This window comes from Agromyces sp. NPDC055658 (assembly GCF_053618155.1).
In genome coordinates this window covers 1-57,671 of the sequence record NZ_JBSHHD010000020.1, presented here as the reverse complement: position 1 = coordinate 57,671, position 57,671 = coordinate 1, and the positions used below count along the sequence as shown (strand labels likewise).

Annotated in this window: 50 protein-coding genes (1 of these 50 running past the window's edge); 8 read left to right on the top strand and 42 right to left on the bottom strand. The window is 70.9% G+C overall.

The features are described from left to right. The 9 genes from ACWGPE_RS11220 to ACWGPE_RS11180 all read right to left on the bottom strand — a co-directional run. A protein-coding gene (locus ACWGPE_RS11220) for a ComEC/Rec2 family competence protein (RefSeq protein WP_452048707.1) crosses the window boundary here: on the bottom strand, positions 1 to 873 show its start. The gene continues 1,560 nt to the left of window position 1, outside the view; 873 of the gene's 2,433 nt are visible here — the first part of the coding sequence; it begins with the start codon at positions 871 to 873; its stop codon lies beyond the left edge, outside the window. Between the two features lie 2 nt (positions 874 to 875). Beyond that, positions 876 to 1,574, bottom strand: coding sequence for a ComEA family DNA-binding protein (locus tag ACWGPE_RS11215; protein ID WP_231431173.1), 699 nt, complete (start codon positions 1,572 to 1,574; stop codon positions 876 to 878). Between the two features lie 169 nt (positions 1,575 to 1,743). After that, positions 1,744 to 2,604 carry a DUF3626 domain-containing protein gene (locus ACWGPE_RS11210; protein WP_231431174.1) on the bottom strand — a complete coding sequence of 287 codons (861 nt, stop codon included), beginning with the start codon at positions 2,602 to 2,604 and terminating at the stop codon, positions 1,744 to 1,746. A 125-nt stretch (positions 2,605 to 2,729) separates the two neighbouring features. Further along, positions 2,730 to 5,303 (bottom strand): leucine--tRNA ligase, encoded by a 2,574-nt coding sequence (gene leuS, locus ACWGPE_RS11205; protein ID WP_275505871.1) that lies wholly within the window; start codon positions 5,301 to 5,303, stop codon positions 2,730 to 2,732. 87 nt (positions 5,304 to 5,390) lie between these two features. Further along, a complete protein-coding gene (locus ACWGPE_RS11200; RefSeq protein ID WP_452048706.1) occupies positions 5,391 to 6,842 on the bottom strand; it encodes an anthranilate synthase component I family protein in 1,452 nt (483 codons plus the stop codon). Positions 6,843 to 6,851: 9 nt separating this feature from the next. Further along, positions 6,852 to 8,561 (bottom strand): thiol reductant ABC exporter subunit CydC, encoded by a 1,710-nt coding sequence (gene cydC, locus ACWGPE_RS11195; protein ID WP_275505873.1) that lies wholly within the window; start codon positions 8,559 to 8,561, stop codon positions 6,852 to 6,854. Further along, the gene (gene cydD, locus ACWGPE_RS11190) at positions 8,554 to 10,200 is read right to left on the bottom strand and encodes a thiol reductant ABC exporter subunit CydD (RefSeq protein WP_308191651.1); all 1,647 of its coding nucleotides are present in this window, start codon (positions 10,198 to 10,200) and stop codon (positions 8,554 to 8,556) included. Before cydD ends, cydC begins: the two co-directional genes overlap by 8 nt. A gap of 16 nt (positions 10,201 to 10,216) precedes the next feature. Beyond that, positions 10,217 to 11,221 carry a cytochrome d ubiquinol oxidase subunit II gene (gene cydB / locus ACWGPE_RS11185; RefSeq protein WP_231431178.1) on the bottom strand — a complete coding sequence of 335 codons (1,005 nt, stop codon included), beginning with the start codon at positions 11,219 to 11,221 and terminating at the stop codon, positions 10,217 to 10,219. Positions 11,222 to 11,231: 10 nt separating this feature from the next. Continuing rightward, positions 11,232 to 12,644, bottom strand: a complete 1,413-nt coding sequence (locus ACWGPE_RS11180; RefSeq protein WP_452048705.1) for a cytochrome ubiquinol oxidase subunit I — start codon at positions 12,642 to 12,644, stop codon at positions 11,232 to 11,234. Positions 12,645 to 12,755: 111 nt separating this feature from the next. On the opposite strand from ACWGPE_RS11180, the gene ACWGPE_RS11175 reads away from it, so the two are divergent. The 3 genes from ACWGPE_RS11175 to ACWGPE_RS11165 are packed head-to-tail and all read left to right on the top strand — an operon-like array spanning position 12,756 to position 14,930. Next, entirely contained in the window at positions 12,756 to 13,130 is a 375-nt protein-coding gene (locus tag ACWGPE_RS11175; protein ID WP_231431180.1) for a BlaI/MecI/CopY family transcriptional regulator, read from the top strand. Between the two features lie 2 nt (positions 13,131 to 13,132). Continuing rightward, positions 13,133 to 14,107, top strand: coding sequence for a M56 family metallopeptidase (locus ACWGPE_RS11170; RefSeq protein ID WP_452048704.1), 975 nt, complete (start codon positions 13,133 to 13,135; stop codon positions 14,105 to 14,107). 34 nt (positions 14,108 to 14,141) lie between these two features. Continuing rightward, positions 14,142 to 14,930: a DedA family protein gene (locus ACWGPE_RS11165; protein WP_338029110.1), complete on the top strand. Its 789-nt coding sequence runs from the start codon at positions 14,142 to 14,144 to the stop codon at positions 14,928 to 14,930. Between the two features lie 22 nt (positions 14,931 to 14,952). Here the strand turns inward: ACWGPE_RS11165 and ACWGPE_RS11160 are convergent, their stop codons facing one another. The 5 genes from ACWGPE_RS11160 to ACWGPE_RS11140 form a co-directional block, all read right to left on the bottom strand. Further along, positions 14,953 to 15,879: an ABC transporter substrate-binding protein gene (locus tag ACWGPE_RS11160; RefSeq protein WP_231431182.1), complete on the bottom strand. Its 927-nt coding sequence runs from the start codon at positions 15,877 to 15,879 to the stop codon at positions 14,953 to 14,955. Continuing rightward, positions 15,876 to 16,619, bottom strand: a complete 744-nt coding sequence (locus ACWGPE_RS11155) for an ABC transporter permease (protein ID WP_231431183.1) — start codon at positions 16,617 to 16,619, stop codon at positions 15,876 to 15,878. Before ACWGPE_RS11155 ends, ACWGPE_RS11160 begins: the two co-directional genes overlap by 4 nt. Beyond that, positions 16,616 to 17,302 (bottom strand): ABC transporter permease, encoded by a 687-nt coding sequence (locus ACWGPE_RS11150; protein WP_231431184.1) that lies wholly within the window; start codon positions 17,300 to 17,302, stop codon positions 16,616 to 16,618. Before ACWGPE_RS11150 ends, ACWGPE_RS11155 begins: the two co-directional genes overlap by 4 nt. Next, complete coding sequence (locus tag ACWGPE_RS11145) at positions 17,299 to 18,111, bottom strand: ABC transporter ATP-binding protein (RefSeq protein ID WP_231431185.1); 813 nt, start codon at positions 18,109 to 18,111, stop codon at positions 17,299 to 17,301. The genes ACWGPE_RS11150 and ACWGPE_RS11145 overlap by 4 nt, the downstream gene beginning before the upstream one ends. A gap of 95 nt (positions 18,112 to 18,206) precedes the next feature. After that, positions 18,207 to 18,869, bottom strand: a complete 663-nt coding sequence (locus ACWGPE_RS11140) for a TetR family transcriptional regulator (RefSeq protein WP_376930116.1) — start codon at positions 18,867 to 18,869, stop codon at positions 18,207 to 18,209. Between the two features lie 101 nt (positions 18,870 to 18,970). Here ACWGPE_RS11140 and ACWGPE_RS11135 point away from each other — a divergent pair, with 101 nt between their 5' ends. Then, positions 18,971 to 20,029 (top strand): App1 family protein, encoded by a 1,059-nt coding sequence (locus ACWGPE_RS11135; RefSeq protein WP_231431187.1) that lies wholly within the window; start codon positions 18,971 to 18,973, stop codon positions 20,027 to 20,029. 34 nt (positions 20,030 to 20,063) lie between these two features. On the opposite strand, the gene ACWGPE_RS11130 is transcribed toward ACWGPE_RS11135, so the two are convergent. From ACWGPE_RS11130 to ACWGPE_RS11015, 24 genes are all read right to left on the bottom strand, one after another. Next, the gene (locus ACWGPE_RS11130; RefSeq protein ID WP_231431188.1) at positions 20,064 to 21,116 is read right to left on the bottom strand and encodes a quinone-dependent dihydroorotate dehydrogenase; all 1,053 of its coding nucleotides are present in this window, start codon (positions 21,114 to 21,116) and stop codon (positions 20,064 to 20,066) included. A gap of 37 nt (positions 21,117 to 21,153) precedes the next feature. Beyond that, positions 21,154 to 21,627, bottom strand: a complete 474-nt coding sequence (gene nrdR, locus ACWGPE_RS11125) for a transcriptional regulator NrdR (protein ID WP_231431189.1) — start codon at positions 21,625 to 21,627, stop codon at positions 21,154 to 21,156. Positions 21,628 to 21,658: 31 nt separating this feature from the next. After that, positions 21,659 to 22,969, bottom strand: a complete 1,311-nt coding sequence (hisD, locus tag ACWGPE_RS11120) for a histidinol dehydrogenase (RefSeq protein WP_231431190.1) — start codon at positions 22,967 to 22,969, stop codon at positions 21,659 to 21,661. A 47-nt stretch (positions 22,970 to 23,016) separates the two neighbouring features. Beyond that, on the bottom strand, positions 23,017 to 26,547 hold the full coding sequence (gene dnaE, locus ACWGPE_RS11115; protein ID WP_452048703.1) for a DNA polymerase III subunit alpha: 3,531 nt from the start codon (positions 26,545 to 26,547) through the stop codon (positions 23,017 to 23,019). A 78-nt stretch (positions 26,548 to 26,625) separates the two neighbouring features. Next, positions 26,626 to 27,546, bottom strand: a complete 921-nt coding sequence (locus ACWGPE_RS11110; protein ID WP_452048702.1) for an RluA family pseudouridine synthase — start codon at positions 27,544 to 27,546, stop codon at positions 26,626 to 26,628. Then, positions 27,546 to 28,190 (bottom strand): signal peptidase II, encoded by a 645-nt coding sequence (gene lspA / locus ACWGPE_RS11105; RefSeq protein WP_452048701.1) that lies wholly within the window; start codon positions 28,188 to 28,190, stop codon positions 27,546 to 27,548. Before lspA ends, ACWGPE_RS11110 begins: the two co-directional genes overlap by 1 nt. Next, positions 28,180 to 28,851, bottom strand: a complete 672-nt coding sequence (locus ACWGPE_RS11100) for a DivIVA domain-containing protein (RefSeq protein ID WP_231431192.1) — start codon at positions 28,849 to 28,851, stop codon at positions 28,180 to 28,182. The genes lspA and ACWGPE_RS11100 overlap by 11 nt, the downstream gene beginning before the upstream one ends. 116 nt (positions 28,852 to 28,967) lie before the next feature. Next, positions 28,968 to 29,282, bottom strand: coding sequence for a YggT family protein (locus ACWGPE_RS11095; protein WP_231431193.1), 315 nt, complete (start codon positions 29,280 to 29,282; stop codon positions 28,968 to 28,970). A gap of 6 nt (positions 29,283 to 29,288) precedes the next feature. After that, positions 29,289 to 29,786: a cell division protein SepF gene (locus tag ACWGPE_RS11090; protein WP_275505881.1), complete on the bottom strand. Its 498-nt coding sequence runs from the start codon at positions 29,784 to 29,786 to the stop codon at positions 29,289 to 29,291. Positions 29,787 to 29,819: 33 nt separating this feature from the next. Further along, positions 29,820 to 30,491, bottom strand: a complete 672-nt coding sequence (locus ACWGPE_RS11085; protein ID WP_275505882.1) for a YggS family pyridoxal phosphate-dependent enzyme — start codon at positions 30,489 to 30,491, stop codon at positions 29,820 to 29,822. A 49-nt stretch (positions 30,492 to 30,540) separates the two neighbouring features. After that, the gene (ftsZ, locus tag ACWGPE_RS11080) at positions 30,541 to 31,758 is read right to left on the bottom strand and encodes a cell division protein FtsZ (RefSeq protein ID WP_231431196.1); all 1,218 of its coding nucleotides are present in this window, start codon (positions 31,756 to 31,758) and stop codon (positions 30,541 to 30,543) included. A gap of 188 nt (positions 31,759 to 31,946) precedes the next feature. After that, positions 31,947 to 32,825, bottom strand: a complete 879-nt coding sequence (locus ACWGPE_RS11075) for an FtsQ-type POTRA domain-containing protein (protein WP_452048700.1) — start codon at positions 32,823 to 32,825, stop codon at positions 31,947 to 31,949. Between the two features lie 253 nt (positions 32,826 to 33,078). After that, on the bottom strand, positions 33,079 to 34,479 hold the full coding sequence (murC, locus tag ACWGPE_RS11070; protein ID WP_452048699.1) for a UDP-N-acetylmuramate--L-alanine ligase: 1,401 nt from the start codon (positions 34,477 to 34,479) through the stop codon (positions 33,079 to 33,081). Positions 34,480 to 34,572: 93 nt separating this feature from the next. Further along, positions 34,573 to 35,664: an undecaprenyldiphospho-muramoylpentapeptide beta-N-acetylglucosaminyltransferase gene (gene murG, locus ACWGPE_RS11065; protein WP_231431199.1), complete on the bottom strand. Its 1,092-nt coding sequence runs from the start codon at positions 35,662 to 35,664 to the stop codon at positions 34,573 to 34,575. Then, the gene (ftsW, locus tag ACWGPE_RS11060; RefSeq protein ID WP_452048698.1) at positions 35,661 to 36,929 is read right to left on the bottom strand and encodes a putative lipid II flippase FtsW; all 1,269 of its coding nucleotides are present in this window, start codon (positions 36,927 to 36,929) and stop codon (positions 35,661 to 35,663) included. The genes murG and ftsW overlap by 4 nt, the downstream gene beginning before the upstream one ends. Beyond that, the gene (murD, locus tag ACWGPE_RS11055; RefSeq protein ID WP_452048697.1) at positions 36,889 to 38,433 is read right to left on the bottom strand and encodes a UDP-N-acetylmuramoyl-L-alanine--D-glutamate ligase; all 1,545 of its coding nucleotides are present in this window, start codon (positions 38,431 to 38,433) and stop codon (positions 36,889 to 36,891) included. Before murD ends, ftsW begins: the two co-directional genes overlap by 41 nt. After that, a complete protein-coding gene (mraY, locus tag ACWGPE_RS11050; RefSeq protein ID WP_231431202.1) occupies positions 38,430 to 39,524 on the bottom strand; it encodes a phospho-N-acetylmuramoyl-pentapeptide-transferase in 1,095 nt (364 codons plus the stop codon). Before mraY ends, murD begins: the two co-directional genes overlap by 4 nt. A gap of 150 nt (positions 39,525 to 39,674) precedes the next feature. After that, a complete protein-coding gene (locus ACWGPE_RS11045) occupies positions 39,675 to 41,087 on the bottom strand; it encodes a UDP-N-acetylmuramoyl-tripeptide--D-alanyl-D-alanine ligase (protein WP_275505887.1) in 1,413 nt (470 codons plus the stop codon). After that, positions 41,084 to 42,631: a Mur ligase family protein gene (locus tag ACWGPE_RS11040; protein WP_452048696.1), complete on the bottom strand. Its 1,548-nt coding sequence runs from the start codon at positions 42,629 to 42,631 to the stop codon at positions 41,084 to 41,086. The genes ACWGPE_RS11045 and ACWGPE_RS11040 overlap by 4 nt, the downstream gene beginning before the upstream one ends. 13 nt (positions 42,632 to 42,644) lie before the next feature. Then, positions 42,645 to 44,468, bottom strand: coding sequence for a peptidoglycan D,D-transpeptidase FtsI family protein (locus tag ACWGPE_RS11035; RefSeq protein WP_275505889.1), 1,824 nt, complete (start codon positions 44,466 to 44,468; stop codon positions 42,645 to 42,647). Between the two features lie 49 nt (positions 44,469 to 44,517). Further along, positions 44,518 to 45,150 carry a hypothetical protein gene (locus ACWGPE_RS11030; RefSeq protein ID WP_231431206.1) on the bottom strand — a complete coding sequence of 211 codons (633 nt, stop codon included), beginning with the start codon at positions 45,148 to 45,150 and terminating at the stop codon, positions 44,518 to 44,520. After that, entirely contained in the window at positions 45,147 to 46,100 is a 954-nt protein-coding gene (rsmH, locus tag ACWGPE_RS11025; protein WP_231431207.1) for a 16S rRNA (cytosine(1402)-N(4))-methyltransferase RsmH, read from the bottom strand. Before rsmH ends, ACWGPE_RS11030 begins: the two co-directional genes overlap by 4 nt. A 104-nt stretch (positions 46,101 to 46,204) precedes the next feature. Next, positions 46,205 to 46,636 carry a division/cell wall cluster transcriptional repressor MraZ gene (mraZ, locus tag ACWGPE_RS11020; RefSeq protein WP_275505891.1) on the bottom strand — a complete coding sequence of 144 codons (432 nt, stop codon included), beginning with the start codon at positions 46,634 to 46,636 and terminating at the stop codon, positions 46,205 to 46,207. A 299-nt stretch (positions 46,637 to 46,935) separates the two neighbouring features. Then, positions 46,936 to 47,319, bottom strand: coding sequence for a DUF3040 domain-containing protein (locus ACWGPE_RS11015; RefSeq protein WP_452048695.1), 384 nt, complete (start codon positions 47,317 to 47,319; stop codon positions 46,936 to 46,938). Positions 47,320 to 47,393: 74 nt separating this feature from the next. Between ACWGPE_RS11015 and ACWGPE_RS11010 the strand changes: the two genes are divergently transcribed. Beyond that, a complete protein-coding gene (locus tag ACWGPE_RS11010; protein ID WP_452048694.1) occupies positions 47,394 to 48,506 on the top strand; it encodes a polyprenyl synthetase family protein in 1,113 nt (370 codons plus the stop codon). 6 nt (positions 48,507 to 48,512) lie between these two features. Here ACWGPE_RS11010 and ACWGPE_RS11005 read toward each other — a convergent pair whose 3' ends face one another. Further along, positions 48,513 to 48,851 (bottom strand): Rv2175c family DNA-binding protein, encoded by a 339-nt coding sequence (locus ACWGPE_RS11005; protein WP_231431211.1) that lies wholly within the window; start codon positions 48,849 to 48,851, stop codon positions 48,513 to 48,515. A 240-nt stretch (positions 48,852 to 49,091) separates the two neighbouring features. On the opposite strand from ACWGPE_RS11005, the gene ACWGPE_RS11000 reads away from it, so the two are divergent. Beyond that, complete coding sequence (locus ACWGPE_RS11000; RefSeq protein WP_452048693.1) at positions 49,092 to 50,327, top strand: LysM peptidoglycan-binding domain-containing protein; 1,236 nt, start codon at positions 49,092 to 49,094, stop codon at positions 50,325 to 50,327. Between the two features lie 108 nt (positions 50,328 to 50,435). Beyond that, positions 50,436 to 52,355, top strand: a complete 1,920-nt coding sequence (pknB, locus tag ACWGPE_RS10995; protein ID WP_452048692.1) for a Stk1 family PASTA domain-containing Ser/Thr kinase — start codon at positions 50,436 to 50,438, stop codon at positions 52,353 to 52,355. Positions 52,356 to 52,514: 159 nt separating this feature from the next. On the opposite strand, the gene ACWGPE_RS10990 is transcribed toward pknB, so the two are convergent. The 3 genes from ACWGPE_RS10990 to ACWGPE_RS10980 form a co-directional block, all read right to left on the bottom strand. Further along, positions 52,515 to 53,885, bottom strand: coding sequence for a class II 3-deoxy-7-phosphoheptulonate synthase (locus ACWGPE_RS10990; RefSeq protein ID WP_374201123.1), 1,371 nt, complete (start codon positions 53,883 to 53,885; stop codon positions 52,515 to 52,517). 79 nt (positions 53,886 to 53,964) lie between these two features. After that, a complete protein-coding gene (locus tag ACWGPE_RS10985) occupies positions 53,965 to 54,654 on the bottom strand; it encodes a lysophospholipid acyltransferase family protein (RefSeq protein WP_231431214.1) in 690 nt (229 codons plus the stop codon). Between the two features lie 50 nt (positions 54,655 to 54,704). Beyond that, positions 54,705 to 55,655 carry an ROK family glucokinase gene (locus tag ACWGPE_RS10980; RefSeq protein WP_231431215.1) on the bottom strand — a complete coding sequence of 317 codons (951 nt, stop codon included), beginning with the start codon at positions 55,653 to 55,655 and terminating at the stop codon, positions 54,705 to 54,707. Between the two features lie 148 nt (positions 55,656 to 55,803). Here ACWGPE_RS10980 and ACWGPE_RS10975 point away from each other — a divergent pair, with 148 nt between their 5' ends. Then, on the top strand, positions 55,804 to 57,636 hold the full coding sequence (locus ACWGPE_RS10975; protein ID WP_231431216.1) for an AMP-dependent synthetase/ligase: 1,833 nt from the start codon (positions 55,804 to 55,806) through the stop codon (positions 57,634 to 57,636). The last annotated feature ends 35 nt before the right edge of the window (positions 57,637 to 57,671 follow it).

The window sequence follows — 57,671 nt, the reverse complement described above, 5'->3', positions numbered from 1 at the left end:
GATGGCGCAGTTCGCGCCCGAGACGGCGGTCAGGTGACTGAGCGAACTCGCCTTCATGTCGTCGTCGAGTTCGGCGCCGACCGCGCTCGTGTCGCCGATCGCAAGTCCGGGCACGAGCGAACCGCCGTCGCCGTCGAGACGGGACGCGGCATCGGCGAACCGGGTGCGCAGCTCGCCGCTCCACGCGAGCCACGGCGGCGGCGGCTCGACGACGACGTCGCCGTCGGCATGCAGGTCGAACGCCGCGCGCTCCGCGCCGGGTGATGCGGTCGCCCGGCCGGTGAAGGCGAGCCGTGCACCGAGCTGGAGCTCGGCGGGCACGGCTTCGACGACACCGCTCACCGGGATCGCTCGGGTCGCCCGGCCGTCGACCGCGACCAGCCGGCCCTCGAAACGCAGTGAGGCCGTCGCCCGCGGACGGGGCGCGTCCCCGGTCGCGGTCTGCCCGGCGATGCCGGCCGCTGCGCCGCCACGCCCATCGACCGCCGAAGGGGACGCCGCGGCCGGAGTCGCGGCACCCCCGTCGGTGGCAGGGCCCCACATCGTCATGAGCCGACGCGGCGCCGCGGTCAATTCGACGACCACCGCGATGCCCTCGCGCTCCGCCGCCGCCGTCGCGAGCGGCGACGAACTCCGCGCTCCGAGGGCGCCCGACGCGCTCGTCGCCACGAGCGCGGCGACCGCCGCGCAGACGAGCGCGGTCGCGGCGATCGGCCGCCGCGTGCGGAGCGCGACGACGAGCGCGAGGACCGCCGCCATCCAGGTCGCACCAGCCACGACCCCCGCATCGAGCCCGATGTCCGGGGAGAGCACCGCCAGCCAGGCGCCGGCCCACGCCGTGCAGGCCGGGGCGGCGAGCCGCAGACCGGGCATGGTCAGAGCGCCACGAGGTCGACGAGCCCCGAGTACACCGCATCGCCGATGCCCGCGACGTCGAGCAGCTGGTCGGTGCTCGTGAACGGTCCGTTCGCCTCGCGCCAGTCGATGATGCGCTGCGCCAGTGCCGGACCGATGCGCGGCAGCATGTCGAGCTCGGCGACGTCGGCGGTGTTGAGGTGCACCTTGCCGTCGCCCGCGCCGCCCGCCCCCGTGCCCCCGGCGGCAGCACCGTCGCCGGCGGCACCGACGGCCGGCACCTCGCCGACCTTCGGCACGATCAGCTGCTCGCCGTCGGCGACCGCCCGAGCCAGGTTCACCCCGGCCGGGTCGGCCTCGGCCGTGAGGCCGCCGGCGGCGGCGATCGCGTCGACGACGCGCGCGCCCTCGTCGAGCTGGACGATCCCAGGACTCGCGACCGCGCCGAGCACGTGCACGAGCACGACGGGCGGTGCAGCGGTCGCGACCGTCGCGGCCGCATCACCGGAGGCACCAGCACCCGACGCGCCGTTGCCCGCGAACCCGACCTCGCCCTGTTCGCCGCCGCCCGATGCCGCGAACGACATCACCGCGGCGACGACGACCGCCGCGATGAACAGCGCGACAGCGGCGCCCACGCCGAGGCGCACGCGCGGCGACGCCCGCCGCGCGGACGGGTCGAGCACGGCCGACGGGTCCGGCGAGGAGTTGGGCGGCATGCCCGCACGCTATGCGCCGAGGACCGAGGACGAGCGACGATCGGCCGCCGACGTGCGAATTCGGCCGACGATCGCGCCTGTCGAGGACGAGTCGACGGCGAGCCGCGGACGGGCCCGGCGAGGCGGCGTCGAACAGACGGGTCGAGCGACGCCGATCCGGGCGAGACCCCTACGCCGCGACGGCCTCGCGAGGCCACTCGCGGCCGAACCGCGCGAGGTGGTGCCACACGTACTTCACGAGCTGCGGGTCGATTCCGCCCGCGACGCGCGCACGACCGACGACCGCCGGCGTGAGCATGCCGTCGACCGCGATGCGCCGGGCGACCTCGACGGCCTCCTCGCCGCGATACTCCGGGTTGGCTTCGACGGTCTCGAGTCCGAGTCGGTAGCCGGGGTGGCGTTCGATGACGAGGCCGGCGTCCTCGGCGACGCGAAGGGTCGCCTCGTCATCGAAGCTCGGGTCGAGCACGATCGCCTCGACGTCGTCGGGCACCGAGACGCCCCCGTGCACCTGCGCCTCGATGTAACGGTTGAGCAGTTCATCGACGACGTCGGCGTGGTAGTCGTCGAGCAGCCCCATCCGGTCGGCGACCCCGAACAGCGCGGGCTCGAACGCGCTGTCGGGATACGTGAACGTCGCACGCCGCAGGGCCTCCGGCCGGAGGCGCAGGTAGGCCGAGCCGAATCGCGGCGCCGCGCCGTACGCGTCGCCGTCGAGGTTCAGCGCGCCGTAGGCCGGGCGGAGTGCCCCGTCGTGCGCGTCGTACGCGCCGGAGAACAGGCGGCTCTCCCAGTTCCAGCGGTCGCCGCCCGGAACGGCCGTCAGCCCGCCGTTGCTCGTGCCGGTGACGAACTGCGAGGCGTAGCGTCCCTCCTCCAGGATGCGCCGCAGCACGGGCTTGCCGTGAAGGTCGGAATCGGGGTGGAAGTGCAGGACGAGCCGGGCGTCGGTCGGCACCGCGCGGCCGGGCTTCGAGCGAGCGGCGACGGCGGTGAGGGCGGCGTGCCAGGGTTCGGGTCGATGGTCCATCCGTCGATTCTGGCAGGCGGTCCCGCCGCCGGGCGTCGTATGACGCCGATGCCGACAGCCCGCCCGAACGTGGCACGGCCACCGCCCGGACGGGCTGTCGAACGGTGCGATCGACGCGGTCGGCGCTACCCCCGCGTCGCGATGTTGACGAGCTTCGGCGCGCGCACGATGACGTTCACGATCTCGCGCTCCCCGATCGTGCGCACCACGGCCGCGGAGCCGCGTGCGAGCTGTTCGAGCTCCTCCGCCGAGATCTTCGGCGACACCTCGAGCCGGTCGCGCACCTTGCCGTCGACCTGCACGATCGCGGTCACCTGGTCTTCGACCAGCAGCGCCGGGTCGGCCTTGCGCCACGGCACGAGGGCGACCGTCGGCTCGTAGCCGAGTCGCTGCCACATGTCCTCCGCCGTGTAGGGCGCGAACAGGTCGAGCACGATCGCCGTCACCTCGGCCGCCTCGCGCACGGCCGCGTCGCCAGCGCCGGGACCGGAGTCGATCGCCTTCCGCGTGGCGTTCACGAGCTCCATGAGCCTCGCCACGATGACGTTGAACTTGTACGACTCGGCCAGCCCCGCGGCATCCGCGAGCAGTCGGTGCGTGACCCGGCGCAGCGCCCGGTCGCCGGTCGACCAATCGACGCCGGGCGCCGAGGTCACCTCGCCGGCGATGCGCCACGCGCGCGCCAGGAACTTCGCGGAACCCACCGGCGAGACATCCGCCCAGTCGATGTCGTCCTCCGGCGGACCGGCGAACGCGAGCGTGACCCGAAGCGCGTCGGTGCCGTGCGCCGAGAGCTCGGAGGCGAACTCGACGAGATTGCCCTTCGACTTCGACATCTTCGAGCCGTCCATGAGCACCATGCCCTGGTTCAGGAGCGAGGTGAACGGCTCGGTGAAGCTCAGGTAGCCGAGGTCGAACAGCACCTTCGTGATGAAGCGCGAGTACAGCAGGTGCAGGATCGCGTGCTCGACCCCGCCGACGTACTGGTCGACCGGCGCCCACTTCTCGGCCTGCGCCGGGTCGAACGCCTGCGTGTCGTCGTTCGCGTTCAGGTACCGCAGGTAGTACCAGGAGCTGTCGACGAAGGTGTCCATGGTGTCGGAGTCGCGCTTGGCCGGGCCGCCGCAGTTCGGGCACGCCACGTTCACCCAGTCCTCGGCTGCGCCGAGCGGGCTCGAGCCCTTCGGCTTCAGGTCGAGGCCGGCGGCCTCGGGGAGCCGCACGGGCAGCTCCGACTCGGGTACCGGCACCTCGCCGCACTCGGCGCAGTGGATGATCGGGATCGGGGTGCCCCAGAAGCGCTGGCGCGAGATCAGCCAGTCGCGCAACCGGAAGTTCTTGGCCGCGCGACCGGTGCCGCGTTCGTCGAGGATCTCGATCGCGCGACGGATCGCGTTCGACTTCGAGAGGCCGTCGAGCGGGCCCGAGTTGATGAGGCGGCCCTCGCCGGTGAGCGCGGTGCCGGTACCCGCGGGATCGAGCGGCGGCAGGTCGTCGGGCAGGTACGGGTCGCCGTGCTCGTCGAGCGGGATGACCGGGATGACGCCCGTCACCGGCGCATTGGTGTCGACCACGACGCGCACCGGCAGCCCGAAGGTGCGTGCGAAGTCGAGGTCGCGCTGGTCATGCGCGGGCACGGCCATGATCGCGCCGTGGCCGTAGTCGGCCAGCACGTAGTCGCTCGCCCAGATCGGCAGGCGCTCGCCGTTCAGCGGGTTGACCGCGTAGCGCTCGAGGAAGACGCCCGTCTTCGGACGGTCGGTCGCGAGGCGCTCGATGTCGCTCTCGGCGCGCACCGAGTCGAGGTAGTCGTCGAAGCGCTGCTTCACCTCGGCCGACGCGCCCTCGGCGAGCTCGGCCGCGAGCGGCGAGTCGACGGCGACGACCATGAACGTGGCGCCGTACAGGGTGTCTGGACGGGTCGTGAACACGGGCACGCGCTCGGCGCGCCCTTCGATCTCGAACTCGACGTCGGCGCCGGCCGAGCGCCCGATCCAGTTCCGCTGCATCGAGACGACCTTCGACGGCCAGGTGCCCTCGAGCTGGTTGAGGTCGTCGAGCAGGCGGTCGGCGTAGTCGGTGACGCGGAAGTACCACTGGGTCAGGGCCTTCTTCGTGACGACCGCACCGCAGCGCTCGCAGTGGCCGTCGACGACCTGCTCGTTCGCGAGCACCGTCTGGTCGTTCGGGCACCAGTTGACCTGGCCCGCCTTGCGATAGGCGATGCCCTTCTCGTAGAGCTTCAGGAACAGCCACTGGTTCCACTTGTAGTACTCGGGGTCGCTCGTGTGCAGCTCTCGCGACCAGTCGAAGCTCGGCGCGTACTGGCGGAACGAGGCCTTCTGCTGGGCGATGTTCGCGTAGGTCCACTCGCGAGGGTCGGCTCCGCGCTTGATGGCCGCGTTCTCGGCCGGCAGGCCGAACGAGTCCCAGCCGATCGGGTGCAGCACATCGAAACCCTGGTGGCGCCAGTAGCGCGCGGCGATGTCACCGAACCCGAACGCCTCGGCGTGGCCCATGTGCAGGTCGCCCGACGGGTACGGGAACATGTCGAGCACGTACTTGCGCGGCCGCGTGTCGCCTGCCGCCCCGGCGCGGAAGGGCTCGAGCTCGTCCCACACGGGAAGCCACTTCGCCTGGATCGCGGCGAAGTCGTACGCGCCGGGCTCGGCGTTCGCGGGGTCGTGATCGTGTGCCACGTGACTCTCAATCGTGTGTCGCTCGGCGGGCGCGGCCCGCAGGTCTCGGGCGCGCCGGATCGCGGCGCACTCGGGTATCAAGACTAGTCAATCCAGGCGGGTGGATGCCTCGCCGAGGGCTGCGAGCAGGGCCCGAGCCTTGATGCGCGTCTCCTCGATCTCCTCCTCGGCGACCGACAGCGCGGTGATGCCGCCGCCCGTGCCGATCGACGCCCCGCTCGGGGCGATGACGATCGACCGGATGACCATCGCGAGGTCGGCGCCGCCGTCGACGCCGAGGTAGCCGAAGGCGCCCGAGTAGACGCCGCGCGGCCCCTGCTCGAGCTCGTGCAGGATCGTCATGGCGCTGCGCTTGGGCGCGCCGGTCATCGACCCTGCGGGGAACGCGGCGCGCACGACATCGAGCGCGTCCATTGGCGGCACGATTCGCGCACGCACGGTCGAGACGAGCTGGTGCACGTGCCGGTACTCCTCGACCTCGAGCAGCCCCTCGACGCTCACGCTGCCGAGCTCGGCGATGCGGCCGAGGTCGTTGCGCATGAGGTCGACGATCATGAGGTTCTCGGCGCGCTCCTTGTCGCTCGCGAGGAGCTCGTCGCGGAGCGCGGCATCCCGCACCGGATCGGCGTCGCGCGGCCGGGTGCCCTTCATCGGCTTCGTCGACACGAGCCCGGACGGCTCGATGTGCAGGAACTGCTCGGGCGACGCGCTGAGCAGGGCGAACTCGCCGAACCGGAGGTAGCCGCCGTGATGGCTCGGGCTCGTCGCGCGCAGTGCGAGGTAGGTCTCGGCCGGATCGGGGTGCACGTCGAGGTCGACCCGGTTCGTGAGGCACAGCTGATAGGCGTCGCCGCGCACGATCGCCGCCTGGCACTCGTCGATGAGCCGACCGTAGGCCGCCGCGTCGTGCCGCCAGCGGGCGATGGGCGCAGCGGCAGGATGGCTCGCGCCGCCGCCCGCCCCTGGGCCGGCACCGCTGGCGGGCCCGGCCGCCGGCTCCGCCGGCATCCGTTCGAGCGCCGACGCCCACTCGTCGGCCCACGCGTCGCCGTCGGGTGATTCGATCCAGAGCAGGCGCACCTCGCGCAGGGCGTGGTCGAACAGGGTCACCCGGTCGAGGAAGAGGAACGCCGCGTCGGGGGTCTCGGCCGGCGCGGTCGGAACGCCCTCGAGGTCGGCTCCGAGCTCGTAGCCGAACCATCCGAACCAGCCGAGCGGACCGGGGGCCTGAGCCCCCGGTGCGAGCGCGACGGGCGGCTGGGCGAGCGCATCGGCGAGCAGCTCGAAGACGCGCCCGCGCCGCACGACGCCGGCATCACCGGGCGAGGCCGGGCGGGCGATCGTGACGGTGCCGGCCGAGAGGTCCGCGGTGACGACGTCGCTCCCGGCATGGGCGGCACCGAGCACGCTCACTCCGCTCGACCCCTCGTCGCCCCCGTCGAGCCAGACCACGTGGTCGAGCTGCGCGAAGCGGTCGGCGAAGACCGCGCGTGGCGTGCGCCACTCCGGCAATGCGCGCGAACGCAGGCGAGGAGGCATCCACACAGCCTACGGCGCGACGCGCGTCGCCGGCTCGCGGCCGGCCTCTCCGACGAGACGGCCGCCGTCGATCGTGACGATGCGGTCCACGAGCGACGGGTCGACCGGCGTATGCGAGATGAGGACGACGGTGCGGTCGGCACCGGCCGCACCGAGGAGCTCGCGGAGCAGCGAGTCGGCTCGCTCGCGATCGACGTTCGCGGTCGGCTCGTCGAGCACGAGCACGGGGAACCCCGCGAGCATCGCTCGCGCGAGGGCGAGGCGCTGCGCCTGGCCGCCCGACACGAGCGCGCCGCGCTCGCCGACCTTCGCTCCGAGGCCGCCTCGTTCGGCGAGCCAGTCACCGAGGCCGACCCGTGCGAGCACGTCGACGAGTTCGTCGTCGCTCGCGGTGTCGCGGGCGAAGAGCAGGTTCTGGCGAACGTCCTCGTCGAAGAGCCACGGCGACTGCTCGACGAGCCCGACGAGGCGGCGGACCTCGGACGGGTCGAGCCGCGCCGTGTCCACCCCGTCGATCAGGTACGAGCCGTCGGCGACGTCGAGGAACCGCACGAGCACGTGCGCGAGGGTCGTCTTGCCCGACCCGGAGGGTCCGCGCACGAGCACCCGCTCCCCCGGTGCGAGCTCGAGATCGATGCCCGACAGCGCGGCACCCCGCGAGCCGGGCCATGCGGCGCCCACGGCTCGGAGCGTCAGGCGGGGCGGCCCGTCGGTCGCCGGCACGACGTCGGGCTCGAGCGGCGCGGCCGGGAGCTCGGCGGGGACCTCGTCGGGGACGGCGCTCGCGACCCGCTCGGCGCTCACCCGGGCGAGGCGCCACGCGGTCACCGCCGGCGGCAGGGCCGCGGCGATCTCGGCGATCGCGAGCGGCACGAGGCACAGCACCGCGAAGGTCGGGCCGTCGATGCGCCCCTCGGCGAGCAGCGACTGACCCGCCGTGAGGCTCGCCGCCACCGCGAAGCCGCCGATCGCCGCCATGAGCGCCGCAGCGGCGCCGGCGGCCGAGGCGTTCGCGCGCGTGTGCCGTGCGAGGCGCTCGCCGAGTCGCTCGATGCGCCGACGGCTCGCGGCGGCCGCATCGAAGGCGACGAGCATGTCGAGCGACTGCACGTGTTCGACCACTGCGGCCTGCAGCTCGCCGCGAAGGGGCGCCAGTCGCCGCTCCGCCCGGGCTGCGACCGCGCGCTGGACGAGCACCGTCGCACCGAGGCCGGCCACGAGGCATCCGGCGATCGCGAGCGCCGAGCCCGGCGAGACCAACGAGACGCCGACGACCGCCGCGACGAGGACGACCGATGCGCTCGCGACGGGCTGCACCGCGCGAAGCGGCACGTTCTGCAGTTCGTCGACGTCGCCGGTGAATCGCGCGAGGAGCTCCCCGCGTCGAAGGTCCGCGATGCCGTCGGGCGCGACCGGCAGCATGCGCTCGAAGACGCCGGTCCGGATCTCGGCGAGCTGGCGGAACGCCGCATCGTGTCCGGTCAGCCGCTCGAGATAGCGGAACACCGCGCGGCCGAGCGCGAACGCGCGCACGCCCACGATCGCGAGCGACAGGTACAGCACCGGCGGCTGCTCGGCCGCGCGGGCGATGAGCCAGGCGGAACATGCGATGAGGGCCACGACCGATCCGCCGGACGCTGCGCCGAACAGCACCGACGGGAGCAGCCGGCGAAGCGGCGGGATGCTCGTGCGGAGCACGGATCGGGTGCGATCAGACATGGGCGGCCTCCGTGGAGACGACGACGTCGGCCACCGCCATGAGCTCGGGCCGATGCGTGGCGACGAGCACGATGCGCCCGGTCGCGGCGAGCCCCCGGAGCTCGGCGGCGAGCTCGGCCTCGCGGCTCGCATCCTGAGCGGACGTGGGCTCATCCAGGAGCAGCAACGGCAGGTCGCGGGCGAGCAGGCGGTGCACCGCCCGGGCGATGGCGACCCGCTGCGCCTGGCCGCCCGACAGTCCGCTGCCGCCCGGGCCGAGTCGGCGATCTGCGGGCACGTCGACGCCCGCGACCCGCAGCGCCGTGTCGAGGAACGCCGGATCGGCCGACTCGTCGCCGAGTCGCACGTTCATCTCGACGGTGCCGGCGACGAGTGTCGGCGTCTGGCCCGCCCAGGCGATGCGGTCGAACCCGTGCCCGTCGAGCTCGCGGCCCTCCAGCTCGATGACGCCCTCGTGCGGCACGAAGCCGAGCAGTGCCGCGAACAGGGTCGACTTGCCGCTGCCGCTCTCGCCGACGACGGCGGCGAGTCGTCCCGTCGGCACCGCGAACGAGCGGCCGTCGATCACGACGCGCTCATCGCGCCGCACCGTGACCCCGGCGAGGGCCAGGCCCTCGCCGGCGGTGGAACGGCCGCGGGCTCCCGATCCGGGAGCGTGCTGGATCGGGGATGCCTCGTCGCCGGCGCCCTCGGCCGCCTCGAGGAGCTCGAACGCGTCGGCGGCCGCGGTGACCCCCGCCGCCGAGGCGTGGAACGCAGCGCCGACGTTGCGCAGCGGAAGGAAGACCTCGGGTGCGAGCACGAGCACGAAGATGCCGGCGGCGAGCGCCATGTCGCCCGAGACGAGCCGCAGCCCGATCGACACCGCGACGAGGGCGACCGAGAGGCTCGCGGCGAGCTCGAGCGTGAACCCCGAGAGGAAGGTCACGCGCAGGACCTTCATCGTGTGCTTCCGGTAGTCGTCGGTCACCGCGCGGATGCGCCCCACCTGCCGCTGTGCGCGCCCGTAGAGCAGCAGCGTCGAGAGGCCGCCGACGACTTCGAGGAAGCCCCGTGACAGCGTCGACAGGCTGTCCCACTGGCGTCGCTGCACACGCTCGGTCGCCATGCCGATGAGCGCCATGAACACGGGGGTGAGCGGCAGCACGATGACGAGCACGAGCCCCGACAGCGGGTCGGCGATCCACGCCGCGGCGATGCACGCCGGGGTCGCGACCACGGTGAGGACGAGTTGCGGGAGGTAGCGGCCGAAGTAGTCGTCGAGCGCGTCGACGCCAGGGCCCAGCAGCGTCGCGATCCGTGCCGTGGGGAATCCGGCGATGCCCGCGGGGCGCCGCTCGAGGGCGGCCAGCAGGTCGGACCGGAGTTCGCCCTTCACGCGCATCGCACCGCTCGAGCCGACCACCTCCCATCCCCACGCGCCCAGGGCGCGCACCGTCGCACCGCAGACGAGCAGTGCGAGGAGGAGGCGCACCTCGTCGATCGGCATTCCGTCGATGAGCCCGGAGACGAGCCCGGCGATCGCCCAGGCGATCGCGATGGTCGCGGCGGCCTGCACGACGGCGAGCGCCCCGCCCGCGACGAGGAAGCCGCGGGCGGCGCGCGAGCGCCTGACGAGCCTGGGGTCGAGTGGTTTCACGCCTGCATCGTCCTCGTCAGTGGGCGGCCGCCTCGACGTGCGCGCGGCTCACCCGCTTGCGGAAGATCCAGTACGTCCACGCCTGGTAGGCGAGCACGAGCGGCAGGAAGATCAGCGCCACCCAGCTCATGACCGTGAGCGTGTACGGCGTCGACGAGGCGTTCTCGATCGTCAGGCTGTTCGCCGGATCGTTCGACGCGGGCATCACGTCGGGGAAGAGCGACGCGAACAGCGCGAGCACTGCGGCGGCGACGGTGATCGCGAGCAGCGCGAACGCGACTCCTTCGGCACCTCGCAGGTTCGCGATCCAGCCGCCGACGAGCGCGACGGCCGCGATCCCCGCCAGGATCCAGAACCAGGGAGTGCCGAACGCGAGCCCGGTCCACAGCAGGAAGGCGGCCGCGACGACGATCGTGACGACGCCCGCGCGCGTGGCGAGCCTGCGCGCACGCGCGCGCAGGTCGCCCTCGGTCTTGAGCGAGGCGAACACCACCCCGTGCGTGAAGAACAGGAGGAGCGTCGTGAGCCCGCCGAGCAGGGCGTACGGGTTCAGCAGGTCGAACAGCGTGCCCGTGTAGTTGTGGTCGGCATCGAGCGGCACGCCCTGCACGATGTTCGCGAAGGCCACACCCCAGAGCAGCGCCGGCACCGCGGAGCCGACGACGATCATGCCGTCGAACCAGGCCTTCCACTTCGACTCGGGGCGCTGGTGGCGGTACTCGAACGAGACGCCGCGGGCGATGAGCGCGAGCAGGATGAGCAGGAGCGCCAGGTAGAACCCCGAGAACAGGGTCGCGTACCACTCGGGGAAGGCGGCGAACAGGGATGCCCCGGCGACGATGACCCACGTCTCGTTGAGGTCCCAGACCGGGCCGATGGTGTTGATGAGCACCCGTCGGTCGGTGTCGTCCCTGCCGAGGAACGGCAGCGACATGCCGATGCCGAAGTCGAAGCCGTCGAGCACGAAGTAGCCGACGAAGAGGAAGGCCACGATCCAGAACCAGAGCGTTGAGAGATCCATGTCCGTCTCCTCAGTAGACCGTTGCGGCGGGCTCGACGCGGCCCGATTCGGGGTCGGGCTCGCCGATCTCGGGCGGCCCCTGCTTGATGGCGCGGATCACGAGCCGCACCTCGACGACCGCGAGCGCGCCGTAGATGAGCGTGAACGCGACGAGCGAGATGAGGACGTCGAGCCCGGTGACGTTCGGCGAGACCGCCGACTCGGTCGGCAGCAGGCTGAACACGATCCAGGGTTGGCGACCCATCTCGGTGAAGATCCAGCCGACGATCATCGCGGCGAGCGAGAGCGGGAAGCTCCAGATCGCGATCTTCCAGACCCACTTCTGCCGAGGCATCCGGCCCTTGCGGGTGAGCCACAGGCCGACGACCGCGACGAGCACGTGCAGCATGCCGAGGCCGATCATCCAGCGGAACGCCCAGTACGTGACCCAGATGATCGGCGCGTAGTCGCCGGGGCCGTAGAGGGCTTGGTAGTCGGCCTGCAGGTCGTTGATGCCTTCGACGCAGCCGTCGAAGGTGTGCGTCGACAGCAGAGAGAGCAGGTAGGGCACCCGGATCGAGAAGAGCTCGGTCGTGCCGTCGGGGGTGCCGAGCGTGAACAGCGAGAACGACGCGTCGGCCCCGCAGACCATGTCGTAGGTGGCTTCGGCGGCCGCCATCTTCATCGGCTGGGTCGCGACCATCGCGAGGCTCAGCTGGTCGCCGAAGAGGGTCGTCAGGATCCCCGAGCCGACCATGAGCCACAGGCCGAACTTCAGGGCCGGGCGCATCGAGTCGAGGTGCTGGTTGCGCGCGAGGTGCCACGCGCTCGCGCTGATGATGAGGCCGGCCGCGACCATGAAGCTCGCGGCGATCGTGTGCGGGAACGCGGCGAGGGCGACGGGGTTCGTCAGGAGCGCCCAGATGTCGACGAGTTCCGCGCGGCCCTTCTCGGCGTTCATCTCGTACCCGACCGGGTTCTGCATGAAGGCGTTCGCGGCGATGATGAAGTAGGCCGAGACGATCGTGCCGACCGCGGTGCACCAGATGGTGGCGAGGTGGATGCCGCGGGGCAGTTTGTCCCAGCCGAAGATCCAGAGGCCGATGAACGTCGCCTCGAAGAAGAACGCGAGCAGGCCCTCGAGGGCGAGCGGTGCGCCGAAGACATCGCCGACGAACCGCGAGTACTCCGACCAGTTCATGCCGAACTGGAACTCCTGCACGATGCCCGTCACGACGCCCATGGCGAAGTTGATGAGGAAGATCGACCCGAAGAACCGGGTCACCTGCAGGTACTGGGTCTTGCCCGTGCGGTACCACGCGGTCTGGAAGATCGCGACCGTCGTCGCGAGACCGATCGTGATCGGTACGAACAGGAAGTGATAGACGGTGGTCAACCCGAACTGCCATCGGGCGAGCAGCAACGGATCGAGCAGCTCGTTCACGGATACCCCTTTCGCGGAGTCCGAACATCTCGGTGAGATTCTTCTACAAAGCGTAAAACTTTGCTTCTACACAGCGTAGAACAATCCCGCCGACGGCGGTACTCTGGAAGCATGGCGAGTCTCGGAGATCTCGAGCGCTCCGTGATGGAGGTGCTCTGGTCGAGCGACGTCGCGCTCACGGCGAATGAGCTGCGCGACGCGCTGGCCGTGCGCGGCGGCGATTCCGGCCGCACGGTGGCGACCACGACCGTGCTGACGGTGCTCTCGCGGCTCGAGCGCAAGGGCTTCGTGAGCCGCACGCGCGAGCGCCGTCCGCACCACTACCAGGCGCTGCTCTCCCGAGAAGAGCACACGGCGGAGCTCATGCACGAGGTGCTCGATCGCGCGAGCGACCGTGACGCCGCCCTCGCCCGCTTCGTCGGCACGGTGAGCGACGGCGAGGCCGCGACGCTCCGCCGGCTCCTCGACGAGCTCGCGCACCACTGACGATGCTCGCCGTCGCCGCGGTGCTCGGCGTGCTCGCCTTCGCGCTGGCCTGGCCGATCCCGGTCGCGCTCTCGCGCGCCGCCTGGCCGTCGCGATCGCCGGCTGCCGCCCTCGTGCTCTGGCAGTCGATCGCGATCGCCGGCGGACTCTCGATGATCGGCTGCCTCCTCGTCTACGGCGCGGCGCCCGCCGGCTCGCTCGTCGGCGCCTGGAACGCCCTCGTACCCGTGCTCCTCACCGGCCCGATCCCGCCGGAGTTCGACGTGCTCGAGCTCGCCGCCATCACGCTCGCCGCCGGTCTCGCCCTGCACCTCGCGCTGAACCTCGCCCTCACCGCTGTTCGCGCCGAACGCGAGCGACGGCGCCAGCACCAGCTCATCGCCCTGCTCGGCGACCCGATGCCGGGCCAACCCAGCACCCGCGTGCTCGCGCACCCGACCCCGCTCGCCTACTGCGTGCCCGGCATCCGCACGGCGACCGTGCTGACCGACGGTCTCGTCGACGCGCTGAGCCCGGCCGAGCTCGCCGCGGTGATCGCGCACGAGCGCGCCCACCTCGACCAGCTCCATCACCTCGTGCTGCTCGCCTTCCGCGCTTGGCACAGCGCACTGCCGTGGTTCCCGATCGCGAACCGCTCGGAGCGCGCCGTGATCCTCCTCGCGGAGATGCTCGCCGATGACCGGGCACGCCGCGTCGCCGGCGACGACGCGCTGCGCGGCGCCATGCTCGTCGTCGGCGCCGATGCGGGCCCGGCCGGGCTCGGCGACGACGGCGTCATCGCCGACGCCGACATGCTCGAGGCGCGTCTCGCGAGGCTCGACGGCACGACCCCGGCCCGCGACGGTCGCGGCGGCCCCGCACCCCGTCGTGCAGTGCCCGCACCCTCACGGCCGCTCGTGGTCGCGGCCTCGATCGCGCTCGTCGCGATCCCCCTACTGGCGTACGCCCACGTCCTGACGAATACGACGCCGGTCTGACGCGCGCGCACGCCGCGATCGATACGCTCGAACGATGAACGAGATCCTCGACTGGATCCTGAACACCGTGCAATCGGTCGACCCCGTCGTCAGGACGCTCCTCGCGGGAGTCGGGATCATGCTCGAGACGAGCGTGTTGATCGGCCTGGTGGTGCCCGGCGACACCATCGTGCTCGTCGCCGCGACGGGGGTCGAGGACCTCGCGCAGTACTTCGCGCTCGCGTTCGCCGTGATCATCGGCGCACTCATCGGCGAGAGCATCGGCTTCGGCATCGGCCACTGGTTCGGCCCGCACCTGCTGCACTCGCGCCTCGGCCGGCGCATCGGCGAGGACCACTGGCATCGCGCACAGCGCTACCTCGACCGTCGAGGCGGGCCGGCGATCTTCATCTCGCGGTTCCTGCCGATCCTGCACTCGCTCATCCCGCTGACCGTGGGCATGAGCACGATGCGCTACCGCCGCTTCATCGCATGGACGCTTCCGGCGTGCGTCCTGTGGGCGTTCGCCTATGTCACCGTCGGATGGCTCGCCGCCGGCAGCTACCGGGAGCTGAGCCGCCAGCTGCACTGGGCGGGCTACCTCTTCGTCGGCGTCATCGTCGTCTTCCTGGCGCTCGTGTGGCTCGCGAAGAAGCTCATCGTCCGCTCGGAGGCGAAGCACATGGAGGCGGCGGAGGCGTCCGACGACTCCGGGGCACTCGACACCGCGCCGGTGGCTCCGACCGCGTTCGCCCCTGACCGCCGGACGCACGACGACCGTGCCGACGGCGAGGGGCCGGATGCCTCGACACCCGGCCCCTCGCGTCTCGGCTCCGACCGCTGACGGCGGTCGCAGCCGCCGGTATTCAGAAGAGCGACTGCTCGGCGAGCCAGTCGCTCGCGATCTGCTCGGCCGACTCCTGGTCGTCGACGCTCTTCGCGTTGAGGGCGACGAGCTCGTCGGCGGTCAGTGCCGCGCTCACCGTGTTGATGACCTCGGCGGCCTTGTCGTCGACCTTCTCGCTGACGACGGGCACGACGTTCGACGCGAGGAACAGGCCCTCGGGGTCTTCGAGGGTCACGAGGTCGCTCGTCGCGATCGCGGGGTTCGCACTGAAGATGTTGACGAGCTGCACGTCGCCGTCCTGCAGGGCCTTCAGCGTCAGCGGCCCGCCCGAGTCCTCGATCGGCGTGAACGCGACGTCGACGCCGTAGACCGACTTCAGCCCCTCCGGCCCGTACGGCCGGGTCGCGAGCTCCGAGTTGCCGCCGAGCGTCAGCGGCGTGGTCACCTTCGCGAGGTCGGCGAGGCTCGTGACGTCGTTCTGCTCGGAGAACTCCTTGGTCACGTTGTACGAGTCCTGGTCGGTCGCGGGCGACTGGTCGAGGACGCGCAGCCCCTCGGGCAGCGAGGTCTCGAGCTCGGCGTACACGTCGTCGGCCGTCGTCGCCGTGGTGTCGGGGACGTAGTACTGGAGCAGGTTGCCCGTGTACTCGGGGAAGACGTCGATGCTCCCGCTCTCGATCTCGGGCATGTAGACCTCGCGCTGGCCGATGCGCGGCTGCAGCTCGACGGTGAACCCGTTGGCTTCGAGCGCCTGCGCGTAGAGCTCGGCGATGATCTCGTTCGAGTAGTAGTCCTGCGACCCGACGACGAGCGTCTCGCCGCCGCCGTCGGTCTCGCCCGATCCGCTGTCGAGCGGATCGCTCGATGCACACCCTGCCAGGGCCACTGTCGCCCCGACCGCGACCGCCGCGAGTGCGACGAGCCGGCCTTTTCCTGCTGTGATCATGACTGGTTCCCTTCCTGGATGGGTTGCCCCACGGTCGCTCGCGACCGGGTCGGTCGTGAGCGAGGTTCGCGCGTGCGGGCGGCCCGCACGCCGGCGGGTACGACGACCCGCTGGATGATGGCGAAGCACCCGTCGACGACGAGTGCGAGGAGGATGACGAGGATCGAGCCGCCGAGCATCTCGGCGTAGTCGCGCGTCTTGAGACCCTCGAAGATGAAGCGGCCGAGCCCGAAGTTCGCGATGTATGCGGCGAGCGTCGCCGTCGCGACGATCTGCAGCGTGGCCGATCGGACGCCGCCGACGATGATCGGCATGCCGAGCGGCACCTCGACCTTGCTCACGACCTGGCGCTCGCGCATGCCCATCGCGCGTGCGGCATCGACGGTTCGGCGATCGACGCTCTCGAAACCCGAGTAGGCCCCGGCGAGCAATGGCGGCAGCGCCAGCACGACGAGCGCGATGATCGGAGCGGAGAGCCCGATGCCGAGCCACAGCCCGACGAGCGTCAGCAGACCGAGCGTCGGCAACGCGCGCAGGCCGCCGGAGACCATCACGGCGAGTTCGCGGCCGCGACCGGTGTGCCCCACGAGCCCGCCGAGCGGAAGCGCGATGAGTGCCGCGATGACGAGCACGATCGCCGAGATCACGAGGTGCTGCGCGATCCGCTCGGGAATGCTCCCGGGGCCCGTCCAGTGGGCGGGGTCGAGGATCCAGGCAACCGCTTCGAGCAGGAGGTTCACGAGGCGTCCACCTGCTCGACCCGCTCGAGGCTGCGGCGTCGTTGCGCCCGGCTCGGCCGCCACCAGGGCATGACCAGGCGCCCGATGGCCACACTCGCCCAGTCGAGCCCGATGGCGAGAGCCATCGTGACGACGATGCCGGTGATGATCTCGGCCTGGATCCCGCGTTGCAGACCGTCGGTGAACAGACTGCCGAGGCTCTGCACGCCGGTGACGGCGCCGATCGTCGCGAGGCTCACCGTGCTCACGATGACGACCCGGATGCCGGAGAGCAGCACGGGACCCGCGAGCGGGAGTTCGACGCCCCAGAACCGGCTGAACGACGCGTACCCGATCGCGGTGGCGGACTGGCGGACGTCTGGCTCGACGGCATCGAAGGCGTCGGCCGCGGTGCGAACGATCACGGCGATGCCGTAGAGGGTCAGCGCGACGACGAGGTTGATCGGCGAGGTCGTGCGCTGCCCGGTGAAGATCGGCAGCGCGATGAGCAGCGCGAGCGACGGGATCGCGTACAGCAGGCCGCACAGCGACAGCAGCACGCCGCGCGACCACCGGTACCGGTGCGCGACCCAGCCGATCGGAACGGAGATCACGAAGCTCAGTATGATCGCGGGCACCGACAATGCCAGGTGCACGAGGGTGAGCTCGCCGACCAGGTCGAGGTTCGACCAGAGCCACTTCACGAGGCGAGCACTCCCGCCGCACGCCCGTCGTCGTCGACGACCACGCGCCGACCGTCGACCTCGGTCACGTGCAGCACGCGCTTGCCCCGGTTCGCCCCGACGAAGTCGGCGACGAAGTCGTCGGCCGGGTTCGCGAGGATCTCCGCGGGTGACGCGGCCTGCGAGATGTGTCCGCCCTGCTGCATGATCACGACCTGGTCGCCGAGGAGGAAGGCCTCGTCGATGTCGTGGGTGACGAACACGACCGTCTTGCCCAGTTCGCCCTGCAGGCGGAGCAGTTCCTGCTGCAGCTCCGAACGGACGATCGGGTCGACCGCTCCGAACGGTTCGTCCATGAGGAGGATGTTCGGGTCGACCGCGAGCCCGCGGGCGACGCCGACGCGCTGCTGCTGACCGCCCGAGAGCTGGCTCGGGTACTTGTCGGCGAGCGAACGGTCGAGGCCGACGGTGTCGAGCAGTTCGAGCGCCCGCGCGTGCGCCTCGCGCTTGCGGACGCCGCGGAGGAGCGGCACGGTCGCCACGTTGTCGATCACCTTGCGATGCGGCAGCAGCCCGGAGTTCTGCATGACGTAGCCGATGCCGCGTCGCAGCACGACCGGATCGACGGTCGCGACATCCGTGCCGTCGATGAGCACCTGGCCGCCGGTCGGGTCGACCATGCGGTTGATCATGCGCAGGAGCGTGGTCTTGCCCGACCCCGACGAGCCGACCAGCACCGTCGTCTTGCGCGGCGGAATGACGATGTCGACGTCCGAGACGGCGAGCGTGCCGTCGGGGAAGCGCTTGGACACGCCGCGGAACTCGATCATGCTGGCTCAATCCCGTCGTCGGCGTTCGCTGCCATGTGCAGCTTCAAGCCAAACACCGATCGCGCCCGGAGCGCAACGGGGCGCCCCGCGAGTCGTCAGGCGGCTGTGGACGCGGAGAGGGCCCGTCCGAGGTGCTCGGCGAGGTAGTCGTGCACGAGACGCTTCGCCTCGGCGAGGTACCGCTCGTCGCCGTCGACCGATCGCTCGTACGCACGGCTGATGAGGGCGTCGCCGATCTCCATCGCCACCCCGAGGCGGAACCGCAGCTCCGCCTGGTCGCCCTCGCCGCCGAACTCGGCCTCGATGAGCCGGGCCATGCGGTGCGCGAACTCGGGCTCGACATCGCCTTCGGCGAGCTCGCGCTGCGCGGCGTGCACGACGCTGAACCCGGGCTCGCCGGCGTACATCTTGGCGCTGACGTCGAGCGCGACGTCGACGACCGTCCACCACGACTCGAGCGTCGTGCGCGCCATCTCGTCGGCGACCCGCTCGCGGAACCGGTGCACCGAGCGCTCGCGCAGCGCGTAGAGCACGGCGACGCGGTCGGGGAAGTAGCGGTACACCGTGCCGATCGAGGCGCCTGCGCGCTCGGCGACCATCTGGGTCGTCAGGCGCTCGAACCCCGATTCGTCGACGATCTCGGCGGCAGCATCGAGCAGCGCGTCGAGGCGCTGGCTGGACCGACGCTGCGTCGGCTCGGTGCGGACCGAGCGCCTCCGGCTCGGATCGGCCCCGAGGATCAGGTCGATGTTCGGCACGGAACCTCCTCAGTTGCTCGCACCACTCTACCGGGCGTCGAACGCCCGGGCGTGCACCCGCCGTTTCGCGACGTGTCCCCCGTGCATGACAGACTGAGTGGATGCCGGCGAGCTCCCCCACCCCGCACGGTTCTCGAGAGCGCCAGGTCCGGCATCGCGCCGCGCGCATCGAGGACTGGTTCCACGACGTGCGCTCCCGCGGCGCCCGTCGTCGCGGGCATGTGCCGACCGTCGTGCCGTACACGGGATACGGCTCGACCGAATGGGTGCGCGTGTTCTGCCGCGTGCTGCTGTCGAAGCCGGTGGCCGCCGACGAACGCTCGAAGCGCCGCCGCAAGCGCGGCGAACAGGGCATCCGGGGCTGGCGCAGCTTCACGAGCGTGCCGGTCGGCGACGTTCCGGTCGTCATCGACGTCGGCGGCCAGCGCATCGAGGTGCTCGCCGACCGCGGCGGCGTCGTCGACACGACCGTGCCGGCGTCGCTCGCGCCCGGCTGGCACCGCGCCACCCTCAGCACCGAGGGCGCCGAGCCCGTCGAGGCGCCGATCCGCATCGTCGGTCCCGACGTCGACTTCGGCATCATCTCCGATGTCGACGACACCGTCATGGTGACGGCGCTCCCCCGCCCGCTCGTCGCCGCTTGGAACACGTTCGTGCTCGACGAGCACGCACGCATCCCCACGCCCGGCATGGCCGTCCTGTTCGAGCGGCTCGCCCGCTCGCACCCCGGTTCCCCCGTCATCTACCTGTCGACGGGCGCGTGGAACGTCGCACCCACCCTCACGCGCTTCCTCTCGCGCAACCTGTTCCCCGCCGGCCCGCTGCTCCTGACCGACTGGGGCCCGACTCACGATCGCTGGTTCCGCAGCGGCCGCGAGCACAAGGCCGAGAATCTCCGTCGCCTCGCCGAGGAGTTCCCGAACGTGCGCTGGCTGCTCATCGGCGACGACGGCCAGCACGACGAGGAGCTCTACGCCCGCTTCGCCGCCGAGCATCCCGATCGCGTCGCCGCGATCGCGATCCGCCGGCTCTCGACCGGTGAGGCCGTGCTCGCCGGCGGACGCACCAAGGCCGAGGAGCACGGCACCGACGTGCCCTGGGTCTCGGCGAGCGACGGCTCGACGATCGCCGATCGGCTCGCCGAGGTCGGCGTCGTCTGAGCGCTCCGCTCGTCGCGGACACCTGGTCGGAGCGCTAGCGGGCGACCGCCCGGTCGCGAGACCGCCGGAACGACGCGAGTCCGCGGTTGACCTGCCGCGCCCACAAGGGCCCGCGGTAGATGAAGGCCGAGTACCCCTGCACGAGCGTCGCACCTGCGTCGAGCCGGTCCTGCACATCGGCGGCCGTCTCGACGCCGCCGACCGAGATCACGCACAGGTCGTCGGGCACGCTGCGGCGCACGACGCGCAGCACCTCGAGCGAGCGGGCGGCGAGCGGGGCACCCGACAGGCCGCCGGCACCGATGGCTTCGATCGCGGATGCCTCGGTCGTGAGCCCCTCGCGGGAGATCGTCGTGTTCGTGGCGATGATGCCGTCGAGGCCGAGTCGCACGACGAGCTCGCAGATGCGCTCCACCTCCGAGTCGGCGAGGTCGGGCGCGATCTTCACGAGGAGCGGGGTGGTTCCCGCGGCCTCGCGCACGGTCTCGAGGAGCGGTGCGAGGGCGTCGAGCTCCTGCAGCCCACGGAGGCCGGGTGTGTTCGGAGAGCTCACGTTGACCACGAGGTAGTCGGCGTACGGCGCGAGCAGCTTCGCGCTGCGCACGTAGTCGCCCACGGCGTCCTCGACGGCGGTCACCCGGCTCTTGCCGATGTTGACACCGAGCACGGGCCGGTGCGAGCGGCGCGACAGCCGCGAGAGGCGACCGGCCGCAGCATCCGCCCCGCCGTTGTTGAACCCCATGCGGTTGATGAGCGCCCGGTCCTTCACCAGCCGGAAGAGGCGCGGCCGCTCGTTGCCCGGTTGCGCGATCGCCGTGATCGTGCCGACCTCGACATGCCCGAAGCCGAGCTGGCCGAGACCGATGACCGCGCGAGCGTCCTTGTCGAAACCCGCGGCCACGCCGAACGGCGACGGGAATCGGAGCCCGAGCGTCTCGACCGCGAGTGACGGGTCGGGGGCGGTGAACCGCTCGACGAGGCGTCCGAGGCCGAGCGTCGGCAGGCCCCGGATCACGCTGAACGCGAGGTGGTGCGCGTCTTCGGGGTCGAGCTTCGTGAGGAAGAGGGAGAAGAGGAGTCGATACATGCCGGATTCAGGGTACCCGTCGCGAGGCACGGCGACGTCACTCGACCGGCCGGGCGGGCAACCGGCCGTGCTCCTCGCGCAACTGCTCGATCGCCGCCTCGAAGTCGTCGAGCGACTCGAACGCCTGGTAGACGCTCGCGAAGCGCAGGTACGCCACCTCGTCGAGCTCGCGGAGCGGCGGAAGGATGGCGAGGCCGATGTCGTTCGCCTCGATCTGCGACGCACCGGTCGAACGGATCGTCTCCTCGACCTTCTGCGCGAGCACCGCGAGGTCGGAATCGGTCACCGGGCGACCCTGGCACGCCTTCTTGACGCCGAGCACGACCTTCTCGCGGCTGAACGGCTCGACGACACCCGAGCGCTTCATGACGACGAGGCTCGCCGTCTCGGTCGTCGAGAACCGACGCCCGCACTCGGGGCACTGCCTGCGGCGGCGGATCGACAGTCCGTCGTCGCTCGTGCGGGAGTCGATGACGCGCGAATCGGGGTGGCGGCAGAAGGGACAGTACATGGTGACCCCAGCCTAGCGGCGTGCGGGCGCCTCACTCCGCGTCGAAGCGCGCCGCCACGGCCTCGCCGTGAGCAGGCAGGTCCTCCTCGGTCGAGAGGGCGGCGATCACCGGGGCGACCTCGCGCAGCGCGGCCTCGTCGTAGCGCACGACCTGCTGCGGACGCAGGAAGGTCGCGGCCGACAATCCCGCCGCGAAACGGGCCTGACCGCCGGTCGGCAGCACGTGGTTCGAGCCGGCGGCGTAGTCGCCGAGGCTCACCGGCGAGTAGGGGCCGATGAAGATCGCACCCGCGTTCTCGATGCGGGCGAGCACGGCGTCGGCGTCGCGGACCTGGATCTCGAGGTGCTCGGGCCCGAAGGCGTTCGCGAACGCCGCCGCCTGCTCGAGGTCGTCGACGAGGACGAGCGCCGACTGCGCGCCGGTGAGCGACTGGTGCACGCGGTCGCCGTGCTTCGTCGCGGCCGATCGCGCCGCGAGCCGGTCGAGCACCCGCTCGGCGAACGCGGGCGAATCGGTCACGAGCACCGCAGCGGCGAGCTCGTCGTGTTCCGCCTGGCTGATGAGGTCGGCGGCCACGAAATCGGCGTCAGCCGCATCATCGGCGATGACGAGGATGTCGGTCGGTCCCGCTTCCGCGTCGATGCCGGTGACCCCGTGGACGACCCGCTTGGCCGCCGCGACGTAGACGTTGCCGGGCCCGGTGACGAGCTGCACCGGCTCGAGCCCGAGGGCGGGCACGCCGTACGCGAAGGCACCGATCGCGCCGGCGCCGCCCATCGCGTAGACCTCGGTGATGCCGAGCAGGGCGGCGACGCCCGCGATCGTCGGGTGCACGCGCCCGCCGAACTCCGCCTGCGGCGGCGAGGCGAGCGCGATCGATGCGACGCCGGCCGCCTGTGCGGGCACGACGTTCATGACGACGCTCGAAGGGTAGACGGCCTTGCCGCCCGGCACGTACAGGCCGACCCTGCCGACCGGTTGCCAGCGCTGCTCGATGACGGCGCCCGCACCGAGCTCGGTGCGCCGGGCGGCGGGCACCTGGGCGGAGCTCGCGGCGCGCACCCGCTCGATCGTGCGTTCGGCCGCGGCCCGGATCTCGGGCGCGAGGCCGTCGCGCGCAGCTGCGAGCTCGTCGGCGGGCACTCGCACGTACGGCGGAGTCACCCGGTCGAAGCGCTCGGCCTGCTCCAGGAGCGCCGACTCGCCATGCGCTCGGACGGCCTCGATGAGGGCGCGCGCGGGCTCGAGCGCGGCCGACACGTCGGTCGCCGCCCGGGGCACGAGCGCGAGCAGTTCGCTCGTCGATGGGCGGGTCGCGCGGAGGTCGATCGTTCGCAGCATGGTGGCTCAAGCCTACCGAGCGGCGCCCGCCGCCCGGCGGGCCGGCGTCACACGAGGCAGTTCGGGCCGAGCAGGCTCTTGAGCTCGCCGTAGAAGTCGGCGCTCACGTTCACCGGGTACGGCAGCTCGAAGACGCGTGCGGACCGCCCGCGCACGAGCTTCAGCCGCACCTCGGTATCGCCTCGATGCCGGCTCAGCACCTCACCGAGGGCGGTGATCGTCTCGGTCGTCGCCCGCTGGTCGGGCAGCGAGATCATGACCGGGCCGCTCTCTTCGCCCTGGCCGAGGTCGGGCGTGAAGACGCTGAAGGCGTGCAGGTTCATGCCGTCGTCGCGCATGCTGACCCGGCCCCGCACCACGGCGATCGTGTCGGCCTGCAGGCCCGGTGCGAACTCCTGGTAGGCCTTGCCCATGAACATGACGGTGATCTCGCCCGAGAAGTCCTCGACCTGGATCATGCCGTACTGGTTGCCCGAGGCCTTGGCGATACGGTGCTGCACGCTCGTGACGAGGCCCGCGACGGTGACCGTGTCGCCGTCCTGCGTGGAGTCGGATCCCATGAGGTCGGTGATCGTCGTCGAGGCGTGCTTGGCGAGCGGCACCTCGAGGCCGGCCAGCGGGTGGTCGGACACGTAGAGCCCGAGCATCTCGCGCTCGAAGGCGAGCTTGTCCTTCTTCGTCCATTCGGGCCGGTCGGGGACCAGCGAGGGCGCGGCCTCCTTCTCGTGCTCGTCGAAGAGGCTGTCGAAGTCGAACCCGACGTCGCCGTTCTCCTCGGCGCGCTTCTCCTTCACGGCCGACTCGACGGCGCCCTCGTGGATCTCGACGAGCGAGCGACGCGTGTGGCCGAGCGAATCGAAGGCCCCCGCCTTCACGAGCGACTCGACCGTGCGCTTGTTCGCGACGGGGATCGGCACCTTCTTCAGGAAGTCGTGGAACGACTCGAACCGCCCCTCCTTCTCACGGGCGCCGCGGATCGCGTCGACGACGTTGAAGCCGACGTTGCGCACCGCACCGAGGCCGAAGCGGATGTCGTCGCCGACGGCGGCGAAGAATCCGATCGATTCGTTCACGTCGGGCGGGAGCACCTTGATGCCCATGCGGCGGCACTCGTTGAGGTAGAGGGCGAGCTTGTCGCGGGCGTCGCCGACGCTCGTGAGGAGGGCCGCCATGTACTCGGCCGGGAAGTGGGCCTTGAGGTACGCCGTCCAGTAGCTGAGCACGCCGTACGCCGCCGAGTGGGCCTTGTTGAACGCGTAGTCGGAGAACGGCAGCAGGATCTCCCACAGCTTGCCGATCGCCTCATCGGAGTACCCGTTCGACTTCATGCCCGCCGAGAAGCCCTCGTACTGCTTGTCGAGCTCGGACTTCTTCTTCTTGCCCATCGCGCGCCGAAGGATGTCGGCCTGGCCGAGCGAGAACCCGGCGACCCGCTGGGCGATCGCCATCACCTGTTCCTGGTAGATGATGAGGCCGTAGCTCGTGTCGAGGATGTCCTTCAGCGACTCGGCGAACTCGGGGTGGATCGGCGTGATCTCCTGCAGGCCGTTCTTGCGCAGCGCGTAGTTCGTGTGCGAGTTCGCTCCCATAGGGCCTGGGCGGTAGAGCGCGATGACGGCGGAGATGTCCTCGAAGTTGTCGGGCTTCATGAGGCGCAGGAGCGAGCGCATCGGCCCGCCGTCGAGCTGGAACACCCCGAGCGTGTCGCCCCGCGAGAGGAGGGCGTAGGCCTCGGAGTCGTCGAGGGCGAGGTCTTCGAGCACCGGCCGGAAGCCGCGGTTCGCCTCGATGTTGTCGAGCGCGTCGTCGATGATCGTGAGGTTGCGCAGCCCCAGGAAGTCCATCTTGATGAGGCCGAGCGACTCGCACGCCGGGTAGTCGAACTGCGTGACGATCTGCCCGTCCTGCTCGCGCTTCATGATCGGGATGATGTCGATGAGCGGGTCGCTCGACATGATCACGCCGGCCGCGTGCACGCCCCACTGGCGCTTCAGGTTCTCGATGCCGAGCGCCGTCTCGAAGACGGTCTTGGCCTCGGGGTCGGTCTCGACGATCGCGCGGATGTCGCCCGCCTCTTTGTAGCGCGGGTGGTTCTTGTCGAAGATGCCGGTGAGCGGAATGTCCTTGCCCATGACCGCGGGCGGCATCGCCTTCGTGAGCTTCTCGCCCATCGAGAACGGGAAGCCGAGCACGCGCCCCGAGTCCTTCAGCGCCTGCTTCGCCTTGATCGTGCCGTACGTGACGATCTGCGCGACCCGCTCTTCGCCGTACTTCTCGGTCACGTACTTGATGACCTCGCCGCGACGACGCTCGTCGAAGTCGACGTCGAAGTCGGGCATCGAGACGCGGTCGGGGTTCAGGAAGCGCTCGAAGATGAGACCGTGCTGCAGCGGGTCGAGGTCGGTGATCTTCATCGCGTAGGCCGCCATCGAACCTGCGCCCGACCCTCGGCCCGGTCCGACCCGGATGCCGTGCTCCTTCGACCAGTTGATGAAGTCGGCGACGACGAGGAAGTAGCCCGGGAAACCCATCTGGCTGATGACGCCGACCTCGTAGTCGGCCTGCTTGCGCACGTCGGCCGGGATGCCGTTCGGGTACCGGAGGTGGAGGCCCTTCTCGACCTCCTTCACGAACCAGCTCTCTTCGTTCTCGCCCTCGGGCACCGGGAATCGCGGCATGTAGTTCGCGCTCGTGTTGAACTGCACGTCGCAGCGCTCGGCGATCGCGAGCGTGTTGTCGCACGCCTCGGGGTGGTCGCGGAAGATCTGTCGCATCTCGGCCGCGGTCTTCAGGTAGAAGTCGTCGGCGTCGAACTTGAACCGGTTGGGGTCGTCGAGCGTCGAGCCCGACTGCACGCACAGCAGCGCCGCGTGGCTCTTGGCGTCGTGCGCATGCGTGTAATGGAGGTCGTTCGTCGCGACGAGCGGCAGGCCCAGGTCTTTCGCGAGGCGCAGCAGGTCGGTCATGATTCGCTTCTCGATGCCGAGGCCGTGGTCCATGATCTCGCAGAAGAAGTTGTCGGCCCCGAAGATGTCGCGGAACTCGGCCGCCGCCTTGACCGCCTCGTCGTACTGTCCGAGCCTGAGGCGCGTCTGCACCTCGCCGGAGGGGCAGCCGGTCGTCGCGATGAGCCCCTTCGAGTAGGTCTGCAGGAGCTCGCGGTCCATGCGCGGCTTGAAGTAGTACCCCTCGATCGACGCGCGGCTCGAGAGGCGGAAGAGGTTGTGCATGCCCTCGGTCGTCTCCGACAGGAGGGTCATGTGCGTGTAGGCGCCCGAGCCGGAGACGTCGTCGCCGCCGCCGTTGCCCCAACGGATGCGGGTCTTGTCGCTGCGATGGGTGCCGGGCGTCAGGTACGCCTCGGTGCCGATGATCGGCTTGATGCCGGCGTCGGTCGCCTGCTTCCAGAAGTCGTAGGCGCCGAACACGTTGCCGTGGTCGGTGACCGCCACCGCCGGCATCTCGTACCCCTGGGCCGCCTTGATCAGCTCACCCACTCGAGCTGCGCCGTCGAGCATCGAGTACTCGGAATGCACGTGCAGATGGACGAATGAATCGGCGGCCACGGGGCTCCTCATCGGGGTGGATCTGGGTCGGTGCTTCGAGTGTACGGCGACCCGGTGACGCTCGTCGGCGTGTCGTTCGCGGGTCGGAGGTCAGTCGCCGCGGAGCACGTCGAGCGCGTGAGCGAGGTCGGCCGGGTAGGCAGAGGAAAACGTCGTCCACTCCCCCGTGCCCGGGTGCGTGAGCGAGAGCTCGTGCGCGTGCAGCCACTGCCGCGTGAGTCCGAGACGTGCCGAGAGCGTCGGGTCGGCACCGTACATCGAGTCGCCCGCGCAGGGGTGGCGCTGCGCCGCCATGTGCACGCGGATCTGGTGCGTTCGGCCGGTCTCGAGGTGCACCTCGAGGAGCGACGCGTACGGGAACGCCTCGATCGTCTCGTAGTGCGTGACGGCGTGCTTGCCGTCGGCGGTCACGGCGAACTTCCACTCCGACCGCGGGTGACGCCCGACCGGCGCGTCGATCGTGCCGGCGAGCGGGTCGGGGTGCCCCTGCACGACCGTGTGGTAGATCTTCTCGACCTCGCGGTCGTGGAACTGCCGCTTGAGCTCCATGTAGGCACGCTCGGACTTCGCCACGACCATGAGGCCGCTCGTCCCGGCATCGAGCCGGTGCACCACACCCTGTCGTTCGGGCGCGCCCGACGTCGAGATGCGGAACCCGGCCGCGGCCAGCGCGCCGACGACCGTCGGGCCGTTCCAGCCGAGCGAGGGGTGCGCGGCGACGCCCGCCGGCTTGTCGACGACGACGAGATCGTCGTCGTCGTGCACGATGCCGAGCTCGGGAACCGCGATCGGTTCGACGGCGAGGGTGCGCGGCGGCTCCCAGCTCACCTCGAGCCAGCTGCCGGCGCGCAGGCGATCGGACTTGCCGACGACGGCGCCGTCGAGGAGCACGCCGCCGGACTCCGCGATCTCCGCCGCCAGCGTGCGGGAGAAGCCGAGCAGCTTCGCGAGGCCGGCGTCGACCCTCGTGGCGTCGAGCCCGTCGGGCACGGGCAGCGAGCGATGTTCCATCAGGCCTCGGCGACGGCGGCCGCACGCGGCCCGTCGGCGTCGCCCGCGGCCGTGGTCTCGCCCGACGGAGCGTCGCCGTCGAGCGCGGTCGTTGCGGAGGCATCCGCCCGGTCGGTCTTCGGCGCGCGCGTCTCGCGCGTGCCGTCGAGCCCGACACCGCGGATGGTGAGGATCATGAACAGCACCATGCTCGACACGATCGCCATGTCGGCGACGTTGTAGATCGCCGGCAGCAGCCATGGCGTCGAGATGAAGTCGATCACGTGCCCGAGCCCGAAGCTCGGCTCTCGGAAGAGCCGGTCGGTCAGGTTGCCGAGCACCCCGCCGAGCAGGAGCCCGAACACGAGCGCCCACGCGACGGAGCGGATACGGCGGGAGAACCAGATGATGAACGTGATGACGGTCGCGGCGAGGATCGTGAAGATCCAGGTCATGCCGCTCGCGAGCGAGAACGCCGCGCCGGGGTTCCGCACGAACTGCCACTGGAGCACGGAGCCCAGCACCGGCACGACCTCGCCTTCGGTGAGGTTCGAGACGACGAGGAACTTGCTCAGCTGGTCGACGCCGTACGCCGCGAGTGCGGCGCCGGCCAGGACCAGCAGGGCGGTGGTGGTGCCGACCTTCGCGGCCCGCTCAGCCGCCAAAGCCCTGGAAGGTCGGAGCAGGCTGCTCGGCGGGGGCCGAGAAGCCCTGGTTGCCCGACACCTGCACCGGGGCGGCGGTGTCGAGCTCGCGCAGCTGACCCTCGATGTAGCTCTTCAGCTTGGCGCGGTAGTCGCGTTCGAACGTGCGCAGCTCGTCGACGCGCTTCTCGAGCGCCACGCGCTCCTGGTCGAGGATGCCCATCTGCTGACGCTGCTTGGCTTCGGCCTCGGCGACGACGCGCGCCGCGGTCGCGTGACCCTCGGCGATGAGCGCATCGCGCTTCTCGATGCCCTCGCGCACGTGCTCCTCGTGGAGGCGGCGGGCGAGCTGGAGCAGGTTCGTCGTCGACGTCTGCTCGTCGAGCTCGGACTGCGGCGCTGCCGGCTGCGTCGGCACGGCGACCGTGGGCGGCGGTGCGGCGGGCTCCGTGTAGACGGCGGCGGGCGCGGGAGCGGCCGGGGCCGGGGCACTCGCGGCCTCGGCGGCGCGAGCCTCGGCGGCGGCGACGCGCTGGCGAAGCTCGTCGTTCTCCTGGTTCAGCCGGCGCAGCTCGACGACCACCTCATCGAGGAAGTCGTCGACCTCGTCCTGGTCGTAGCCCTCCCGGAACTTCGTCGCCTGGAAGCGCTTGTTGACCACATCTTCCGGAGTTAGCGCCATGGCTTCCCACCCTCAAATCTGTCGAACGGTTCGATCACGTTCTGCTAACGGTAGCAAACACCGACTGCGAGTCGTGAGCCGCGTTCGACTTCACCGGTCACGCTCGCAGGAGATGCTCAGCCGACGGCGGACGCCGCGGCCAGCCACGACACGACGGTCATGGCGACGATGACGACCAGCATGGCCAGGCTCCACCCGAGATCGAGTGCGACCTGGCCGATGCGGATCGGCGGGATGACACGGCGGAAGAACCTGACCGGCGGATCGGTGACGGAATACACGGCCTCGACCACCACGAGCCAGAACCCGCGTGGCCGCCAGGAGCGGTTGAACGTCCGCACGAGATCGAGCACGAACCGCCCCCACATCACGAAGAAGTAGATGAGCAGCAGTGCGTAGAGGACGTTCCAGACGATCGAGAGCGCGCCCACCGACGGCTACGCGTGCGTGAAGAACGACGCGTCGACGTCGCCCTCGGCGTCGCCGCTCTCGCCCGAGACGACGACGTGCGACGGCGACAGCAGGAACACCTTGCTCGTGACGCGCTCGATCTTGCCGTAGAGACCCTGCGAGAGGCCGCTGGCGAAGTCGATGAGCCGACGGGCGTCACCGTCGGACATCTGCGAGAGGTTGATGATCACGGGGACTCCCTCGCGGAAGGACTCGGCGATCACCTGCGCGTCACGGTACTGGCGCGGGTGCACGGTCAGGATCTCGTTCATCTCCACCTGCGGGGTGCTCGGCTGTACGTGGTGCTTACGGAGCGGCGTGACTGCAGCCCCGATCTTCGGCGCCGGTGCGGGCGCCGCGTGGACGACCGGGGCGGGAGCCGCAGCTGCGGGGCCCGGCGAGGCGGCGGCGTGCGGCGCCTCCTGCTCGAGCTCCTCATCGGCGAGTCCGAGGTAGACCATGGTCTTCTTGAGCGGGTTCGACATCGATGCCTCCGTCTGTGTTCCGTCTCTTCGAGGCTAACCGGCGGCCGGCCGGTTCCCGGTGATTGCCGTTCCGATCCGGAGGTGTGTCGCACCCTCCAAGATCGCGTCGCGGAAATCGTGGCTCATCCCCATGGACAGGTCGGTCGCGTCGGGCGCGAGGCGCACGACGCGCTCGGAGAGCTCGCGGACGCGGGCGAAGGCGGGCCGTGCCGGCTCGTCGAGCGGCGCCACCGCCATCAACCCGCGCAGCACGAGGCCGGGGGTCTCGAGCACGTGCTCGACGAGCGCCTCGAGCTCCGCCGGGGCGACGCCGCCGCGGCCCGGATCATCCGTGAGGTTCACCTGCACGAAGCAGTCGACGGAGGTCTCGTCGGAGCGCAGCACGTCGACGAGCGCACGCCGGTCGATCGAGTGTATGGCCGACGCGTAGGTGCGGACCTGCCGTGCCTTCTTGCTCTGCAGCTGGCCGATGAAGTGCCAGTGCAGGCCGAGCTCCGCGAGCTCGGCGGCCTTCGCCTGAGCCTCCTGGTGGCGGTTCTCCCCCACGTCGCGCACGCCGAGGGTCGCGAGATCGCGCACGAGCGAGGCGGGCTGGAACTTCGTGACCACGATGGTCGTGATCTCGGATGCCTCGCGGCCGGCGTCGGCCGCGGCGTCCGAGATCGCCGCCTGCACGGCGGCGAGCCGGAAACCGAGCCCGCTCACAAGGCTCGCCCCCGGCCCGTCCGTGCCGCGCGCACTCGAGAAGCTCCGCTCACTTCAGGAAGTCGGGGATGTCGAGGTCGTCGTCTCCGTCGTCGAATGCCGGGTCGGTCACGATCTGGTCGGCGGTCGACGTCGACGCCTCGCCCCAATTGGCGGTCTCCACGAGTTCGTCGATGTCGATCTCCGCGATGACGTCGGCCGCTTCATCGCTCAGCGACTCGCCGAGGGCCGCCCCGCCGGCCGCGACCGGCACGCCGACCGCCGCGGCCGCCGCCGGCACGAAGTTCGAGCGGCGCGCCTCGACGGGCTTGGCATTGGGCTCACCGCCGTCGAAGCCGGCGGCGATGACGGTCACGCGCACCTCGTCGCCGAGGGTGTCGTCGATGACGGCGCCGAAGATGATGTTCGCCTCGGGGTGCACGGCCTCCTGCACGAGGCGGGCGGCGTCGTTGATCTCGAAGATGCCGAGGTTCGAGCCGCCCTGGATCGAGAGCAGCACACCGTGCGCCCCGTCGATCGACGCCTCGAGCAGCGGACTCGCGACCGCGAGTTCGGCGGCCTTGATCGCGCGGTCGGCGCCTCTCGACGAGCCGATGCCCATGAGGGCCGAGCCGGCCCCCTGCATGACCGACTTGACGTCGGCGAAGTCGAGGTTGATGAGGCCGGGCGTCGTGATCAGGTCGGTGATGCCCTGCACACCGGCGAGGAGCACCTGGTCGGCGGTCGAGAACGCCTCGAGCATCGAGATGCCCCGGTCGCTGATCTCGAGCAGACGGTCGTTCGGCACCACGATGAGGGTGTCGACCTCTTCCTTCAGGCGCGCGACGCCCTGCTCGGCCTGCGTCTGGCGCCGCTTGCCTTCGAAGCCGAAGGGCTTCGTGACGACACCGATGGTGAGCGCGCCGATCGACTTGGCGATGCGCGCGACGACCGGGGCACCCCCCGTGCCGGTGCCGCCGCCCTCGCCCGCGGTGACGAAGACCATGTCGGCGCCCGCGAGCGCCTCCTCGATCTCCTCCGCGTGGTCCTCGGCGGCGCGACGGCCGACCTCGGGGTCGGCGCCGGCGCCGAGACCCCGCGTCAGGTCGCGGCCGACGTCGAGCTTGACGTCGGCGTCGCTCATGAGCAGCGCCTGTGCGTCGGTGTTGATCGCGATGAATTCGACTCCGCGCAGGCCGAGTTCGATCATGCGGTTGACGGCGTTGACGCCGCCGCCGCCGATACCGACCACCTTGATAACGGCGAGGTAGTTCTGGTTTGTCGACATGTCCGGCCTTCCGTGCGAACTCTGAACCCTGAACCTCTAGTCGAAGGTTAAAGTTTTGCTGAGTATGCAATTCCTGAGACGACGGTAGGTCGCCGCGCGGGCGCGTCGAGCAAGGCGAGCCCGGCGTGTCGCGATCCGACCGTCGAGATGGTCGCCCGGGCCCCTCGCGAACCCTCCGGCGCCCCGCGTCAGCCCGTGATCGGAGCCTCCGGCGACGAGACGTCGTAGCCGGGCACCGTGTCGGGCGGCGCCGCCTTCATGAGCGTCGCGAGCACGTCGGCCTTGAGACCGGAGTCGTTCGCGCCGCCCCAAACGACCGGCACCCCGCCCGCGAGCTCGAGCCGCACGTCGTCGGGAGTTTCCGCCGAGGCGCCGACGAGCTGGCTGCGCACCTCGGCGGGGAGGCTCCGCACGACCGCGGCGACGGCTTTGAAGCCCTCGGAGCCGACGCCCCCGTCGACCTCGATGAGCGGCTGCCCGTCGGGACGCTCGGCCGGCCGGTCGATGACGACCCCGGCCGCGTCCACGAGCTCGAGACCGCCGCCCTTCGCCTCGATGACGCCGACCGGCGTGCGCTCGACGATCCGCACCACGAGCGTGCCGGGCGGGATCGTCTCGACCGAGTACGTCTCGATGAGCCGGAAGTCCGCGAGTGCCGCATGCACCTGTTCGCCCGTGATGAGGGTCAGCGGGGTGCCGAGCTGGCCGTCGAACGCGGCCGCGATCGAGTCGGCGGGGATGCGCGAGGCTCCTTCGACGCGCACCTCGCGCAACGCCATGAGCGGCGAGTACGCGCCCGCGACGATGCCGACGGTCACGGCCGCGACCGCTCCGCCCGCGATCCACCAGGTGAGCCGACGACGGCGCGACCGCTTCGTGAACCGGCGCACCTCCTGCTTCTCGTAACGCCGGCGTTCGCGCTCGGCGGCCGCGAGTGCGCGCCTGGCCGACTTCGCATCGGCCGGCCGATCGCCGGTATGGTCCGCCGTCGCGGCAGCCGGCCCGGGTTCGACCTCGGGCGCCGCGGCGCCCGGTGCTCGGACGGCACCGCCCACGGGAATCGTCACGGAAGGTTCGACCACGACGATCGGCTCGGTCGTGACGCGGTCGGCTGCGTCCCTCCCGCCGTAGCGGAGCGACGGACCGGCCGCGCCGGATCCGGCCGCCCCGGCGGGCGCGGGCGCTCGTACGGCGCCGAGCGGATCGGCTCCCGCCGCGGGGGCGTCCGCACCGCCCCGCGGCTCGGGCGCCGGCGTTCGCCTCGGGCGCCGCGGCGTGCGTCCGTCGAAGCCCTGCGGCCGCTTCACGCGCGGCCCGCCGTCACCCGCGCTCCCGCTCGAGCGATCCGAGCAGCTGCGGCACGATGCGGTAGACGTCACCGCAGCCGAGGGTGATGACGAAGTCGCCGTCGCGGGCGATCTTCGCCGTGTGGTCGGCGGCCGCCTGCCAGTCGGCGATGAACGCGACCTTCTCGGGATCGGCGAACCGCTCGCTCACGAGTGCGCCCGTCACCCCGGGCACCGGATCCTCGCGGGCACCGTACACGTCGAGCACGACGGTCTCGTCGGCGAACTCCTCGAGCACCTCGGCGAACTCCTTCGCGAAGGCCTGGGTGCGGCTGTAGGTGTGCGGCTGGTGCACGGCGATGATGCGTCCGTCGCCGACGACGGTGCGCGCCGCGGCCAGTGCCGCCGCGACCTCCGTCGGGTGGTGCGCGTAGTCGTCGTAGACGCTCACGCCGCCCACGGTGCCGTGGAGTTCGAAGCGGCGACCGGTGCCGGTGAAGCGGGAGATGCCCTCGAGCGCGGCGGCCGGCTCGAAGCCCAGCCCGACGAGCACGGCGAACGCGCCTGCGGCGTTGATCGCGTTGTGCTTGCCCGGGATGCGCAGCCTCGCCGCGTAGTCGACACCGTCGTAGGCGATGACGAAGGCCACCGGGCCGTCGGTCTCGATCGAGTGCACCCGCACCGAGGCATCCGCCGCCTCGCCGAACGTGACGACGTTCGCGTGGCCGAGCCGCTCGTGCACGCGCTGCGCCCCGGCGTCGTCGGAGGAGATCACGACGCGCTCCGAGGCGCGGTCGGCGAAGTCGACGAACGCCTGCTCGAACGCCTCGCGCGAGCCGTAGTGGTCGAGGTGGTCGGGATCGACGTTCGTGATGAGCGCGACGGCGGTGTCGTAGAGGAGGAACGAGCCGTCGGACTCGTCGGCCTCGACGACGAAGAGCTCGCCCTCGCCTGCGGACGACGAGACGCCCAGCCCGTCGATGACGCCGCCGTTCACGAAGCTCGGATCGGCCCCGAGCGCGAGGAGGCCTGTGACGATCATGCCGGTCGACGTGGTCTTGCCGTGGGCGCCGGCGACCGAGACGAGGCGCTGGCCCGAGATCAGCCAGGCGAGCGCCTGCGAGCGGTGCAGCACGGGCAGCCCGCGCTCGAGGGCCAGCTGGTACTCGGGGTTGTCCTGCCAGAGCGCGCCGGTCACGACGACCGCCTCGGCGTCACCGAGGTTCGCGGCGTCGTGCCCGATCGCGATCTCGGCACCGAGCTCGCGGAGCGCGGCGATGTTCGCCGAGTCGCGCACGTCGGAGCCGGTCACCCGATGGCCGGCACCGATGAACAGGCGCGCGATGCCGCTCATGCCGGACCCCCCGATGCCGACGAAGTGCACGGCGCCGAGCTCGGCGGGGATCTGGATCGAGAGATCGGGCTTGATGGTCACGTTCGGGCGCTCTTCCTCGGTGCGGTCGGGGTCGTCGGTGCGCCGGCGGGCGCGTTCGGGGCGGGTGGTTCCGCTGCTTCCACGTTACGCGTCTCAGGCGCGGCCCGCGGCTCCCCCGCCGAGCGCGCGGTCGACGAGGGCGACCATGCGGTCGGTGCCGTCGGCGACGCCCGCCGTCGCCGCGGCCGATGCCATCGCGGCGACGCGTTCGCGGTCGGCGAGCAGCGGCACGAGCTCGGCGGCCACCCACTCGGGAAGGAACCGGGCGTCGTCGACGAGGATTCCGCCACCGGCCGCGACGACGCCCGCGGCGTTGAACCGCTGCTCGCCGTTGCCGACGGGGTACGGCACGTACACGGCGGGGATGCCGAGGGCCGAGAGCTCGCTCACGGTCGCCGCGCCCGCTCGGGATACCGCGAGGTCGGCGAGGGCGAGGGCGAGGTCCATGCGGTCGGCGTACTCGACCATCCGGTAGCCGGCGACACCGGGATCGTCGACCTCGGAAGTCGCGCCCGTGATGTGCAGCACCTGCCAGCCGGCACCGGTGATCGCCTCGGCACTGTCGACCATCGTGCGATTGATGCGACGTGCGCCGAGCGAACCACCGGTCGCGAGGAGCACGGGCTTCGACGCGTCGAGTCCGAAGAACCCCGCGGCCTCGCCTCGGAGCGCAGCGCGATCGAGCGTCTCGATCTCGCGGCGGAGCGGCATGCCGACGACCTCGGCGCCAGGCAGCGGCGTGCCCTCGAACGCGACGCCGACGGCATCCGCGCGACGGGCGCCGAGCCGGTTCGCGAGGCCCGGCTTCGCGTTCGCCTCGTGCACCGCGACCGGGACGCCGGCACGTCGCGCAGCGATGTAGGCGGGAGTCGAGACGTACCCGCCGAAGCCGACGACGACGTCGACACCACGACCGGCGATGATGCCCGAGACATCCGAGATCGAACGACGGAACCGCGCCGGGAACGCGGCGGCGGCACGGTTCGGCCGCCGCGGGAAGGGGACCTTCGCGATCGTGAGCAACTCGTAGCCGCGAGCCGGCACGAGCCTCGCCTCGAGCCCCTCGGCCGTGCCGAGCACGAGCACCTCGGCGTCGGGATCGCGCTCGCGCAGGCGATCGGCGACGGCGAGCAGGGGGTTCACGTGGCCGGCGGTTCCGCCGCCGGCGAGCAGGTAGACGGTCATCGCGCGGCTCGCTCCGCCGCACGGGCCCTTCGCGCCGCCGAACGGGCGGCGAGGCGGGCGGATGCCTCGGGCGTCCGCGCGACCGACAGGACGACGCCGATCGCGACGAGGGTCGTGAGCAGGGCGGTGCCTCCCGCGGAGACGAGCGGCAGCGGGACACCGAGGACGGGGAAGACTCCGAGCACGACACCGATATTGACACAGGCCTGGCCGATCACCCACACCATGACCGCCGCCGTGGCCGCCCGGCCGAACGGCGTGCCCGCGCCGCGGAACACCCGCGCGAAGGCGATCGCGAGCAATACGAACAGGCCGATCACGACGATCGCGCCGATGAGGCCGAGCTCCTCGCCGATGATCGCGAAGATGAAGTCGTTGTCGGCTGCCGGCAGCCACGACCACTTCGCCGCAGAGTTCCCGAGGCCGACGCCGAAGATGCCGCCGTTCGCGAGGGCGAAGGTACCGTGCTGGATCTGCCAGCAGTCGTTGATCGCGTCGCCCGTGCCGCCGGCCTCGCAGTTCGCGTCGAGGAACGAGGTGATGCGGCGCATGCGGCTCTCGCTCGAGAACGCGACGATCACGAACCCGACGACGGCGATGATGATCGGCGGCAGGAGCAACCGGAGCCGCACCCCGATGAGGAAGAGCGCGCCGAGCAGCATCGCGCCCATGATCATGACGGTGCCGAGGTCGCCGCCGAGGAGCACGAGCCCGATCGCACCGCCGCCGACGAGCAGGATCGGCAGGATGCCGTGCGTGAAGTCGTCGAGCCGGTCCTGCTTCTTCGTGACCATGAGCCCGAGCCAGATGACCAGGGCGACCTTGATGAACTCCGACGGCTGGAACTGCACGGGGCCGATCGCGAGCCAGTTCGTGTTGCCGCCGACCTCGATGCCCATCGGGGTCGCCACGACGAGCAGCTGCGGGATGCAGGTGACGATGAGCGCCGGCCAGGCGACGCGCATCCAGAATCGCTCTGGCAGCCGGCTCGCGATGAGCATGGCTGGGATGCCGATGACGGCGAACACGCCCTGTCGCACCGCCTGGTCGAGGAGGCCGCCGTCTTCGAGGTACGACTCGACGAGCGAGGAGGAGAGCACCATGACGAGGCCGAGCACGACGAGGAAGAGGGTCGTGCCGAGCAGCAGGAAGTAGTCGGCCGACTCGGCGCGGAACAACCGCCCCAGGCGGATCCGCGCCGCCGAGACGCCCTGCTGGGCGGGCTCAGCCTTCTGCGGGCGGCTCGTGCGGGGCGGAGTCGCCATCCGCCTCACCTCCCAGCATCGCTCTGACCGCTTCGTGGAACCGCCGGCCGCGATCGCCGTAGTCGGCGAACTGGTCCATGGACGCCGCCGCGGGCGCGAGGAGCACGGTGTCCCCGTCCTCGGCGACCGCCGCAGCCAGTGCGACCGCATCGGGCATCACCTGCTCAGTGTCGTCGGCGACGACCTCGAAGAGCGGCAGTTGCGGCGCGTGTCGCCGGAACGCATCGACGAGCTCGGCGCGATCGCGACCGATGACGACCGCGGCGCGCAGCCGGCCGACGTGCGCTGCGACGAGCGAGTCGGCGTCGACGCCCTTGAGCAGGCCGCCCACGATCCAGACGACCCGGCCGAAGGCCTTCAGGGATGCCTCGGCGGCATGCGGATTCGTCGCCTTCGAGTCGTCGATCCAGCGGATGCCACCGGCGACGGCGACGGTCTCGATGCGGTGGGCGTCGAGCCGGAACTCGGCGAGTGCGTCGTGGATCACACCGACCGGGACCCCGTGGGAACGCGCGAGCGCGGAGGCGGCGAGGATGTTGGCGACGACGTGCGGCGCGGCCAGCCCGCGCGGCTCGAGCTCGTCGAGGGTCGTGATCTCGAGGGCGGCCGTACGCCGGTCGTCGAGGAACGCCCGATCGCACAGGATCCCGTCGACGACGCCGAAGTCGCTCGGTCCGGGCACGTCGAGCCCGAAGCCGATGGCGCGGGCGCCCTCCTCGACCTCGGCGTCCTCGACCATGCGCAGGGTCGCCTCGTCGGCGCGGTTGTAGACGCACGCGACCTTCGTGTTCTCGTAGACCTTCGCCTTCGCAGCGCGGTAGGCCTCGAACGAGCCGTGCCAGTCGAGGTGGTCGTCGGCGAGGTTGAGCACGACGCTCGCCCACGGGTGCACGGCACCGGGACCCGTGGTCGGCAACGTGTGCAGCTGGTAGCTCGACAGCTCGACGACGAGCACGTCGAAGCCCGCCGGGTCGCGCACGGCGTCGAGCACGGGCACGCCGATGTTGCCGCACGGCGCCGCGCGCAGGCCGTTCGCCGCGAGGAACGTCGCAGTCATCTGGACGGTCGTGGTCTTGCCGTTGGTGCCGGTCACGAGGATCCACTCGGCCGCGTTCACCTTGTCGCGCACCCGCCAGGCCAGCTCGATGTCGCCCCATACCGCCACGCCCTCGCTCCCCGCCCATCCGAGGACGGCATGGTCGGGATGGAATCCCGGTGAGGCGACCACGACGTCGGGGGCGAACGCGACGAGCTCGTCGGGCACCCCGTCGAGCGGGTGCCGCACGAGCCGCGCGCCGATGACGTCGAGGATCCGCGCGCGGTCGTCGTCGACGTCGGGGGCGAGGACGAGCACCTCGGCGCCGAGCTCCGTCAGTGTGTCGGCGACGGCGAAACCCGTCACGCCGACGCCGAGCACGGCGACACGGAGACCACGCCAGTCGGCGTTCCAGCTCGTCAGCGTGTCGAGGCGGTTCGCGGCGCGGCCCGGGTCATCCGCCGTCAACGCTGCAGCCACTCGAAGTAGAACGCGCCGACGCCGGCGGCCACGAAGAGTCCGGCGATGATCCAGAAGCGCACGACGATCGTGACCTCGGCCCAGCCCTTGAGCTCGAAGTGGTGATGGATCGGACTCATCAGGAAGATGCGCTTGCCGTGGGTGAGCTTGAAGTACGCCCGCTGCACGATCACCGAGCCCGTCTCGATGACGAAGAGGCCGCCGATGATGACGACGAGGAGCTCGGTGTGGCTGACGATCGCGAGCGCGGCGAGGGCACCGCCCAAGGCCAGCGAGCCGGTGTCGCCCATGTAGATCTTGGCGGGGTTCGTGTTCCACCAGAGGAAGCCGATGAGGCCGCCGACGATCGCGGTGGCGACGATGGCGATGTCGAGCGGATCGCGCACGTCGTAGCAGCGGTACCGGTCGTCTTCGTTCAGTCCGACGGCCGCGCACGACTGGTTGAACTGCCAGAAGCCGATGATGACGAACGAGCCGATCGCGAGGATCGAGGCGCCGCCTGCGAGGCCGTCGAGACCGTCGGTCACATTGACGCCGTTCGAGGCGCCGACGGTGATGAGGCAGCTCCAGATGACGTAGAGGAGGATGCCGATCACGGTGGGGAACACCATGAAGTCGAGCGGCAGATCGCGGATGAACGAGATCTTCGTGCTCGCGGGCGTCACGCCCATGTGGTTCGGGAACTGCAGGGCGAGCAGCGCCACGACCGTCGCGACGACCACCTGGCCGCCGACCTTCGCCCAGCCGCCGAGGCCGAGCGACTGCTTCTTGCGCGTCTTCAGGAAGTCGTCGACGAATCCGACGACGCCGAGGCCCACCATCATGAGCAGCACGAGCAGGCCCGATGCGGTCGCGCCCTCACCCGTGAGCAGCGTCGCCGAAAAATAGCCGAACAGCGTGCCGAGAATGAAGATGATGCCGCCCATCGTGGGCGTGCCGCGCTTGACGTGGTGGCTCTGCGGCCCGTCGTCGCGGATGAACTGCCCCCAGCCGAGGCGGGTGAACAGCCGGATGAACAGCGGCGTCAGGAACAGCGTGAAGGCGAGCGACAACGCCCCGGCGGTCAGCAGTGCTCTCACGCGCCCCGACCTCCCCGTCGGTCGCCGAGCAGGCCGTCGGGCCGGTCAGTCCTGCTGCGGTAGTGAACTGCGCTCACGCGAACCATTCTCCCAGTCGGTCGCCGAGCAGGCAGTTCGCCTGCCCAGCCTCGCCGTGATGATGAACTGCGCTCACGCGAACCATTCTCCCAGTCGGTCGCCGAGCAGGCGGAGACCCGCCGAGTTCGACGATTTCACCAATATCGTGTCACCGGGCTGCGTGCTCGCGGTGACGAGCTCGAACGCCTCGTCGGCGGTCTCGACGAACGCCGACTCACCGTCCCACGAGCCCTCGTTGATCGCCGAGATGTGCAGGCGACGCGCGCCTTGCCCGACGACGACGAGCTGCGAGATGCCGAGCCTCACGGCGAGCAGGCCGATGCGGTCGTGCTCCTCGCCCGAGAACTCGCCGAGTTCGCTCATCTCGCCGAGCACCGCGATCGTGCGGGTACCGGGCGTCTTCACCTGGGCGAGTGTCTTGAGCGCAGCCGACATCGAGTCGGGGCTCGCGTTGTAGGCGTCGTTGATGACGGTGATGTCATCGCGGCCGCCCATGAGCTGCATGCGCCAGCGCTCGGCGAGGGTGACCTGCTCGAGGGCGGTCACGATGTCGGCGAGGCCGACGCCGAGCTGCAGGGATGCCGCAACCGCCGCCAGGGCGTTCATGACGTGGTGCTCGCCGAGCACGCCGAAGTGGACGCGGGCCTCGTCGCCACCCGGTACCGTCACCGTGAAGTCGGTGCCGCGCGCGTGCACGCGCAGGTCGGTGGCGCGCACGTCGGCGGCGTCGCCGAGTCCGAACCAGACGACGCGTGCAGCGGTCAGGCCGGCCATCGGGACGACGCGGGGGTCGTCGGCGTTGAGCACGGCCACGTCGGTTTCGAGGAGGTCGGTGACCATCTCGGACTTCGCCCGCACCGTCTGCTCGATTCCGCCGAACTCGCCGGCGTGGGCGAGCCCGACCTTGAGCACGATGCCGACGTCGGGCCGCGCCATCTTCACGAGGCGCGCGATCTCGCCGACGCCGGAGGCTCCCATCTCGGCGACGAGGAACTCGGTCTCGTCGGTGAGCTCGAGCATCGTGACGGGTGCGCCGACCTCGTTGTTGTAGGACGCCCGGGCCGCGACGGTCGGTCCGATGCGCTCGAGCACCGCCCGGAGCAGGTTCTTCGTCGTCGTCTTGCCGTTCGACCCGGTGACCCCGACGATGCGGAGCCGTCCGAGCGCACGGACGCGGCGCACGACCTCGGTCGCGAGTGCGCCGAGCGCGTCGACCGAGTCGGCGACGATGACCTGCGGCACGGCGAGGTCGAGCGCGTGTTCGACGATCAGGAGCGCCGCGCCCTGTTCGGCGGCAGCGGGTGCGAAGCGGTGCCCGTCGTCGAACTCGCCTCGCTTGGCGACGAAGAGGTCGCCCGCTCCGATCTCGCGCGAGTCGGTGGTGACCGCGCCTGCGACCACCGTCAGCGGGGTCGCCTCAGTGCCGTCGAGCCGGAGTACACCGCCGGTCGCCTCGGCGACCTCGGCCAGCGTCAGGGCGATCACAACAGCCACCCCGCGTCGCGCAGGGCCTGCTTCGAGTCTTCACGTGCGGAGTACGGGATCTTGACGCCTTTCACCTCGTGGTAGTCCTCGTGTCCGGGACCCGCGTACAGGATGGCGTCGCCATCCTGCGCGAGCGCGAGCGCAGCGCGGAATGCCGCGCGGGGGTCGGGGATCTCGTGGATCTCGCGATCGGGCACCGCCTCGCGCGCACCGGCGATGAGCGCGGCCCTGATGGCCGCCGGATCCTCGTTGCGCGGGTGGAAGTCGGTGATCACGACGACGTCGGAGCCGCGGGCGGCGATCGCGCCCATCTCGGCGCGCTTCGTCGTGTCTCGGTCGCCGTCGGCGCCGAACAGCATGATGACCCGGCCCTCGGTGATGCGACGGATCGCGCCGAGCGTCTGCAGGAACGCATCGGGGCTGTGGCCGTAGTCGATGTAGACGACGGGGCCGCGGTCGCCCGAGATGCGCTCAGCGCGGCCGGGGATGTAGGCGTCGATGCCGCCGTCCCGCTCGAGCACCGCGGCGATGCGGTCGAGGTCGTATCCGGCCTCGGTGAGCATGACGATCGCGAGTGCCGCGTTGGCCGCCATGTACCAGCCGAGCAGGGGCACCTTCGTCTCGATGCGGCGACCGTCGGGCCCTTCGAGGGCGAACACGGTGAACGCGGCCTGCTCGTCGAGCACGGTGACGCGCCAGTCGGCCGCGCGATCGGAGGTGGTCGTGAGCGTCGTGACGGGGATGCGCGACTCGGCCACGAGCCGGTCGCCCCACGCCGAGTCGACGGTGACGACGCCGCGGCGGGCGCGTTCGGGCTGGAACAGCTCGCGCTTCGCCTCGAAGTACTGGTCGAGGTCGGCGTAGTCGTCGAGGTGGTCGTGGCTGAGGTTGGTGAACCCCGCCACGTCGAAGACCAGCCCGTCGACGCGATGGCGGCTGAGCGCCTGCGCCGACACCTCGATCGCGACCGCTCGTACGTCGACCTCGCGCATGCGGGCGAGGAGTGCGTGCAGTTCGCTCGCCTCGGGCGTCGTCAGGGAGCTCGTGACGGCCTCGTCGCCGATGCGGCGCTCGGCCGTCGAGGTCAGGCCGGCCGTGACACCGAGCTGTCGGAGGATGCCGTAGAGCAGGTAGACGACGCTCGTCTTGCCGTTGGTGCCGGTCACGGCGAACGTCGAGGCGGGGTTCTCCTCGGTGCGGTGGATCCAGGCGGCGACCGAGCCGAGCGCCGAGCGCGCGTCGGCCGTCACGAGCACCGGCAGGCCGGCGCCCTCGGCGATGGACGCGCCGGTCTCGTCGGTGAGCAGCGCGACGGCTCCGGACTCACGCGCGGCGCCGGCGAACTGGGCGCCATGCGCGTTGCGCCCGGGCACGCCGACGTAGAGGTCGCCGGCGCGCACCGAGCCCGACGCGAGGCCGACGCCGGAGACCTCGAGGTCGCCGAGCTCGCCGCGCACCTCGAACCCGAACTCCTCGGCGAGGCCGCGGAGCGATCGAGGGCTCGGGTGCTGCGGCCGGAGGGCCGTTGGAGGCGATCCGGTCACGAACCCAACTTTCTCACCAGGTGGCTGGCAGATCGGGCGCCGGAGCGCCGGATGGAACGGTCCGATACTTCTTCAGCACCTGGCTCATCACCTTCTGGAAGACGGGCGCGGATGCGGCGGACGAGTTCATCTTAACGGGATTGTTGATGCTGACCGAAACCACGAACTCGGGATCGTCGGCCGGGGCGAAGCCCGAGACCGAGACCAGGTAGCCCGACCGGTAGCCGCCGTTGCCGTCGGCGAACTGGGCCGTACCGGTCTTCGCCGCCACCCGGTAGCCGGGAATGTTCCAGGTGTCGGCGAGCCATCCCTCGGCGTAGACCCGCTCGAGCATCTGCGAGGTCTCGTCGGCCGCCTTCTCCGAGATGACCCGCTCGCCCTTCGAGGGCGGCGCCGTCGTCTCGCCGTCGGGCGTCGTGCAGCCGTCGACGAGCTGCACGGGCATGCGCACCCCGCCGTTCGCGATCGTCTGGTAGGCGCTCGCGATCTGCACGGCCGTCGTCGTGAGGCCCTGGCCGAACATGGTCGCGTACTTCGTCTGGTTGTCCCACTCGTCGGGGTCGCCGTGCAGGTCGCCCGTCTCCTCGTTCGGGAAGCCGACCTCGGTCTGCTCGCCCAGGTGGAACTTCTTCATGTCGTCGTAGCGCTGACGGTCGGTGAGGCGCTCTCCGAACTTCGACATGCCCGTGTTCGACGACTCGATGAGCACACCGGTGAGGGTCAGCCGTTCGTCCTCGTGGAACGCACTGTCGTTGATGTCGGCGCCGTTCGACGGGTAGTACTTGTAGGGCGCGACGATCTGGTCGAGCGGCGTGGCCTTGCCCGCGTCGAGCACCGAGGCGGCGGTGATCGCCTTGAAGGTCGAACCCGGCTCGAACGGCGCCGTGAAGGTGCGCGAGCCCCGGTCGTCGGCGTCGGTCGCGGACGGGTCGTTCGGGTCGACCGTCGGCACGTCGGCGACCGCGAGCAGTCGCCCGGTCTTCACCTCCATGACCGTGGCCGTCGCCCAGTCGGCACCCGTCGCGCGTCGCTGCTCCTCGAGCACGCGCTGGACGAAGAACTGGAGGTCTGCGTCGATCGTGAGCTTCAGGGTGCCGCCGTCCTTCGCCTGCTTCTGCACGATCTCGGTGCCCGGGATGGGAACCCAGTCGGATGCGCTGTGCAGGTAGCTCACCTCGCCGTCGGTGCCCGCGAGGCACTGGTCCTGCGCGAGCTCGAGCCCGGCGAGCGGCGTGCCGTCGTCGGCCTGCACGAAGCCGAGCAGGTTGCCGCCGACCGCGCCGTTCGGGTACGTGCGGCTCGGGTGCTCCTTCGGATAGACCCAGGCGATCTCGAGCGCCTTCACCGCGTCGTATGTCGCCGTGTCGACCTGCTTCGCGATGAAGGCGAAATCCGAGTCGGGGTTCTCCGCGAGCTTGGAGGTGATGATCCCGACGACCTGGTCCGTCGTCAGGCCGACCACGGGCGCGAGTTCGGCCGCAGCCGGCGTGAGACCGGCGACCAGTTCCTCCGTCGTGAGGTCGACCTCCTTCGTCGTGTCGCCCGACTCCGACGCCACGCGCTCGACGACGGCCAGCTTCGCCTGCTTCGGGGAGACCACGATGTCGTAGCGCATGACACTGTCCGCCAGGACCGTTCCGTTCGCGTCGACGATGTCGCCGCGCGCACCCCAGACCTTCACGGGCGTGGAACGGGCGTCCTGCGACTGCGCGTTGAGTGCGGACGCCCGCACGACCTGGATGTCGACGAGCTTCACGACGAAGACGCCGACGAGGACGACCAGCAGTACGGCCGAGACGATGATCCTCCGCATCGGGTGCCGGGTCGTTCGCTTCATCCGGTGGTTCCTCGGCCCTTCTGGTGGTGCGCGGTCGTACGGCTTGCGGCTAGTGGGTCGCCGGCGTCGGCAGCCCGTCGCTCACGGGCGGTGCTGCGGGATCCTCGGGCGTCTGCGCCCCTCCAGAGCCCGCGGCCCCCGCCGCGCCCGCGGCGGCCCGCTCGCCGCCCCCCTTCGCCTGCTTCTTCGGAGTCTCCCCCGCAGGCTCCTCGGTGACGAGCGGCACGCCGTCGATGAGCGCATTCGGGACGAGCGGCCCGGATGCCTCGGCGCCGGCGCGCGCCGGCGTCGGATCGCCGCTCACCGAACCGTCGGAGAGCTTCAGGAGCACCGGGCTCGCGTTCGGCACCATGCCGAGCGCTTCGGCGTTCGCGGCGAGATACTGCGGCGACTCCACTCGGTCGAGGTCCTCGCGGAGCTGCTGCTCCTGTCGATCGAGCTTCGTCTGCTGCATCTGGGCGTGGTCGATGTCGTAGGCGCCCTGGGTGATCGCGATCGACAGCAGCAGCTGGGCGACGACGATCGCCGCGACACCCGCGACCGCGATGATCGCGTAGGCGAGCGTCGGCTTCGCACGGCGGCCCGGCTCGGGTGCGGGGCGAAGCCACCGCCCTCGCTCGGGCGCACGCCGGGGCGCCGGCTTGGATTCGGCGGGCAGGACGTTGGCCGGCAGCGCACTCATGACGGCCTCCTCACTCGTTCTGCGGCACGCAAGCGCACCGGCTTGGCACGCGGGTTCTCCGCCTGCTCGGCTTCGGAGGCGAGCTCTGCGCCACGGACGAGGAGCTTGAACTGCGGCCGGTGCTCAGGCAGCTCCATCGGGAGACCGGCAGGGGCGGTCGAGCTCGACGCCGCCTGCAGCACGCGCTTCACGATGCGGTCCTCGAGCGACTGATACGCGAGCACGACGATGCGACCGCCGACCGCGACGGTGTCGAGCGCAGCGGGCATCGCCCGCTCGAGGACCGAGAGCTCTTCGTTCACCTCGATGCGCAGCGCCTGGAACACCCGTTTCGCCGGGTGCCCCTGCCGCTGGACGGCGACGGGTGTCGCCGCCTGGAGCACGGCGACGAGTTCGGCCGATCGCGTGATCGGCGCCTCGGCACGCGCCCGCACGATCGCGCGGGCGTAGCGGGCGGCGAGCTTCTCCTCGCCGTAGTCGAGGAAGATGCGTCGCAGCTCCTCCTCACTCGACTCGGCGATGACATCGGCTGCCGTACGACCCTTCGTCGAGTCCATACGCATGTCGAGCGGGGCGTCCTTCGAGTAGGCGAACCCGCGCTCGGCACGATCGAGCTGGAGCGAGGAGACACCCAGGTCGAAGAGCACGCCGTGCACCTCGCTGAAGCCCTCCGAACGCACCGCGCGTGCGATGCCGTCGTACACGGTGTGCACGAACCGCGCCCGGTCGCCGTACTTCGCAAGCCGCTCGCGGGCGATGCCGAGTGCGTCGGTGTCGCGGTCGAGCCCGATCACCGTGAGCTTCGGGAAGCGCTCGAGGAACGCGGCGGTGTGCCCGCCCATGCCGAGCGTGGCGTCGACCATGACCGCGCCGTCGGCCTCGAGGGCCGGCGCGAGCAGCTCGAGCGTGCGCTCGAGCATGACCGGGGTGTGGATTCGTTCGATGTCCATGATTCCGCCTCTGCTTCCGGGCCTCGCGCCCTGATCCCCATCCGTTCGTCCTGATGCGGGGAAGTGCACCAGGCCCGGCCGGCTGGGAGTCGGGACCCGAGGATTCAGAAGAGTCCGGGGATCACCTCCTCCGCCGTCTCTGCGAAGGCCGCCTCCTGCTCGGCGAGGTAGCTCTGCCACGCCGCCTGGTCCCAGATCTCCACCCGACTGCCGGCGCCGATGACCGTGAGGTCTCGGTCGAGCCCCGCGTAGCCGCGGAGGTTGGCGGGGATGGTGACCCGGTTCTGCTTGTCGGGGGTCTCCGCGGAGGCACCCGAGAGGAAGACGCGCATGTAGTCGCGTGCCTGCTTGCTCGTCACGGGGGCTTGGCGGATCTTGTCGCTCATGCTCTCGAACTCGCGGGCGCTGAACACGTAGATGCAGCGCTCCTGCCCGCGCGTGAGCACGAGCCCGTTCGACAGCTCCTCCCGGAACTTGGCCGGAAGAATGACGCGCCCCTTCTCATCGAGCTTCGGCTCGTAGGTCCCGAGGAACATGCGCCACCCCCCTTTCCTCCGGCCAGGATCCAGGTGACCCCACTTTACTCCACCTTCATCCACCAATCAACGACAAACGCTCGAATTTCGCGCGCGTCGCACAGAAGTCCCGCGGAAACACGGGGATACAGCCGGGTGGAGCGGAGTGGAGGAAATCGCACTGAAATGGCGCGAACGGGCGCGTCGCGGGCCGTGGGCGTCGTCGGCGGGCCCGCTCCCGGGGGCGCGAACCGGTCCGGAGACACGAAAAACGGGCCGATCAGGAGATCGGCCCGTTCAGGTGGTCGGAAGTGGAGGGACTAGTCGCGGCCCTCCTGGCGGCGGTCCCAGCGATCGTTCATGCGATCCATGAAGCCCGCCCCGGAGCGCGGCTTCGCACTGCTCGACGAAGACTCGGTCGGAGCTGCAGTCGCCGCACCGCGCTTGCCTGGCGTGATCGCGACGAGGACGCCCGCGAACATCAGTGCGAATCCGACGATGCCGATGATCAGGATCTGCGACGCGACGCCGCCGATCAGTGCACCGACGCCGGCGACCGCGAGGAGGACGCCCAGCACGATCGCACGGTAATTCGGGCGCCGACCGCGCACACCGCCGACGGCATGCACGAAGTCGGCATCGTTGCGGTAGAGGTTCCGCTCCATCTCCTCGAGAAGACGTTGCTCCTGCTCTGAAAGCGGCATCTCATTCCCCTCAGGCTCGGGATCGACGCATCCGAGTCCATTCTAGCCCCGCGTCGCCTCGGTAGGCTAGGCGGGTGGCTCACAGTTCCCGGCTGGTCGATCTGGTTCACGAACGCATCGAGGACTTCCTCGCCGAACGTACCTCAATTCTCCGTTCGATCAGTCCCGACCTCGACCCGCTCGACCTCTTCTCACGGCGATTTCTCAGCGGTGGCAAGCGCTTCCGCGCCCTGTTCTGCTACTGGGGGTGGGAGGCCGTGCACGGGCGCGGATTCGATCCGTTCGACGCCGACGACGAGGTCGATCTCGCACCGGTGGTCTCCGCGGCCGCCGCCCTCGAGCTGTTCCACGCTGCGGCGCTCGTGCACGACGACATCATCGACAAGTCCGACACCCGTCGCGGCGCCCCCTCGGCGCATCGCCTCTTCGAGACGCTGCACGCCGAGTCGGGCTGGGCGGGCGAGGCCGACGCGTTCGGCATCGACGCCGCGATCCTGCTCGGCGACCTGCTGCTCGGCTGGAGCGACGAACTCCTCGACGCGGGGCTCGACGCCCTGCCCGATCGTGCGGCCGCCCGAGCAGCGCGCACCGAGTTCATGCGGATGCGCACGGAGGTGACGGCCGGCCAGTACCTCGACATCCTCGAGGAGCGCGCCTGGGTGGCGCAGCCCGACGACGAGCAGCGGCTGCGTGCCGAGCGCATCATCGTGTACAAGTCGGCGAAGTACAGCATCGAGGCCCCGCTCGTCATCGGCGGGGCGATCGCCGGGGCCGATGGCGCCCAGTCGGCCGCGCTCCGCGAGTTCGGCCTGCCGCTCGGCATCGCCTACCAGTTGCGCGACGACCTGCTCGGCGTCTACGGCGACCCCGAGGTCACCGGCAAGCCGAGTGGCGACGACCTGCGCGAGGGCAAGCGGACCATGCTCGTCGCGATCGCGCGGGAGCGACTCTCGTCCGGACAGCGCCGGCTGCTCGACGAACTCCTCGGCGACCCCGATCTCGACGCCGACCAGATCCGCATGCTCCAGCGGACGATCGCGGAATGCGGGGCCGTCGACGAGCTCGAGTCGATGATCTCGGATCACGCCGCGCGAGCGGTCGCCGTGCTCGAACAGGCCCCGCTCAGCCAGGCTGCGCGTTCGGAGCTCGGCGCACTCGTGCGGACGGTGACCCGGCGATCGAGCTGACGCGCCTCAGAGGAGCGCCTGGGCGATCCGACGCACCTCCGCCTTCCGGCCGGCGCGCAGCGCGTCGATCGGGGTCGTTCCCAGGCTGTCCTCCTCCGCGAGCAACCACTCGAGCGCCTCGGCGTCACTGAACCCGACGTCGGAGAGCAGCACGGCCGTGCCGTGGATCTCGGGCAGGGGTGCATCGTCGCGCAGGAAGACCGACGGCACCTTGAGCACGCCGTCGCGACGGGCGGCCAAGAGGTGCCGGTCATCGATGAGGCGCCGGATGCGCGACGGGCTCTGCCCGAGGAGTTCGACGAGTTCGGGAACGGTCAGCCAGGTGGTCTCGGCGGCATCGGTCACGAAGCAAGACTGCCATGACGGGGGGCGAACGCGGAAGCCGGAACCGCGCACCGAGTCCGGGAACGCAGGCGGCAGCCGCGAGTCGGCGGACGCGCGGCGAGCTTCCGCACCACCGGAAACGCAGCACGAGCCCCGGCCCTCGAGCCGAGTTCTCGGACGCGCGGCGAGGTGTTTGACTCGCCTCTGCCCCTGTGCGACCGTGACGGGAGTCGGGTGCACCAGGCCGGCGAAGGGGGAACCATGGCGTACGACGTCGACGACGCCGCCGGACGCGACGACCGGCCGTCCGGTCGCGGGCGATCACGAGGCATCCGGGGGCTGCTCACTGTTCCGCTCGCCGTCGCGAGCGCCGTCGCGGTCACCCTCGGCATCGCCCAGCCCGCCGACGCGGCGCCGCAGCCCGTCAAGCGGTCGCCCCAGGCGAAGGCGCCTGCTGCGGGCGCGACACGAGCGCCCGTCGTCGCGACGGCGGAGGTGCCGCGAGAGATCGTGGTCGCCGCCGGCGACACCGTCAGCGGCATCGCGGAGCGCTACGGACTCTCGACCGCGGAGGTACTCGCGCACAACGGGCTCGGCTGGTCGAGCCTCATCTTCCCCGGACAACGACTGGCGCTGCCCGGCGGCCGGGCCTCCACGACTCCGAGCGGCCGCGAGGGGATCGCCAAGCACACGGTGGCGGCGGGCGACACCATGAGCGGCATCGCCTCGCGATACGGCGTCGGCCTCGAAGAGCTGCTCCGCGTGAACGGACTCGGCCGCCAGTCGCTCATCTTCCCCGGTGAGCAGGTCGTGCTGCCGCCGGGAGCGGCGCCGTCGCCCGGGCCGGATCCGGACGCGGCGGCGGGGACCGAGCCCGTACCACCCGAGGAGGGCGAGGCGACGCCGTCCGCCGACGTGCACGTCGTCGTCGCCGGCGACACCGTGTGGGACATCGCCGCCCGCGAGCACGTCGGCGTCGACGCGCTCGTCGAGGCGAACGGCCTCGACGAGCGGGCGACCATCCGCCTCGGCCAGCGCCTGGTGATCCCCCGCCCCGTCCCGGTGACGACGGTCGCGTCGGTCAGCGTCGTGCTCACCGACGAGATGCGCGCGAACGCCCAGCTCATCGTCGACGTCGGCCGCGAGCTCGGCGTGCCGGACCGCGCCATCGTCATCGCCCTCGCGGCGGCGGCGCAGGAGTCCGGCCTGAAGAACGTCCGCCACGGCGACCGCGACTCCCAAGGGCTCTTCCAACAGCGGCCGAGCCAGGGTTGGGGCACCTCCGAGCAGGTGCTCGACGCCCATCGTGCGGCCGCCGCCTTCTACGGCGGACCGACCGGGCCCAACGTGGGGCGCGCGCCCGGTCTCCTCGACATTCCCGGATGGGAATCGATGCCGCTCGCCGAGGCCGCACAGGCGGTGCAGCACAGTGCGCATCCCGATCACTATGCGAAGTGGGAGGCGCAGGCTCGCGCCTGGGTGGACGAACTCGGCTGAGCCGGCCGTCACCTGCGCAGGGCGCCTGAGGATCACGATGGGATTGCGATCGGCGCGTCGGCGGCGTTTGTTCGGCCTGCGGCATATGCCCTTTCGTAGACTCAAACGGTGAGCACAGCGCCCGCGGACCCGATGATCGACCGTCTGATCGACGGCCGCTATCAGGTGCGCTCGCGCATCGCCCGCGGAGGCATGGCGACCGTCTACCTCGCGACCGATCTCCGACTCGAGCGACGCGTCGCGATCAAGATCATGCACGGGCACCTGGCCGACGACAACACGTTCAAGACGCGTTTCGTGCAGGAGGCGCGTTCGGCGGCCCGACTCGCCCACCCCAACGTCGTGAACGTCTTCGACCAGGGCCAGGACGCCGACATGGCGTACCTCGTCATGGAGTACCTGCCCGGCATCACGCTGCGCGACCTGCTCAAGGACTACAAGAAGCTCACCCCCGAGCAGACCGTCGACATCATGGACGCGGTGCTGTCGGGTCTCGCCGCCGCGCACAAGGCGGGCATCGTGCACCGCGACCTCAAGCCCGAGAACGTGCTGCTCGCCGACGACGGCCGCATCAAGCTCGGCGACTTCGGCCTCGCGCGCGCCGCGAGCGCGAACACGGCGACCGGTCAGGCCCTGCTCGGCACCATCGCCTACCTCTCCCCCGAACTCGTCACCCGCGGCGTCGCCGACGCCCGCAGCGACATCTACGCGGTCGGCATCATGATGTACGAGATGCTCACCGGCGAGCAGCCGTACGTCGGCGAGGCGCCGATGCAGATCGCCTACCAGCACGCGAATGACGAGGTGCCCGCGCCGAGCTCGCGCAACCCCGCCGTTCCGGCATCGCTCGACGAGCTCGTGCTCTGGGCGACCCGTCGCGACCCCGAGGAGCGCCCACGCGACGCACGCGAGCTGCTCGACCGGCTGCGCGAGGCCGAACCCGAGCTGCGCGCATCGCACCTGCCGATCACGACGCAGGCGACGATGGTGCTGCCGTCGGGCATGGCCGCTGCCGCGGTACCGACCGCGGAGACCAGCGTGCTCGGCGCGGCACCGGTCGTCACGGCGGTGCCGCCGTCCGACGACGAGCCCGACGACGACGCCTCGGTGCTCGCCGCGAGCGCCGCCCGCCGCAAGCGCCGCGGGTACTGGATCCTCGCCCTCGTGCTGCTGCTCGCCGGACTCGCGGGCGGCACCGGCTGGTATTTCGGCGCGGGCCCCGGCGCGTACGCGAGCGTGCCGACGGTGAGCGCGAAGATGTCGCCCGAGGAGGCCACGGCAGCCCTCGAGGATGCCGGCTTCATCGTCGATCCGGCGACGCGCACCGACCCCGAGATCCCGAAGGGGCAGGTCGCCGGCACCGACCCCGCTGGCGGCGAGAGCGCCCGCCGAGGTTCGACGGTCACGCTCTACGTGTCCGAGGGGCCGCAGATGCTCGACGTGCCCGATGTGGTGGGTGTCCCCCTCGATGAGGCGCGGTCCCAGCTCGCCGCGTTCACGCTGCTCGACCCGGTGAAGCAGTTCTCCGCCGAGATCGAGAACGGCTCCGTCATCGCCGCGCTGGATGCCGAAGGGGCACCGCTTCCGTCGCCGTACCCCGAGCGCGGCGACGTCACCCTCATCGTGTCGGTCGGCGCCGTGCCGCCCGTCGAGGGCACCCCCGCCGCGGAGGCGGAGGCGAAGCTCAAGGACGCCGGGCTCGTGGTGAAGTACAAGGAGCCGGTCTTCTCCGACACGGTCGCGAAGGACAGCGTCGTCACCGCCGACTGGCTCGACGACCCCATGCGCCCCGGTTCGACCGTCGAGCTCACCGTCTCGAAGGGCCAGGACCTCGTCGCTGTGCCCGACATCGTCGGAAAGAACTGGACCGAGGCGAAGCAGCTGCTGACCGACGCCGGATTCGCGCTCGACTACAACGTGCTCGCCGACATCGCTCCCGATGCCTTCGTCGTCTCCAAGGTGACGCCCGAAGCGGGCCAGAACGCGAAACGCGGCTCGACCGTCACGGTGAACTTCCAGGGCTTCTGAGCCCGGCGGCCCCGCCGGCCGCGCAAGTGCCGCGGCATCCGCGACGCCTCGACCGCGCGTAGCCCCGCGCACCGCGACCGCGAGATGCCGGATCTCCGCGCCGGGATGGACGAGAACGGCGCACGCCCCGTGGGGCGTGCGCCGTTCTGCTGCGACCGCTCAGCGCGACGCGAGCTCCTCGGCCACGAGGAACGCGAGCTCGAGCGACTGCATGTGGTTGAGCCGCGGGTCGCAGAGCGACTCGTAGCGGGTCGCGAGGGTCGCCTCGTCGATGTGCTCCGAACCGCCGAGGCACTCGGTGACATCGTCGCCGGTGAGCTCGACGTGGATGCCGCCGGGGTGCGTGCCAGCGGCACGGTGCGCCTCGAAGAAGCCCTTCACCTCGTCGACCACGTCGTCGAAACGGCGGGTCTTGTAACCGGTGGGCGTCGTGATGCCGTTGCCGTGCATCGGGTCGGTGACCCACAGCGGGTTCGCGTCGCTCGCCTTGATCGCCTCGAGCAGTGGCGGCAGTGCCTCGCGGATCTTGCCGGCGCCCATGCGCGTGATGAAGGTGAGCCGGCCCGGCTCGCGGTTCGGGTCGAGCTTCTCGACGAGCTCGAGCATCGTCTCGGGCGTCGTCGTCGGACCGAGCTTCACGCCGATCGGGTTGCGCACGCGGGAGAGGAAGTCGACGTGGGCGCCGTCGAGCTCACGGGTGCGCTCGCCGATCCAGATGAAGTGCCCGCTCGTGACGTACGGGGTGCCCGTGCGCGAGTCGATGCGGGTCATCGGGCGCTCGTAGTCCATGAGCAGGCCCTCGTGGCCCGTGTAGAACTCGGTGTGCTTGAGCGCCTCGAAGTCGGCGCCGCAGGCGTCCATGAACTTCACGGCGCGATCGATCTCGCGGGCCATCGATTCGTACCGCGAGTTCGCCGGGTTCTGCGCGAAGCCCTGGTTCCACGAGTGCACCTGGCGCAGGTCGGCGAAACCGCCCTGCGTGAACGCGCGGATGAGGTTCAGCGTCGACGCCGCCGTGTGGTAGCCGCGGATGAGTCGGTTCGGATCGGCCGTGCGCGACTCTGGCGTGAAGTCGTAGCCGTTGACGACGTCACCCCGGTAGGCGGGCAGCGTGACGTCGCCGCGGGTCTCGGTGTCGCTCGAGCGGGGCTTCGCGAACTGGCCCGCCATGCGACCCATCTTGACGACGGGCATCGAGGCGCCGTAGGTGAGCACCACGGCCATCTGCAGCACGGTCTTCACCCGGTTGCGGATCTGGTCGGCGGTCGCGCCCGCGAAGGTCTCGGCGCAGTCGCCGCCCTGCAGCAGGAACGCCTCGCCGCGCGACGCGGCCGCGAGCCGTTCGCGCATCGTGTCGACCTCGCCCGCGAAGACCAGCGGCGGCAGCGTGGCGAGCTCGGCCGAGGCGGCGCGGGCGGCCTCCGCGTCGGGCCAGGTGGGCTGCTGCTTGATCGGCAGGTCGCGCCAATAGTCGAGCCCCGCGATCACGGAGGGATCTGCGTTGACGATGGGCTCGACGAGCTGTACCACTGGGCTGTCCTGGAGGGTGCGGGCGCCACGGCGCCGGAAAACGGAACGGCGACGCACGTCGCGCCGCCGCCCTCCGAGCCTACCGCGATTGCGAGGCCCGCTGCTCCTTCACGCTGGAGGCGTACACGTCGACGTACTCCTGCCCGCTCAGGCCGCGCAGCGCGTACACGAGCTCGTCCGTCACGGAACGCAACACGAAGCGATCGCCCTCCAGACCCTCGAACCGGGAGAAGTCGATCGGCTCGCCGACGATGATGCCGATCCGGCGCACGCGCGGCAGTCGGGTGCCGATCGGCATGACGTGCTCGGTGCCGATCATCGCGACCGGGACGACCGGTGCGCCCGACTCGAGGACCATGCGGGCGACGCCCGTGCGCCCCCGGTAGAGCTTGCCGTCGGGGCTGCGAGTGCCCTCGGGGTAGATGCCGAGGATGCTGCCCTCTGCCAGCACCCGGAGGCCGGTGTTCAGGGATGCCTCGGACGCCTTGCCGCCCGAACGGTCGATCGGCAGCTGCCCCGCGGCCTGGAAGAACATGCGCGTCGCCCAGCCCTTGAGCCCCTTGCCGGTGAAGTACTCGCTCTTCGCGAGGAACACGACGGGGCGGTCGACGACGAGCGGCAGGAAGATCGAGTCGATGAACGAGAGGTGGTTCGAGGCGAGCACCACGGCACCCTCCTTCGGCACGTTCTCGAGCCCGACGACCCACGGCCGGAAGATCGAGAGCAGGATCGGCCCGACCACGAGGTGCTTCATGATCCAGTAGAACACCGCGCGGCTCCCTTCCCGTGAGACATCGACTCAGCTTAACGCCGGGTGGCTCAGGAGTGTTCGGCGACCCACACGCGGGCGAGGTCGGCAGCGCCGACGACGCCGGCGTCGTTCACGAGCTCGGCGATGACGAAGTCGGGCTCGGGGTGGTAGCCGCGAGCGGGCAGGTGCTCGAGATACGCCTCGCGGATGGGCTCGAGCAGCAGCTCGCCGGCGACCGCGACGCCTCCGCCGAACACGAATCGCTGCGGATCGAGCACCGCGGAGAGACTCGCGGACGCCGCTCCGAGCCAGTGGCCGAGCTGGCGGAGGGCGGCGATGGCGCCCGGGTCGCCCGCTTCGATGAGCCCGCCGACGATCGTGCCGTCGAGTGCGCCGTGCTCGGCGCGCGCCCGTGCCAGCGACTGGCCGATACCGCCCGCGTCGGCGATCTCGCCCGCCATGCGCAGGAGGGCCCGCCCCGAACCGTACTGCTCGATGCAGCCGCGCTGGCCGCACCCGCACGCGAGGCCGTCGGGCACGACCCGGAGGTGACCGAGCTCGGCGCCCGCGCCGAACCCGCCTCGGAAGAGGCGGTCGTTCGCGACGATCGCGCCGCCGACGCCGGTACCGATCGTGAGCATCACCATGTCGCTCACGAGCCGGCCGGCGCCGAAGCGGAACTCTGCCCACCCGGCGGCGTTCGCGTCGTTGTCGACGACGACGGTGCCGCCGACCTGCGCCTCGAGCTTCTCGCGCAACGGCTCGTTGCGCCAGTCGATGTTCGGGGCGTAGTAGAGGGTCGACTGCGCCGCGTCGACGAAGCCCGCCGCGGCGACGCCGACGGCCTCGATGTCGTCGGAGCCGCGGAGGCCGGCGATCATCTCGACGACGGCACGTTCGAGCGCCGGCGCGTCACCGGCGGGGGTCGGCACCCGATCGCTGCGCACGATCGCGCCGAGCTCGTCGACGACTGCGCCGGCGATCTTCGTTCCACCGATGTCGATACCGATCGCGTGCACGCTGACGCCGCCTTTCAGAGGGGGACGGGGCTGGGGTCGCGCCGGAACGGGGCCGCGCGCGCAACGACTAGAGTGTAGTAGACCCCAAAGCCGAGGTCGCGCAGGTACCCGAGCCGGGCGCGATCCACTCGGTACCGAAGGAGCTACCGTGATCGAATTCTCCACGCCCGCCGTGGTCGCGCCCGACCCTACGGCGAACACCACCGACCTGCTCGTCGACCGCCTCGCGGCGACGCCCGATTCGGTGCTGTTCTCCCGGCCCACCGCCGACGGCGGCTGGAGCCCGGTGACGACGCGCGAGTTCTACGACCAGGTCATCGCACTCGCCAAGGGCTTCGTCGCCGCCGGCATCGAGCCCGGCGACAAGATCGGCCTCATGTGCAAGACGCGCTACGAGTGGACGCTCATCGACTTCGCCGTCTGGTTCGCCGGCGCGGTGCTGGTTCCCGTCTACGAGACGAGCTCTCCCGCGCAGGTCCGCTGGAACCTGAGCGACTCGGGCGCGATCGCCGTCATCCTCGAGACGCCCGACCACTTCGCCCGCTTCGACGAGGTGCACCCCGACCTGCCGCTCATCCGCAAGAGCTGGCAGATCGACCTCGGCGACCTCGACAAGATCGCCGCGGGCGGAACCGAGGTTCCCGACGATGAGATCGAGCGCCGCCGCAAGCTCGCGAACGGCGACGACATCGCGACCCTCATCTACACGTCGGGCTCGACCGGCAAGCCCAAGGGCTGCGTGCTCACCCACTCGAACTTCGTCGAACTCTCGCGCAACTCGGCCGTCGCACTCGATGAGGTCGTGCTCGACCCGAACGGCGCGTCGACGCTGCTGTTCATCACGCTCGCGCACGTGTTCGCGCGCTTCATCGCGGTGCTGTGCGTGCACGCGGGCGTGCGCGTCGGCCACCAGCCCGACACGCGACAGCTCCTCCCCTCGCTCGGCAGCTTCAAGCCGACCTTCCTCCTCGCCGTGCCACGCGTGTTCGAGAAGGTCTACAACGTCTCCGAGCAGAAGGCCGAGGCCGGCGGCAAGGGCAAGATCTTCCGCACGGCCGCCGACGTCGCGGTCGCCTACTCGACGGCGAAGGAACAGGGCTCGGTGCCGCTCGGCCTGAAGCTCAAGTTCAAGCTGTTCGACGCGCTCGTGTTCTCCAAGCTGCGCGCGGCGATGGGCGGCAACGTCAAGTACGCCGTGTCGGGCTCCGCGCCGCTCGGCCCCCGACTCGGCCACTTCTACCACGCGCTCGGCATCACGATCCTCGAGGGCTACGGCCTCACCGAGACCACGGCGCCCGCGACCGTCAACCTCCCCACGAAGTCGAAGATCGGCACCGTCGGGCCGGCGCTGCCCGGCATCTCGGTGCGCCTCGCCGACGACGGCGAGATCCAGGTCAAGGGCGTGGACGTCTTCAAGGAGTACTGGAAGAACCCCGAGGCGACCGCGGAGGCGTTCGAGGACGGCTGGTTCAAGACGGGTGACATCGGCGCGTTCGACACCGAGGGATTCCTCACCATCACGGGCCGCAAGAAGGAGATCATCGTCACCGCAGGCGGCAAGAACGTGGCCCCGGCCGGCCTCGAGGATCCGATCCGTGCGAACCCGCTCGTGGGCCAGGTCGTCGTCGTCGGCGACAAGAAGCCGTTCATCGCCGCCCTCGTCACGCTCGACCCCGAGATGCTGCCCGTCTGGCTCAACAACAACGGCGAGGACGCCGGCATGTCGCTTGAGGAGGCCTCGACGAACCCGGCCGTGCTCGCCGAGGTGCAGCGCGCGATCGACGCCGCGAACGAGAACGTCTCGCGCGCCGAGTCGATCCGCAAGTTCACGATCCTCACCACCGAGCTGACCGAGGAGAGCGGGCACCTGACGCCGAAGCTCAGCATCAAGCGCAACATCATCCTCGAGGACTTCGCCCCGCACATCGAGGCGATGTACTCGGGCGCACCCGCGACCGAGGGCCACTCGATCGTCAGCTGACGCGACCTACGACGAAGCGCCCCGCGGAACCTCCG

What these genes read in the sequence shown, in the direction of transcription:
- ACWGPE_RS11215 (WP_231431173.1), bottom strand. Translation starts at nt 1,574, where the DNA reads ATGCCGCCCAACTCCTCGCCGGACCCGTCGGCCGTGCTCGACCCGTCC.
- ACWGPE_RS11210 (WP_231431174.1), bottom strand. Translation starts at nt 2,604, where the DNA reads ATGGACCATCGACCCGAACCCTGGCACGCCGCCCTCACCGCCGTCGCC.
- ACWGPE_RS11200 (WP_452048706.1), bottom strand. Translation starts at nt 6,842, where the DNA reads ATGCCTCCTCGCCTGCGTTCGCGCGCATTGCCGGAGTGGCGCACGCCA.
- cydC (WP_275505873.1), bottom strand. Translation starts at nt 8,561, where the DNA reads ATGTCTGATCGCACCCGATCCGTGCTCCGCACGAGCATCCCGCCGCTT.
- cydB (WP_231431178.1), bottom strand. Translation starts at nt 11,221, where the DNA reads ATGGATCTCTCAACGCTCTGGTTCTGGATCGTGGCCTTCCTCTTCGTC.
- ACWGPE_RS11175 (WP_231431180.1), top strand. Translation starts at nt 12,756, where the DNA reads ATGGCGAGTCTCGGAGATCTCGAGCGCTCCGTGATGGAGGTGCTCTGG.
- ACWGPE_RS11170 (WP_452048704.1), top strand. Translation starts at nt 13,133, where the DNA reads ATGCTCGCCGTCGCCGCGGTGCTCGGCGTGCTCGCCTTCGCGCTGGCC.
- ACWGPE_RS11165 (WP_338029110.1), top strand. Translation starts at nt 14,142, where the DNA reads ATGAACGAGATCCTCGACTGGATCCTGAACACCGTGCAATCGGTCGAC.
- ACWGPE_RS11160 (WP_231431182.1), bottom strand. Translation starts at nt 15,879, where the DNA reads ATGATCACAGCAGGAAAAGGCCGGCTCGTCGCACTCGCGGCGGTCGCG.
- ACWGPE_RS11145 (WP_231431185.1), bottom strand. Translation starts at nt 18,111, where the DNA reads ATGATCGAGTTCCGCGGCGTGTCCAAGCGCTTCCCCGACGGCACGCTC.
- ACWGPE_RS11135 (WP_231431187.1), top strand. Translation starts at nt 18,971, where the DNA reads ATGCCGGCGAGCTCCCCCACCCCGCACGGTTCTCGAGAGCGCCAGGTC.
- ACWGPE_RS11130 (WP_231431188.1), bottom strand. Translation starts at nt 21,116, where the DNA reads ATGTATCGACTCCTCTTCTCCCTCTTCCTCACGAAGCTCGACCCCGAA.
- nrdR (WP_231431189.1), bottom strand. Translation starts at nt 21,627, where the DNA reads ATGTACTGTCCCTTCTGCCGCCACCCCGATTCGCGCGTCATCGACTCC.
- hisD (WP_231431190.1), bottom strand. Translation starts at nt 22,969, where the DNA reads ATGCTGCGAACGATCGACCTCCGCGCGACCCGCCCATCGACGAGCGAA.
- dnaE (WP_452048703.1), bottom strand. Translation starts at nt 26,547, where the DNA reads ATGAGGAGCCCCGTGGCCGCCGATTCATTCGTCCATCTGCACGTGCAT.
- ACWGPE_RS11110 (WP_452048702.1), bottom strand. Translation starts at nt 27,546, where the DNA reads ATGGAACATCGCTCGCTGCCCGTGCCCGACGGGCTCGACGCCACGAGG.
- ACWGPE_RS11100 (WP_231431192.1), bottom strand. Translation starts at nt 28,851, where the DNA reads ATGGCGCTAACTCCGGAAGATGTGGTCAACAAGCGCTTCCAGGCGACG.
- ACWGPE_RS11090 (WP_275505881.1), bottom strand. Translation starts at nt 29,786, where the DNA reads ATGTCGAACCCGCTCAAGAAGACCATGGTCTACCTCGGACTCGCCGAT.
- ftsZ (WP_231431196.1), bottom strand. Translation starts at nt 31,758, where the DNA reads ATGTCGACAAACCAGAACTACCTCGCCGTTATCAAGGTGGTCGGTATC.
- murG (WP_231431199.1), bottom strand. Translation starts at nt 35,664, where the DNA reads ATGACCGTCTACCTGCTCGCCGGCGGCGGAACCGCCGGCCACGTGAAC.
- ftsW (WP_452048698.1), bottom strand. Translation starts at nt 36,929, where the DNA reads ATGGCGACTCCGCCCCGCACGAGCCGCCCGCAGAAGGCTGAGCCCGCC.
- ACWGPE_RS11035 (WP_275505889.1), bottom strand. Translation starts at nt 44,468, where the DNA reads ATGAAGCGAACGACCCGGCACCCGATGCGGAGGATCATCGTCTCGGCC.
- ACWGPE_RS11030 (WP_231431206.1), bottom strand. Translation starts at nt 45,150, where the DNA reads ATGAGTGCGCTGCCGGCCAACGTCCTGCCCGCCGAATCCAAGCCGGCG.
- rsmH (WP_231431207.1), bottom strand. Translation starts at nt 46,100, where the DNA reads ATGGACATCGAACGAATCCACACCCCGGTCATGCTCGAGCGCACGCTC.
- mraZ (WP_275505891.1), bottom strand. Translation starts at nt 46,636, where the DNA reads ATGTTCCTCGGGACCTACGAGCCGAAGCTCGATGAGAAGGGGCGCGTC.
- ACWGPE_RS11015 (WP_452048695.1), bottom strand. Translation starts at nt 47,319, where the DNA reads ATGCCGCTTTCAGAGCAGGAGCAACGTCTTCTCGAGGAGATGGAGCGG.
- ACWGPE_RS11000 (WP_452048693.1), top strand. Translation starts at nt 49,092, where the DNA reads ATGGCGTACGACGTCGACGACGCCGCCGGACGCGACGACCGGCCGTCC.